General features: G+C 63.8%; 45 protein-coding genes and 1 pseudogene (2 of these 46 only partly in view). 29 read left to right on the top strand and 17 right to left on the bottom strand.

Annotation, left to right across the window (positions count from 1 at the left end):
- Nucleotides 1-155: the start of a zinc ribbon domain-containing protein gene (locus tag GXH28_RS01230; RefSeq protein WP_169237176.1), read on the bottom strand. Its footprint begins 550 nt before the window's first position; only the first 155 of its 705 coding nucleotides appear in the window; it begins with the start codon at nucleotides 153-155; the stop codon falls past the left edge of the window.
- A gap of 50 nt (nucleotides 156-205) precedes the next feature.
- Here GXH28_RS01230 and GXH28_RS01225 point away from each other — a divergent pair, with 50 nt between their 5' ends.
- The 3 genes from GXH28_RS01225 (at nucleotide 206) to hpf (ending at nucleotide 1750) form a co-directional block, all read left to right on the top strand.
- The gene (locus tag GXH28_RS01225; RefSeq protein WP_169237175.1) at nucleotides 206-352 is read left to right on the top strand and encodes a pilus assembly protein; all 147 of its coding nucleotides are present in this window, start codon (nucleotides 206-208) and stop codon (nucleotides 350-352) included.
- A 65-nt stretch (nucleotides 353-417) separates the two neighbouring features.
- On the top strand, nucleotides 418-1107 hold the full coding sequence (locus tag GXH28_RS01220; RefSeq protein ID WP_169237174.1) for a ComF family protein: 690 nt from the start codon (nucleotides 418-420) through the stop codon (nucleotides 1105-1107).
- Between the two features lie 67 nt (nucleotides 1108-1174).
- Nucleotides 1175-1750: a ribosome hibernation-promoting factor, HPF/YfiA family gene (hpf, locus tag GXH28_RS01215; protein WP_169237173.1), complete on the top strand. Its 576-nt coding sequence runs from the start codon at nucleotides 1175-1177 to the stop codon at nucleotides 1748-1750.
- Nucleotides 1751-1855: 105 nt separating this feature from the next.
- On the opposite strand, the gene GXH28_RS01210 is transcribed toward hpf, so the two are convergent.
- Nucleotides 1856-2371 carry a J domain-containing protein gene (locus GXH28_RS01210; RefSeq protein WP_206156668.1) on the bottom strand — a complete coding sequence of 172 codons (516 nt, stop codon included), beginning with the start codon at nucleotides 2369-2371 and terminating at the stop codon, nucleotides 1856-1858.
- A 114-nt stretch (nucleotides 2372-2485) separates the two neighbouring features.
- On the opposite strand from GXH28_RS01210, the gene GXH28_RS01205 reads away from it, so the two are divergent.
- Both GXH28_RS01205 and GXH28_RS01200 read left to right on the top strand, forming a co-directional pair.
- Nucleotides 2486-4573: a sodium-translocating pyrophosphatase gene (locus GXH28_RS01205; RefSeq protein ID WP_169237172.1), complete on the top strand. Its 2088-nt coding sequence runs from the start codon at nucleotides 2486-2488 to the stop codon at nucleotides 4571-4573.
- Between the two features lie 60 nt (nucleotides 4574-4633).
- Nucleotides 4634-5953 carry an SH3 domain-containing protein gene (locus GXH28_RS01200; protein ID WP_169237171.1) on the top strand — a complete coding sequence of 440 codons (1320 nt, stop codon included), beginning with the start codon at nucleotides 4634-4636 and terminating at the stop codon, nucleotides 5951-5953.
- Here the strand turns inward: GXH28_RS01200 and GXH28_RS01195 are convergent.
- Complete coding sequence (locus GXH28_RS01195) at nucleotides 5863-7551, bottom strand: glycosyltransferase family 39 protein (protein WP_169237170.1); 1689 nt, start codon at nucleotides 7549-7551, stop codon at nucleotides 5863-5865. The genes GXH28_RS01200 and GXH28_RS01195 overlap by 91 nt on opposite strands.
- A 70-nt stretch (nucleotides 7552-7621) precedes the next feature.
- On the opposite strand from GXH28_RS01195, the gene GXH28_RS01190 reads away from it, so the two are divergent.
- From GXH28_RS01190 to GXH28_RS01170, 5 genes are all read left to right on the top strand, one after another.
- Complete coding sequence (locus GXH28_RS01190) at nucleotides 7622-8512, top strand: nucleoside hydrolase (RefSeq protein WP_169237169.1); 891 nt, start codon at nucleotides 7622-7624, stop codon at nucleotides 8510-8512.
- Between the two features lie 27 nt (nucleotides 8513-8539).
- Nucleotides 8540-9763: a tyrosine--tRNA ligase gene (gene tyrS, locus GXH28_RS01185; RefSeq protein WP_169237168.1), complete on the top strand. Its 1224-nt coding sequence runs from the start codon at nucleotides 8540-8542 to the stop codon at nucleotides 9761-9763.
- Nucleotides 9760-11151, top strand: a complete 1392-nt coding sequence (locus GXH28_RS01180) for a hypothetical protein (protein WP_169237167.1) — start codon at nucleotides 9760-9762, stop codon at nucleotides 11149-11151. The genes tyrS and GXH28_RS01180 overlap by 4 nt, the downstream gene beginning before the upstream one ends.
- 90 nt (nucleotides 11152-11241) lie before the next feature.
- Nucleotides 11242-12012 (top strand): glycosyltransferase, encoded by a 771-nt coding sequence (locus GXH28_RS01175; protein ID WP_206156666.1) that lies wholly within the window; start codon nucleotides 11242-11244, stop codon nucleotides 12010-12012.
- Nucleotides 12009-12911, top strand: coding sequence for a PfkB family carbohydrate kinase (locus GXH28_RS01170; RefSeq protein WP_169237165.1), 903 nt, complete (start codon nucleotides 12009-12011; stop codon nucleotides 12909-12911). Before GXH28_RS01175 ends, GXH28_RS01170 begins: the two co-directional genes overlap by 4 nt.
- Nucleotides 12912-13145: 234 nt before the next feature.
- On the opposite strand, the gene GXH28_RS01165 is transcribed toward GXH28_RS01170, so the two are convergent.
- From GXH28_RS01165 to GXH28_RS01155, 3 genes are all read right to left on the bottom strand, one after another.
- Nucleotides 13146-14684 (bottom strand): O-antigen ligase family protein, encoded by a 1539-nt coding sequence (locus GXH28_RS01165; protein ID WP_169237164.1) that lies wholly within the window; start codon nucleotides 14682-14684, stop codon nucleotides 13146-13148.
- 30 nt (nucleotides 14685-14714) lie between these two features.
- Nucleotides 14715-16010: an ATP-dependent Clp protease ATP-binding subunit ClpX gene (gene clpX, locus GXH28_RS01160; protein ID WP_169237163.1), complete on the bottom strand. Its 1296-nt coding sequence runs from the start codon at nucleotides 16008-16010 to the stop codon at nucleotides 14715-14717.
- A gap of 228 nt (nucleotides 16011-16238) precedes the next feature.
- A complete protein-coding gene (locus GXH28_RS01155) occupies nucleotides 16239-17615 on the bottom strand; it encodes a sigma-70 family RNA polymerase sigma factor (protein ID WP_169237162.1) in 1377 nt (458 codons plus the stop codon).
- A 190-nt stretch (nucleotides 17616-17805) separates the two neighbouring features.
- Between GXH28_RS01155 and GXH28_RS01150 the strand changes: the two genes are divergently transcribed.
- The 7 genes from GXH28_RS01150 to GXH28_RS01120 all read left to right on the top strand — a co-directional run bounded on the left by GXH28_RS01150 (nucleotide 17806) and on the right by GXH28_RS01120 (nucleotide 29565).
- Nucleotides 17806-18168 (top strand): hypothetical protein, encoded by a 363-nt coding sequence (locus GXH28_RS01150; protein ID WP_169237161.1) that lies wholly within the window; start codon nucleotides 17806-17808, stop codon nucleotides 18166-18168.
- A 268-nt stretch (nucleotides 18169-18436) separates the two neighbouring features.
- On the top strand, nucleotides 18437-22189 hold the full coding sequence (locus GXH28_RS01145; RefSeq protein ID WP_169237160.1) for a choice-of-anchor Q domain-containing protein: 3753 nt from the start codon (nucleotides 18437-18439) through the stop codon (nucleotides 22187-22189).
- 200 nt (nucleotides 22190-22389) lie between these two features.
- On the top strand, nucleotides 22390-24465 hold the full coding sequence (locus GXH28_RS01140) for a choice-of-anchor Q domain-containing protein (protein ID WP_169237159.1): 2076 nt from the start codon (nucleotides 22390-22392) through the stop codon (nucleotides 24463-24465).
- A gap of 456 nt (nucleotides 24466-24921) precedes the next feature.
- Nucleotides 24922-25797 carry a nitrilase-related carbon-nitrogen hydrolase gene (locus tag GXH28_RS01135; RefSeq protein WP_169237158.1) on the top strand — a complete coding sequence of 292 codons (876 nt, stop codon included), beginning with the start codon at nucleotides 24922-24924 and terminating at the stop codon, nucleotides 25795-25797.
- A gap of 116 nt (nucleotides 25798-25913) precedes the next feature.
- On the top strand, nucleotides 25914-26972 hold the full coding sequence (locus tag GXH28_RS01130; RefSeq protein ID WP_169237157.1) for an MBL fold metallo-hydrolase: 1059 nt from the start codon (nucleotides 25914-25916) through the stop codon (nucleotides 26970-26972).
- Complete coding sequence (locus tag GXH28_RS01125) at nucleotides 26969-28600, top strand: PTS system mannose/fructose/sorbose family transporter subunit IID (protein WP_169237156.1); 1632 nt, start codon at nucleotides 26969-26971, stop codon at nucleotides 28598-28600. The genes GXH28_RS01130 and GXH28_RS01125 overlap by 4 nt, the downstream gene beginning before the upstream one ends.
- 191 nt (nucleotides 28601-28791) lie before the next feature.
- Nucleotides 28792-29565 (top strand): metallophosphoesterase family protein, encoded by a 774-nt coding sequence (locus GXH28_RS01120; protein ID WP_169237155.1) that lies wholly within the window; start codon nucleotides 28792-28794, stop codon nucleotides 29563-29565.
- A gap of 75 nt (nucleotides 29566-29640) precedes the next feature.
- On the opposite strand, the gene GXH28_RS01115 is transcribed toward GXH28_RS01120, so the two are convergent.
- Nucleotides 29641-33888, bottom strand: a complete 4248-nt coding sequence (locus tag GXH28_RS01115) for a flippase (RefSeq protein WP_169237154.1) — start codon at nucleotides 33886-33888, stop codon at nucleotides 29641-29643.
- Between the two features lie 627 nt (nucleotides 33889-34515).
- Here GXH28_RS01115 and GXH28_RS16915 point away from each other — a divergent pair.
- The 11 genes and pseudogenes from GXH28_RS16915 to GXH28_RS01065 form a co-directional block, all read left to right on the top strand.
- Nucleotides 34516-34671, top strand: a pseudogene (locus GXH28_RS16915) (ISAs1 family transposase); the annotation flags it as partial.
- A gap of 137 nt (nucleotides 34672-34808) precedes the next feature.
- Entirely contained in the window at nucleotides 34809-35858 is a 1050-nt protein-coding gene (gene hrcA / locus GXH28_RS01110; RefSeq protein WP_320447888.1) for a heat-inducible transcriptional repressor HrcA, read from the top strand.
- A 120-nt stretch (nucleotides 35859-35978) separates the two neighbouring features.
- On the top strand, nucleotides 35979-36557 hold the full coding sequence (locus tag GXH28_RS01105) for a nucleotide exchange factor GrpE (protein ID WP_169237152.1): 579 nt from the start codon (nucleotides 35979-35981) through the stop codon (nucleotides 36555-36557).
- A 101-nt stretch (nucleotides 36558-36658) separates the two neighbouring features.
- Nucleotides 36659-38572, top strand: a complete 1914-nt coding sequence (gene dnaK, locus GXH28_RS01100; protein ID WP_169237151.1) for a molecular chaperone DnaK — start codon at nucleotides 36659-36661, stop codon at nucleotides 38570-38572.
- A 97-nt stretch (nucleotides 38573-38669) separates the two neighbouring features.
- Complete coding sequence (gene dnaJ, locus GXH28_RS01095; RefSeq protein ID WP_169237150.1) at nucleotides 38670-39797, top strand: molecular chaperone DnaJ; 1128 nt, start codon at nucleotides 38670-38672, stop codon at nucleotides 39795-39797.
- Nucleotides 39781-41121 (top strand): putative glycoside hydrolase, encoded by a 1341-nt coding sequence (locus GXH28_RS01090; RefSeq protein ID WP_169237149.1) that lies wholly within the window; start codon nucleotides 39781-39783, stop codon nucleotides 41119-41121. Before dnaJ ends, GXH28_RS01090 begins: the two co-directional genes overlap by 17 nt.
- Nucleotides 41122-41140: 19 nt before the next feature.
- Nucleotides 41141-41668 carry a type 1 glutamine amidotransferase domain-containing protein gene (locus GXH28_RS01085; RefSeq protein WP_169237148.1) on the top strand — a complete coding sequence of 176 codons (528 nt, stop codon included), beginning with the start codon at nucleotides 41141-41143 and terminating at the stop codon, nucleotides 41666-41668.
- Nucleotides 41669-42023: 355 nt separating this feature from the next.
- Nucleotides 42024-43553, top strand: coding sequence for a hypothetical protein (locus GXH28_RS01080; RefSeq protein ID WP_169237147.1), 1530 nt, complete (start codon nucleotides 42024-42026; stop codon nucleotides 43551-43553).
- A 12-nt stretch (nucleotides 43554-43565) separates the two neighbouring features.
- Entirely contained in the window at nucleotides 43566-44933 is a 1368-nt protein-coding gene (gene hisS, locus GXH28_RS01075) for a histidine--tRNA ligase (RefSeq protein ID WP_169237146.1), read from the top strand.
- Complete coding sequence (locus GXH28_RS01070; RefSeq protein WP_169237145.1) at nucleotides 44930-45769, top strand: NAD(+)/NADH kinase; 840 nt, start codon at nucleotides 44930-44932, stop codon at nucleotides 45767-45769. Before hisS ends, GXH28_RS01070 begins: the two co-directional genes overlap by 4 nt.
- 136 nt (nucleotides 45770-45905) lie before the next feature.
- On the top strand, nucleotides 45906-47027 hold the full coding sequence (locus GXH28_RS01065; RefSeq protein WP_169237144.1) for a M20 family metallopeptidase: 1122 nt from the start codon (nucleotides 45906-45908) through the stop codon (nucleotides 47025-47027).
- Nucleotides 47028-47077: 50 nt separating this feature from the next.
- Here GXH28_RS01065 and GXH28_RS01060 read toward each other — a convergent pair whose 3' ends face one another.
- From GXH28_RS01060 to GXH28_RS01015, 10 genes are all read right to left on the bottom strand, one after another.
- Nucleotides 47078-48343: a S41 family peptidase gene (locus GXH28_RS01060; RefSeq protein WP_169237143.1), complete on the bottom strand. Its 1266-nt coding sequence runs from the start codon at nucleotides 48341-48343 to the stop codon at nucleotides 47078-47080.
- A 188-nt stretch (nucleotides 48344-48531) separates the two neighbouring features.
- Nucleotides 48532-49656, bottom strand: a complete 1125-nt coding sequence (locus GXH28_RS01055) for a site-2 protease family protein (RefSeq protein WP_169237142.1) — start codon at nucleotides 49654-49656, stop codon at nucleotides 48532-48534.
- Nucleotides 49657-49790: 134 nt separating this feature from the next.
- Complete coding sequence (locus GXH28_RS01050) at nucleotides 49791-50741, bottom strand: CobW family GTP-binding protein (RefSeq protein WP_169237141.1); 951 nt, start codon at nucleotides 50739-50741, stop codon at nucleotides 49791-49793.
- A gap of 3 nt (nucleotides 50742-50744) precedes the next feature.
- Nucleotides 50745-51848, bottom strand: a complete 1104-nt coding sequence (locus GXH28_RS01045) for a CobW family GTP-binding protein (RefSeq protein WP_169237140.1) — start codon at nucleotides 51846-51848, stop codon at nucleotides 50745-50747.
- Nucleotides 51841-52104 carry an FmdB family zinc ribbon protein gene (locus GXH28_RS01040; protein ID WP_169237139.1) on the bottom strand — a complete coding sequence of 88 codons (264 nt, stop codon included), beginning with the start codon at nucleotides 52102-52104 and terminating at the stop codon, nucleotides 51841-51843. The genes GXH28_RS01045 and GXH28_RS01040 overlap by 8 nt, the downstream gene beginning before the upstream one ends.
- A 234-nt stretch (nucleotides 52105-52338) precedes the next feature.
- Nucleotides 52339-53544, bottom strand: a complete 1206-nt coding sequence (gene zigA / locus GXH28_RS01035; protein WP_169237138.1) for a zinc metallochaperone GTPase ZigA — start codon at nucleotides 53542-53544, stop codon at nucleotides 52339-52341.
- A gap of 12 nt (nucleotides 53545-53556) precedes the next feature.
- Nucleotides 53557-54690 (bottom strand): permease, encoded by a 1134-nt coding sequence (locus GXH28_RS01030; protein ID WP_169237137.1) that lies wholly within the window; start codon nucleotides 54688-54690, stop codon nucleotides 53557-53559.
- A 44-nt stretch (nucleotides 54691-54734) separates the two neighbouring features.
- Nucleotides 54735-55586, bottom strand: a complete 852-nt coding sequence (locus GXH28_RS01025) for a metal ABC transporter permease (RefSeq protein WP_206156661.1) — start codon at nucleotides 55584-55586, stop codon at nucleotides 54735-54737.
- The gene (locus tag GXH28_RS01020) at nucleotides 55583-56365 is read right to left on the bottom strand and encodes a metal ABC transporter ATP-binding protein (RefSeq protein ID WP_169237136.1); all 783 of its coding nucleotides are present in this window, start codon (nucleotides 56363-56365) and stop codon (nucleotides 55583-55585) included. Before GXH28_RS01020 ends, GXH28_RS01025 begins: the two co-directional genes overlap by 4 nt.
- A gap of 12 nt (nucleotides 56366-56377) precedes the next feature.
- Entirely contained in the window at nucleotides 56378-57505 is a 1128-nt protein-coding gene (locus GXH28_RS01015) for a metal ABC transporter solute-binding protein, Zn/Mn family (RefSeq protein WP_169237135.1), read from the bottom strand.
- A gap of 102 nt (nucleotides 57506-57607) precedes the next feature.
- Between GXH28_RS01015 and GXH28_RS01010 the strand changes: the two genes are divergently transcribed.
- On the top strand, nucleotides 57608-57671 hold the 5' end (the start) of the coding sequence (locus GXH28_RS01010; protein WP_169237134.1) for a Fur family transcriptional regulator. 368 nt of this gene lie beyond the right edge of the window; 64 of the gene's 432 nt are visible here — the first part of the coding sequence; its start codon is at nucleotides 57608-57610; its stop codon lies off the right edge, out of view.

Here is a 57671-nt window from a genome sequence, read left to right as displayed (position 1 = left end):
CGCAGCGCCTTCTCGGCTCTGGCGCTCTCAGCGCGTGTATGTTCGAGCGCTGGGCTGCCGGCCAGCAACGTCTCGATTTCGTGCAGGCGCTTACGGGCACGGTCGAGTTCCAGGTCGAGCAATTGCAAACGATAGAGAGATTCCGCGCGCGACATGCGGTCAGTATAGGCGAGGCTTATAATCACGCCTGAGGCATGGAATTGTTATGAGACCCCCCAGCGGCGAGGGCGGGCGTGGCAGCCTGATAGACTTTGCCCTCATCCTGATCCTGTTCTCCATCGTGATCGTTGTGATCGTCGTGTTGCTCGGTCCGGCTATCACCGATTTCTTAAGCCGGCTCGTCGCCCGTTAGCCCATCGGCGCAGCCCCCGTGCTCTCCTATTTGATTCTTAGACAAATCATGTTTACTATCGTCGTATGTTGCGCATAAGCGCCATAGCTTCAGTAATAGGGCGCGGCCAGCGCACATTCGCGTTCTTGCTCGACCTGTTGTATCCGCCGCGCTGCGGGGGATGCGGTAAATATGGCGAGGGCTGGTGGTGCACTGCGTGCAACAACCGGACGCAGTGGCTGAACGCGCGCGACAGCCGAGTTTCGCTTGAACTGCCATCGGGCCAATCGCTGACGGTCATCTCGGCAGCAAATTTTGGCCCGCCGCTGCGCGAAGGCATCCACTGCTTCAAGTACGAGGGCCAGCCTCAACTCGCCGAAGCGTTCGCCGCCCACATGAGCGCCATCGCAAAAGCCAACGCCCTGTCCGCCGATGGGATCGTCCCTGTGCCGTTGCACGCGACTCGACTGAAGGAGCGCGGCTTTAATCAGAGTTTGCTGCTGGCGCGTCACATCAGCGCAGCGCTGGGAAGGCCGGTCGAGGCGCGCGCGCTGCAGCGCATCCGGCCAACTCAGCAACAGGCGCACCTGAGCGCAACAGCGCGCAAGGAGAACATGCGCGGCGCGTTCGCGGCTCTGCCCGAGCGGGTCCAAGGCAGGGCGCTCATGCTCGTAGATGACGTGCTCACCACCGGCGCCACCTTAGTGGAATGCGCGCACGTCTTGTATGAGGCCGGCGCACAACACGTCGTCGCGCTCACGCTGGCCCGCGCGTGAAGCTAAAGCTTGCGCAATACGAAATGTTCAACTCGACGAAGTGAATTACCCCATCGGAGGAAGCATCATGCAAGTCTCAGTTCAAGGTCACAACATGAACGTCAGCCAACGCCTCGATAAGTATGTCCGCAACAAGGCCGAGCGCCTACAACGATATCTGCCAGGCTTAGAGGACGTGCGCGTGGAGTTTACGAGGCAAAGCACAAAGAGGGATGTGCCGAAATCGGTCGAATTGACCGTGCGGCGACGCGGCACGCTACTCCGCGTCGAAGAAGAAGACGCTGACCCGTTCAAGGCATTTGACCTAGCGCTGGAGAAAATGTATCAGCGCATCGCGCGCTACAAGGGCCGCCGCATAGACCACAAGCGCAGCGGCGCAGCCGCGCTCGCGACCGAAGACGAAGAACTGCTCATGGCCGAGGCGTTGCCGATCGAAGAAGAAACCCCACCCGCAGCGCCGTCGCCTAAGCTGGTGCGCATCAAGACGTTCCAGATCGTGCCGATGAGTGTGGAAGAGGCAATTGAACAAATGGAATTGCTGGGTCACGATTTCTTCGTGTTTGTGCATGCCGACGACAGCCGGGTCAAGGTGGTCTATCGTCGCAAGGGCGGCGACTATGGCCTACTACAGCCGGAGAAGTAAAAATCCTGAAGGTGGGCGACTTCACATAAGCTCGCGGCATCTGGAGCGGTGCTCAGGCGCGCGGCGCTCCTACATACCACGTGCCGATGCGACACGCAAATGGCATCACAAGCCTTCCTGAATGCTGCGAATTTGCTCCGCCGTGCGCTGCTGAATCTCGCGGATTTGTTGCGCCGCCCTGTCCTGGACTTCTTTGACCTGTTGCGCTGCGCGTTCCTGAATGTCACGAATTTGCTGCGCCGAGCGCTCCTGAACGGTCTGAATCTGCTGGAGAGACTTCTCCTGCACTTCGCGGATGCGTTGAGCAATGCGCTCGAAGCGTTCCCGCAGGCGCGCGTCAGCGAGGGCAGTCTGCGCGGGCATCGCCGGCTGCGAAGCGTCATTGGCCTGGCCGTTGCGCCGAGGCAGCCGTTGCCGATCATAATCGGCGCGCTTATGTGGGTCCGACAACACCTCGTACGCTTCGTTCAAGGCTTGCATGCGGCGGGTGGCATCGGCAGAGGTATTGCGATCGGGGTGATATTTGGCCGCCAGCGCCTTGTAAGCGGCAGCGATGACGACGCTCTCCGCCATCTCGTCCACCTGCATGATCTGGTAGTAGTCCTTGTCGAACGCGCTCATAGTTCCACTCGCTTATGCACCGTGCGTTGTTATGAGAATTCTACGCAACAGGTAGAATCATACGCTCGCAACAGTCAACATCCAACCACTTAGGTGAAGGAGTCTTCTCACACGATGTCTCTATCTCCATCTCCGATTCCGATTGTGTTCGCGATCGTCGTCAGCTTAATAGGCTTGGCCTACGTCGCCGTCACTGCGCGGGCCATCCTGGGCAGCGATCCTGGCAACGAGACGATGCAACAGATCAGTCAGGCGATCCGTGAGGGCGCGCAGGCCTTTCTAGCGCAGCAGTATCGTGTGCTGGTGATCTTCGCGGCTGTGGTGGCCATCGCTATCGCCGTGTTCATCCGCTGGCAAACAGCGGTGTGCTTCGTCATCGGCGCGTTCACATCGGCGCTGACCGGCTTTATCGGCATGAGCATCGCCACGCGCGCGAACACGCGCACGACCGCTGCCGCCATGAAGTCGCTGGACGCCGGGCTGCGGGTCGCCTTCCGCAGCGGCAGCGTGATGGGTATGAGTGTAGTCAGCATCGGCCTGCTCGGGTTGTCGGCTCTGTTCTTCCTGTTCGGCATGAACCAACTGGCGATTGACGCGGTGACCGGCTTCTCGTTCGGCGCGTCGTCTATTGCGCTGTTCGCCCGCGTGGGTGGCGGCATCTACACCAAAGCAGCCGACGTTGGCGCCGACCTGGTCGGCAAGGTCGAGGCCGGCATCCCCGAAGACGACCCACGCAACCCGGCCGTGATCGCGGACAATGTTGGCGACAATGTGGGCGATGTAGCCGGCATGGGCGCAGACTTATACGAGTCCTACGTCGGTTCAATCGTGGCCGCTTCGGCCGTGGCCGTCGTAGGAGCTGCGCGCGGCGAACTCAGCCCCGGGGCGTTGCTGTTGCCGTTCGCCATCGCTGCAGTAGGCATCCTCGCGGCGCTGATCGGCTCGTTCATGGTGCGCACGCGCGAGAACGCCTCTCAGGGCGACCTGCTGCGCACGCTGCGCACGGCAGTCTGGACCGCATCGGGATTAGTGGTGCCTGGCATCGCCCTGCTGATCCTGCTGGACGGCACGATCGGCTGGCCGATCTTCTTCGCTATTCTACTTGGCTTAGCTGCTGGGCTGTTGATCGCTTACTTCACCGAATACTACACCAGCTATACCGAAAAGCCGACGCAGGGGATCGCGCAAGCCGCGCGCACCGGCGTCGCCACGCTTGTCATCGAGGGGTTGGCCGTTGGCATGCGCTCGACGCTGGCGCCGGTTGCCATCGTCATGGTCGCTGTGATCGGTGCATATGTGCTCGGCTTCAACAATGCCGTCGGCGGGCGAATCGGCGGCGCAGACGGTGGACTGTATGCCGTCTCGCTGGCTGCGGTCGGCATGCTCAGCACGCTAGGCATCACGCTAGCGACGGATGCCTATGGGCCGGTGGCCGACAACGCCGGCGGCATCGCCGAGATGGCGCACCTGCCCAAAGAAGTGCGCGCGCGCACCGATGCGCTGGACTCGCTGGGCAACACCACGGCTGCCACCGGCAAGGGCTTCGCCATCGGCTCGGCGGTGTTGACCGCGCTGGGCCTGATCGCCGCCTACGCCCAGACCAGCGGCCTGCAAAGTGCGCAACTGACCCTGCTCGACCCGAGGCTGTTGGGCGCCCTGCTGTTCGGCGCGATGTTGCCCTTCCTGTTCAGCGCGATCACCATGACGGCCGTAGGCCGCGCGGCGATGCAAATTGTCGAGGAGGTGCGTCGTCAGTTTAGGGAGATCGCCGGCCTGAAGGAGGGCGCGCCCGGCGCGCGCGCCGATTACGCCCGATGTGTGGCGATCAGCACGCGTTCGGCGCTGCGCGAGATGGTGCCGCCGGGCGTGCTGGCCGTCGCCACGCCGATCGCCATCGGCATTTTGCTCGGCCCGGCAGCGCTGGCTGGCTTGCTTGTCGGCGCAACGGCATCGGGCTTCGTCCTCGCTATTATGATGGCGAACGCCGGCGGCGCGTGGGACAATGCCAAGAAGTTCATCGAGACGGGTGAGTTGGGCGGCAAGGGCTCCGACAATCACAAAGCGGCGGTGGTGGGCGACACCGTCGGCGATCCCTTCAAAGACACCTCCGGCCCCTCGCTGAACATCCTGATCAAGCTGATGAGCGTGGTGTCGCTCGTCTTTGCGCCATTATTCGTACAGATCGGCGGGCTGATCCGGTGATCGTGCGGGGCGCGCAGTTAACGCTGCCGACTTCCGAACATTTCTCCTATAATCTCGCCGATGGTCGGCGCGAAGTTACTCCGATGGCCAGGCGGCGCGCGCGCAGTGCGCTATGCATTGCACGCTGTGCTGTGCGCCGCTGCACTCGTAGTCCCCGTCCCCGGCGCGGCGCATGCCCAAAGCGGCGGGCCGAACTTGCTGAAGAACCCCGGCTTCGACTGGCCGGCGCAAACCAACGGCGACGTATGCGCCCCCGGTTGGTCCAAAGACAACGCCATTACCCCGCATGAATGGACGGCGTTTTGGACGTGCAAGAGCGGCGAAGAGTTGAACCAGGACTTGGTCAACCGCGCGCCGGAGTTCCGGGTGATGACCGTGGACATCGCCGCCGACCGCGTGCGCAGCTATCCGACCAGCGCCAGCTTCTTCACCTACCGTTCGATCAACCGCTCGGCCGGCCTGTATCAAATCGTGCGCGGCCTCACACCGGGAACGCGACTGCGCTTCAGCGTGTGGGTCAACTTACTCACCACAAACTCCGACGTGTTGCCGCTGCATTCATCCCGCCAGCCGGGCGGCTTGCAGGCGCGCGCTTGCATCCACACCACCGGCTTCGTCGCACTCACCCCCAACCTGAACGACCCGGCGGTCGTCTGCAGCATCTGGATGCGGCCCTACGACACATGGGGGGAACTCGTCGTCGAGGCGACCGCTGCGTCCGACGCCGTCGCGGTCATCATTGACACCACGGCGGAGTACCCGGTGATTCACAACGACGTGCACGTAGATGACGCTTCGCTCGTCGTCATCGGCAATGCGCCGGCTCCACAACAACCCGCCGCGCCGGCCGGCGCGCAGCCGCCGGCCGGCTCAGGCGCTGCGGCGCCGGGCGTCGTTGTGAAAACGCCAACCGCCAACGTGCGCGCCGCACCCACCCTCAACAGCACGATCCTGGCTTCGGCCCCACAAGGGACGACGTTCACGGTGCGCGCCTACACCGCCGACCGCCAATGGTGGCAGATCGAATTTAGCCGCGCCCAAGATGGCCTGGCCTACATTCACCATTCGGTGGTCACGCCGAACGCTGCTGCACAAGCTGCGCTGGGCGGCCATGCCGCCGCTGCGTCGCAACCCACATCACCCGCGCAGGTCGTCGTCAACACCGGCGGCAGCCGATTAAACATACGGGCCACACCATCCTTAAAAGCACCCATCCTGGGCCGCGCACAGAACGGCGCCAGCCTAGAGGTCAAAGGGATATCGCCGGACAAGCAGTGGTGGCAGATCGCCTACGCCGGCGGGACGGACGGCACTGCATGGGTCATGGCGCAGTATGTCGTCCCTAACCCAGCGGCCAGACAGTTGGCCGGATTGCCGTGAGGCTCGACGGCTGCATCGGGACACACACCCTCGATCATCCTTCGGCTGAGCGGCGCGCCCCCCACCCGCCCGACGCCAGCCGCATACAACCCCACCTCTACGCCGCGGAAGGTCTGCCGGTCGAGCAACGGCAACGTCGCGTCGAACCACCGACGAACTAGGCCGCGCTGATCCCACATCGTTGCTTCGGACTCGAACAGCCACACGCGCGACGACGAGACAACCTGAGCGCGCATCACCTGCGCAACGTCGTCCGGCGACATCCCATGGTTGGTGAACGGCGCTTCGACCCATTGCAATTGCGCCAGCGAATAGCCCAACCGCTCGGCGTAGTAGGCGAAGCTATGCCTCATGTAGGGAATCTGAAAGACAATCTTGTCCCCGGGCTGGGCGCGGTGCAGCACATAGGCGACGGCACCTCGTAGGTCAGGGCGGATCGGGTAGATGATCTGCGCGGCGACGCCGGCCAGGCTGACCAGGCTAACAGTAGCAAGCGCCACCCGCGCGGCGATACGCCCGGCGCGCGCGCCGTCGAACAGCCGATCCAACCCGACGCCGGCCAGCAGGTAGAACGCCGGCGCCGACCAGAGCACATAGCGCGGCAAAAAGAGGGGCACGCGCAGCGAGATCAGGAACATCAACAGCGCCGGCAGCGTCATCCATCCCAGCGCCGCCAGTTGCATGCGCCAGGCTTTCACCTCACGCGCGTCGCGCAACGCACATCGTGCGGCGGTCAACAGGCCATACGCGATGAGCATCAAGCTGAGCAGCACCGCCACTCGGCGAACCAGCATCACAGACTCGCCGGGCATCGCCCACAACACGGGCGACCGCTCATCCAGGCCAAAAAGCCAGTGCGATGCTAATGCCCAAACGATTTGATCGAGGGGATAGAAGCGATGGCCGATGTCGCCCCCGCGCAACCAGGCCGGCGCCTGCCAGGCCAGCAGCGGCAGATACGGTAGGGTGAGCAGCGCAAGGGCCACCGCGCCGCCGGCGAGATGGCGGCGCGAGGCCGGCCATTGGGCCAGGAAGAAAAGCATCGCCACCGGCACGAACAACGGCGAAAGCACATGGACGTAGAAACTCAAGCTGGCTGCGACGACGAAGACCGTCCACCAGCGCAACGCTCGGCCATCGGCCGGGGAGTTGGTTGCGCGCAGGAGGGCGTAGAGCGCCAGGGCAAGCAACATGGGTTGTAGGGAGTACATCTTGCCCTCCCCCGCATACCAGACCAGAACTGGTGAGAGGGCCGCCAACCAGGCCGCTAGAACTCCCACGCGCGCGCCGAACATGCGCCGGCCTAGGACATAGACCAACGCCACGAGGGCGACGCCACAGATCACCGACAAGTAGCGCAGCGCAAAATCGCTCACGCCGGCCGACGACAGCCAGCCACGCACGATCAGGTGATAGAGCGGGCCGTTGAAGCCGTTCGCGGTGAATCGTGCAACAAGATCGCTCAGCGGCGCGAACGCAAACCGCACCGAGTCCACCTCGTCGCGCCAGAGGCTTTCGCCAGTCAGGTTGGCACTGCGCAGGATAAAAGCGACGAAGAGCAGGGCAGCAACCGCTGCGCGTGAATCGGAAAGTCTCAACTCGCCGGTCATTGTAGACCGGCCCCCCAATGGATAACGCGCCACCAGTAACCTACAATCCATCTTACCTATGCCCACTCGACTCTTACTCGATACCGACATCGGTTCGGATATTGACGATGCCATATGCCTAGCCTATCTGCTCGCCAAAGCCGATTGCGAGCTGCTCGGCATCACCACCGTCAGCGGCGAGCCAGAGCGCCGCGCAATGATGGCCAGCGCGCTGTGCAAACTGGCCGGCAAGCACATCCCGATCTACCCCGGCCTGGCCGATCCGCTGCTGGTCACGTCGCGCCAACCCCAAGCGCCCCAAGCCGATGCGCTGGCGCGCTGGCCACACGAAACCGACTTCCCACGCGGCGAGGCCATCGAGTTCCTACGCCGGACCATCCGCCGATACGCCGGCGAGGTCATCCTACTCACCATCGGCCCGCTCACCAACATCGCCGTGCTGTTTAAGACCGATCCGGAGATCCCATCGCTGCTCGGAGGACTGGTGAGCATGGGCGGGATGTTCGACCCGTCGCGCACGCGCTACTGGCGCGGGAGCAGATGGGAATGGAACATCTACTGCGACCCGCACGCTGCCGCCATCGTCTATCGCGCGCCGGTCGCCATACACCGCAGCATTGGCCTAGACGTGACCACACGCGTGACGATGAACGCCGCAGAAGTGCGCCAGCGCTTTCGAGCGCCGCTGCTGCAACCGGTGCTCGACTTCGCCGAGGTGTGGTTCCAGCACGCCGAGAAGATCACCTTTCACGACCCGCTGGCAGCGACCACCCTCTTCGACGCGCGCATTTGCGCGTTTGAACGCGGCGAGGTGCACGTTGAGCTGCACGACCCAGACGCCTTCGCGGTCACGCGCTGGTCGCCAGGCGTGAACGGTCGGCACGAGGTCGCTGTCGGCGTGGACGCCGAGCGATTCTTCGCCGAGTACTTCGGCGCGTTTGCGTCATAGACGCGCCCGCTTCGTATAATCGCCGCAATGACGATTGCACCGACATCGCTGTCGCTAGACGAACAGGTCGCCCTGCTGATGCAGGGCACCGATTATGGCGACGAGACGCTGGCGCGCCACATGGCCAACGAGCTGCGCGAGCGGCTGAAAGAAGGTCGGCCGCTGCGCGTGTACTGCGGCTTTGACCCGCGCACCAGCGACCTGCACCTCGGCCACACCATCCCCATGCGCAAGTTGCGGCAGTTCCAGGAGCTGGGGCACGAAGTCACTTTTCTCATCGGCAACTACACCAGCCTGCTGGGCGACCCGTCCGACAAAGACCGGCTTCGCCCGATGCTCACCGCCGAACAGGTGGAAGCCAACGCGCGCACCTACGCCGAGCAGGCGTTCAAGATCCTCGACCGCCAAAAGACCCGTGTGCGCTACAACGCCGAATGGCTGAGCCGGCTCTCCTTCTTGGAGCTGATCCAGATCGCCCAAAACTTCACCGTGCAACAGTTCATGGCGCGCGAGAACTTCGCGCTGCGATTGGATAAGGGCGAGCCGATCTACCTGCACGAGACGTTCTACGCCCTGATGCAGGCCTACGACGCTGTGGCGCTGGAAACCGACGTGCAGGTAGGCGGCAGCGATCAATTGTTCAACATCATCACCGCCGGCCGCAAGCTACAAGAGGCCATGGGCCAACGGCCGCAGATCGGCATCATCCTGGGCATCCTGCCCGGCACCGACGGGGTCGTGAAGATGTCCAAGTCGCTGGGCAACCATATCCCCATCTTGGCCCCGCCGGAGGACATGTACGGCAAAGTGATGTCCATCCCCGACAGCGCGCTCATCCCCTACTTCGAGCTGGCCACGCGCTACACGCCTGCCAGGGTCGAGGACGTGAGGCGACGCCTGGCCAGCGGCGTGAACCCGCGCGATGTGAAGATGGAACTGGCGCGCGAGATCGTCAGCATCTTCCACGATCCACAAGCCGCCGAGTGGGCCGAAGCGCACTTCGTATCCGTCTTTCAGAAGAAGGCGTTGCCCGACGAGATGCCGGAGTTTGCCGTGGGCCCCGGCATGAACATCGTGGATGTCATCGTCGCGCTCAAGTTCGCTGCATCCAAGGGCGAAGCCAGGCGATTGATCGCCGGCGGCGGCGTATATCTCGATGGGCGCACGGTTTCCGACGCAAGCGCGATCCCGGCCCCGCCCCAGATCCTGCAAGTCGGCAAGCGGCGATTCGCCCGGCTGATCCAGGCGTGAGCGCTTTGATCTATGCCCCCTCCGGCTTCGCCGGTCACATTGGCGTCGCCCGGCGCGATATTACGCCGCCCATCGGCATTTACAACCGCAACTGGGGCGCAGCGGCCGGCGAAGTGGCGACCGGCATCCACCGCCCGCTCACGCTGACGGCGCTGGCGCTCATGCGGGACGCCAGCGGCGCACAGCCGCTCGTCTTGCTTTCGCTCGACCTGGGCTGGTGGCGCACGCGCGAGGACGAATGGGAGGTGCGCAGCGCCATCTTGGATGCGCTCGGCGTGGCAGAGCGCCGGGTGTTGCTGCATCTCACTCACACGCATGCCGGCCCAAGCATTTGCCGCGCGGACGCCGACCGACCAGGTGGGCATCTCATCGGCCCCTATCTCGACCACGTCAGGGCGATGTGCGTCGAAGCAGCCCGCGAGGCAGTGCAGCGCGCTGCGCCGGCCGTGCTCGAGTGGGCCTATGGCACATGCGCGCTGGCTCGCAACCGCGACCTGCCGGATCCGGACGCGAATCGCATCGTCTGCGGCTTCAACCCCCATGCGCCCGCGGACGACACATTGCTCATCGGCCGCGTCGCCGGAGCCGGCGGGGAGATCAGGGCGACCCTGGTGAACTACGCCATGCATCCGGTTACGCTGGCGTGGCAAAACGCGCTGATCTCCCCCGATTTCGTCGGCGCGATGCGCGAAGTAGTTGAAGCACACACCGATAGCGCGCCATGCCTATTCCTACAAGGCGCCTCGGGCGAGCTGGCGCCGATGGAGGCATACACCGGCGATGCGGACATCGCCGACAAGAACGGACGCGGGCTGGGTTTCGCCGCGCTGTCGGTGTTAGCGGGCATGCTGCCGCCGGGGCAGCGATTGCGCTACACAGGCGTCGTCGAATCCGGTGCGCCACTGGCCGCCTGGACGCGCGAGCCCGCTGCGCTCTCAACCCACCTCAGCGCGCGCATGCTGGCGATCGAAATCCCACTAAAGCCGGACCTGCCTTCGACGGCGGAGATCGCAGCGCAGCTTGCGGCAGCGAATGAACCTTTCATGATCGAACGGCTACGCCGACAACACCGCTTACGACGGGCGATAGGCGCAGGCGATCACCCATCCTCCCCCTCCTCGATTTGGCTCTGGCGCGTGGGCGATGCATTGCTCATCGCCACCCCAAACGAAGCTTACTCGCATCTGCAAATCGAGCTGCGCCGTCGTTTCCCCGGCCGGGCGATCGCCGTGCTGAATATCACCAACGGCAGCTACGCCTATCTGCCGCCGCGCGAGATGTACGGCCGCGACCAATACCAGGTGTGGCAAACGCCTTATGCGGCCGGCTGCCTGGAGCGCGTCATCGCAACCTGCTCAAGCGCCATCGCCGAAATGCTGAGCGAGTAGATCCCCGCCCACTTCGGCCGAAGACAACTGCGCCCGATGGATTTGCGATAATCGAGCCATGCTGACTGCCATGCGCGAGTCGTGCATCCCATGAATCCTTATCTGTCTGTTGTGATCCCTGCTTACAACGAGGCTGCCAACATCCTATCTGGATCGCTGACCGCTGTGCACGACTACCTCTGTGTCCAATCCTATGCGTATGAAATTATCGTCGTTGACGACGGCAGCACCGACGAGACAGCAGCGCTAGCCGAGGATTTTGTGACCCAACACCGCAACACCCGCCTGATCCGCAATCCGCACCGCGGCAAAGCCTTCACCGTGACCACAGGCCTGCGCGCTGCAACCGGCCAGATCGTGCTGTTTACCGACATGGATCAGGCGACGCCGATACAAGAGACGGCCAAGCTGCTGCCGTGGTACGAGCGCGGCTACGACATCGTCATCGGTTCGCGCGGGACCTACCGGCGCAATGCGCCGCTGTGGCGCAAATTCATGTCGCGCAGCCAAATTCTGCTGCGCCAACTGATACTCGGCTTTAGGGACATTACCGACACCCAGTGCGGCTTCAAGTCCTTTCGCGGCAGCGCGATCGGCCCTATTCTGGATCATTTACACCTCTACAACTTCGCCCACCACGCCGAGGTGCATGGCGCAACCGTCACCGCCGGCTTCGACGTAGAGCTGCTCTTTGTGGCCCAGCGACTCGGCTATCGCGTTAAGGAAGTGCCGGTGGAATGGGACTATCGGCACTCGCGGCGCGTGAATCTGCTGCGGGACAGCTTGCGCGGCGTGCGCGAGTTGCTGGAGATTCGCGCAGCAGACCTACGCGGGGCGTATCGAGACCCACGACTCCCATGATGGACATCCTCGGCCTGGGCGCAACCGCGGTGGATCACTTGATCTACGTGCCCAGCTATCCCCCACCCAACGTCAAATCGCATGTTCAGCGCAGCGAGCGCCAGTGCGGCGGCCTGACGGCTACGGCGCTGGTGGCAGCGTCGCGGCTGGGGGCGCGCTGCGCCTACGCCGGCATGCTCGGTCGGGATGACGCCTCGCAGTTCGTTGCAGAGACGCTGCAGCGCGAGGGCATTGACTTATCGCACCTCATCGTGCGCGACGACGCCGGCCCGATCCGCTCGACTATCATCGTCGGGACCGACCGCGGCACGCGCAACGTCTTTCCCGAACATCCAGCGCAATGCGGCGCGCACCCCACCCTGCCCCCAGAACCGGTGATCCGCAACGCGCGCGTGCTATTCGTGGACCACGTCGGCATCGAAGGCATGATCCGCGCGGCGCGCGTCGCGCGCGCGGCCGGCATTCCCATCGTCTCCGACATAGAGCGCGACTTGCCGGGCTGCCGCGAGCTGCTCGAACTGGTGGATCACGTCGTGATGAGCTGGGATTTTGCACGGGCGCTCACCGGCGCTCATTCGCCGGAGGAAGGCATCTACCGACTATGGACGCCCAGGCGCGCGCTGGTGGCCGTGACTTGTGGAGAAGATGGCTGCTTCTTCAGCGATGACGGACAAGTCGTGAGCCATCAACCCGCTTTCCGCGTCCAAGTTGCAGACACGACGGGCTGTGGAGACGTGTTTCACGGCGCATACTGCGCAGCGCTGGCGAAGGGGATGCCGGCCGCGGAACGCATCCGCCTCGCTTCTGCTGCGGCAGCATTGAAAGCGACGCGCACCGGCGGACAAGCCGGCGCGCCTACCCTGGAGCAGACGCTTCGGTTTCTCGGCGCACAAAACTAATCGTGCGGCTCGTTTTGCCTGGGCTGTTGTGGGGGCTTGCGGCGGAGCGAAGGGGGGCGCTCCGCCCCGCCGCAAGCGACAGTAAGCACAATTAATTCGCGGGAGTGCGCAAGGCCGTTAAGTGCAATCACTTTTCGGCTTACGCGCAACATCCACGGATGCGCCGGGCAGAAGTGACGCAGGCCCGTGTCGTCGCACCACCCGGCGAGGACAAGCCCGAGACGACGCAATCCATCAGCGCCGCCAGCCGTGACGGTCCCCAATCTGCGCTGCACCCACATCCACGGCCGGCCCACTCGACCCTGACAGACGCCGGCTTGCTGGCTCGAGTGGATCAGAGCGCCCCGCCGCCGTCTCCCCTTGCTTCAAAAGCCGGCTGCTTACGGCCAAGGCAATCATCACCCAGAACAATGTGACCGAGTTGTGAAAGTCTATGTTGAAGAAGTAATGATCGAAAATGCCGCTGAACAGCGCGCCGACCACTGCGCCATGCGCGCCCAGAAACACTGCGGACGCGCGCGCATCGCGAGCCACCGCCGGCCAGGCGCGCGCGGCGCCGGAAAACAGGGCGACGATCACACTCGCAAACATCGCCACGCCGAGCAGCCCCATCTGCTGCGCAATCAGTAAATACATCGAGGACACGCCGATGTAGAGATCAACGTCCGGCGCGTCCACAAAGCCGACGCCAAGCGCCGGATAACGTTCGATCAACCGCAGGGCATCTTTGTACTCGCCGAACCGCATCTGGGTCGCCAGATCGCGTCCCTGGAATCCCTCCACAAAGTGCTGCACCAGCTCGCGCGTTTGTGGCAACACGAGCGCCAGCGTCAACACGATCGCCATCAAGATCAGCAATCGCCGGTAGCGCAGCACGCCCATTAGCCCGACGACCAGGGCAAAGCCAAGCATTGCGCCGCGCGACGCCGTGAGCACAAGCGCGCCGCCGATGAGCAGCAGACACAAACCGACCCATCCACGACGCATCACCGGCCTGGGCGAAAAGAGCTGCGGCAGGCCCAGAGCGCCTGCGACCAACAGGTAGCCGCCGAAGGCATTCGGATCAATCCAAAGCCCGGTCGCGCGTTGCATCAAGGCCGGATCGTCGCGGATGAAACGCAGCACGCCGGGGCCGGTGGGGTAACCGAATGGCCGCAGCGCCGACAACGCCTGGATGGCCAGGTCATCCGGGATCACATACAGCACAATGCCGATCGCCGCCGATAGCGCGCCGATCCACAGCATCCAGCGAACGAGTTGTTCCTGAGCCGAGAGACCGCGCAATACGGCGATGATGAGCAGCGACATGAGCAGGCTGAGCACCAACTCGGCGAAACGCCGCAGCACAAGCGGTGTCAGCGCGCCGTTCGGCAGGCCGATGATGAAGGCGGCCAACGCGACGAGCGTCAGCAAAAGCACAGGCAGGCTGATCGGCGTCCGGCGCAGCGGCATGTCGCGCCGCGCGCCGAGCTGGTGAATCGCCCACGCGATGACCAACCCCACCAGCGACAGGTCGAGAAAAGTTGGCGTAAAGCCCAGCCGCGCCGGCAGCGCGAAGCGAGGCAACAGCCCAATCACCACCACCAGCGCGAATAAAGCACGCGGGACGCTGCTAATCAGCCAGAGACCTAACGGCGCTGTGACCGCTAGGCCAATGAGCACAAGGGGGTTGATCAGGGCCGCCAACGCGCCGACGGTCAAACCTACCAACGCGCAAAACGCAATGAGCAGCAGACGATGCGCGGGCGAGCCGAGCAATGAGGTGGAAGCCATGGCGGGGATTCGGGTGCGCCGTTCGCGCGGCTAGGCGGCTTTGTCCAGCTCGCCGCCGATCAGGCGCCCATTTTGGTCGTAGAGTTTGGGCGCGGACTGGCCGCGAACCGCCGTGACATCAACCACGACGCGCCGCACGTCCCGGCGCGACGGGATCTCGTACATCACGTCGAGCAAGACACGCTCAATGATCGCGCGCAAAGCGCGCGCGCCGCTGCCGCTCTGGATCGCCTCATCCGCCACAGCGTTCAACGCCTCGCTCGTGAAGGTGAGCTCCACGCCATCCAGGCTGAGCAGCCGCTGATACTGCTTGATGATCGAGTTGCGCGGGCGAGTCAGTACCTCAATCAATCCTTCACGGTCGAGCGCGTCGAGCGTGATCAGCACCGGTAAGCGTCCGACGAGTTCGGGGATGAACCCGTATCGCATGAGGTCTTCTTGGTTTACATAGCGCAAAAGCTCTTCGTCACGGCGGACCTTAGGCGCGCCGGACGTGTAGGCGGGCAATCCCATGCGTCGCCTTGCGCCGATGCGTTCGCCGATCACCTGCGACAAGCCTTCAAATGCGCCGCCGCAAATGAACAGGATGTCGCTCGTGTCTATCTGCAGCATCTCAGCCTGGGGATGCTTGCGACCGCCGTCCGGCGGCACATAGACGATGCTGCCTTCGATGATCTTGAGGAGGGCTTGTTGCACGCCTTCGCCGGACACGTCGCGGGTGATGCTGGGGTTGTCGGCAGACTTGCGGGCGATCTTATCCAGTTCGTCAATATAGACGATGCCGCGTTGGGCGCGGCGCACGTCGCCGTCGGCGGCCTGGATCAGGCGGACTAAGATGGTCTCCACATCTTCGCCCACATAGCCGGCTTCGGTGAGCGCCGTCGCGTCGGCAATGCAAAACGGCACATCCAGCAGCTTGGCCAGCGTTTGGGCCAGATAGGTCTTGCCGCTGCCAGTGGGTCCGACGAGCAGCACGTTGCTCTTGCCGATCTCGACATCAGCGAAACGCGCCTTGTTCTCGATGCGCTTGTAGTGGTTATAGACCGCAACGGCAAGCGCGCGTTTGGCCCTCTCTTGACCGACTACATACTCATCGAGATGTTTGCAGATCACACGCGGCGCCAGCGAAGCCAGGGGCGCGCCGCCCGCCGGCGCAGCTCGGTTTTCGCGCGCCGCCCGCCGCTCGCCGTCCAGGATGTCCTGGCACATCTGCACGCACTCATCGCAAATGAACACGTTGCGCGGACCGGCGATCAGCCGGTTGACGTGCAGTTCGCTCTTGCCGCAGAACGAGCAATGATTGACAGGCGAACCAGGCTTGGGCATCGCTTCGCAAGTATAAACGCTTCCGGCGCCTGAGCGATTCGGATGCCGATCAACTCCGCTTGCACACGATATGGCGCAGCAGCAGCAATCGCGATGCGTTTGCGCGCAATCGGTTAGGCCAGCCCATACAGCCCACCGCGCCAAGCCGCATGGCCTACGCATGTGGACGGTAGTGGGATGCGGGACAAAAGAAAGCCCGATCCCAAGGGATCGGGCGGTAGTGAGCGGCTATTCTTTCAGGAAGTCGCGCAGCTTGCGGGCATGCGCGGGCAGGCGCAATCGGCTGAGGGCCTGGGCTTCGATTTGCCGGACGCGCTCACGCGTCACACCGAGCTTGCGGCCCACTTCTTCGAGCGTGTATGTCTCGCCGTCGAGCAGGCCGTAGCGCAATTGCAGGATGCGCACTTCGCGCGGCGGCAGCGTGTCGAGGATATCGGCCAGTTGCTCGCGCAGCATCTGATTCGTCACCATCTCAACCGGCGCCGGGCTGTCCTCATCCGGGATGAAGTCGCCGAGCACGCTCTCTTCCTCGTCATCGGTCGGCGTCTCCAGGCTGATCGGTCGGCGAGCAACTTGGATCATCTGCTCAGCTTTGCGCACGGTCACGTTCAATGCCTCGGCCAATTCGGCCACCGTGGGGTCACGGCCAAGCTCCTGTGTCAACTGGTGACTGGCGCGCAGCAGGCGGTTGATCTGGTCACCCATGTGCACCGGCACGCGAATGGTGCGGCCTTGATCGGCAATCGCGCGCGTGACGGCCTGGCGAATCCACCAGGTAGCATACGTGCTGAACTTATGACCGCGACGCCAATCAAATTTCTTGGCCGCTCGGATCAGGCCGATGTTGCCCTCCTGGATCAAATCCAGGAACGGCACGCCGCGGCCGATGTATTTCTTCGCCACGCTGATGACCAGCCGAGAGTTCGCGTTGATGAGATGCTCACGCGCTGCCATGCCGTCTTCGACCAACATCTCCAGACGTTCGCGCTCTTCCGGCGTCAGGTTCGGGTCAGACTGGAGTCGCTCGCGGGCTTCGCGGCCGCGCTCCATGCGCTGGGCGAGGTCCACTTCCTGCGGCGCCGTGAGCAACGGCACGCGACCGATCTCTTTCAGATACAGGCCCACCGTGTCATCGGCTTCGATCGCCTCGAGCAGGTTTTCGTTGGTCCGGTCGTTGAACTCGTCCTCTTCGTCGTCCTCGTCATCCACGATCTGGTCAGCAGCCTCATCCTCGCTGGCGACCACGTTAATGCCGGCATCAGACAGCGCAGCGAGCAGGTCTTCGAGTTGATCAAAGTTCTTCTCAGCATCGGGGAAGAGGTTGAGGATATCCTCGTATGTCACATACCCCTTCTCCCGGCCGAGGTTGATCAACTGCTCTTCGCCGCTCAGTTCTTCTACGGTGCTCTCCTCAATAGCAGCAGCCGCGGGAGAGGCTATGCCGGCCGGAGCTGCCGGAACAGGCGCAGCAGACGCTTCAATAACTGCGTTCGGTACAGCGCTCACCGACGCGCGAGCAACCTGCGCCGCTCGCTTGGACTGACGCTTGGCCGGCCTGGTCGCCGGCTTGCGGACAGTCTTGGGAGCCTTCGCGGATTTCTTCATAACCATTGACTTAGTGTTATACACACCCCTATGAGACGCGCGTTAAAACCCGCGCAAATTAGCCGGTGAAGAGCCGCCGATCGCTTAGATATTAGTGACTCCACACTATATTGTCAAGCCTGATTGTCAAGCGGGGGTGTAGCGCAGAAATGTGGGCGACTTTTTCTGCAGCGGGAGCAACATAGGGGACATGAGACCATCAACCGTATCCAGCCACGCGCAGCGGCGCGAACAGTTCCTGGCCCTGGCCGCCCAGGCCTATGAAGCATTCAAGACATGGTATGACCAGCATCCGGACGCCACGTTCGCTGAGATCGAAGCCATGCGACAAGCGCTGATGGGCCGTGGATTGGAGATTCTGATCAATCAACGCCTGCACCGCGCAGACATCACCCAGCCGCGCGGAGCGGATGCGTTATGCAGAGTTCCGTGCGCAAGGGCTGCCGATTGGCAGCGGCGTAGTAGAGAGCGGCTGCAAGACGGTGATACAGCGACGTTTGTGTCGGGGCTGGGAACGGCGGCATGCTGCGGCCATGCTCGCCGCCTTGTGTGAACTGCACAGCAATCGGCTAGATGCCGCAATCCGTCAGTGCCGCCGGCCGTGACTGTCACAAATCTGCGCTACACCCTCAGCACAGCAATAGCGATTGGTGTGCACAACGAGTTGTTTGTAGAGCGTGGGGAAAGCGTAGGGGAAGCGTCAAGCGGGATGCGTCGTGTACTGATACTTGCAATGCACACATGCTCGGCACGGTTGAACGCGCAGAATCAAGGCCGCCGATGCTGGGTCTTGTCCTTCTCCAATCTCAGGAGGTTGCAAAATGATGATCAAAACTCTTGCTAGATATTGTCCCGCTTTTGTCAAGCTGTGCGCCGGCCTGCTCATGGCAGCCGGCGCGTTGGCGCTCTCGGCCGGTGTGGCCGGCGCCGCCACGATCACCGTCACCATCGGCGCGGACGATTTCGGCTCAAACCTAGCAGACTGCTCGCTGCGCGAAGCCATCGAGTCCGCCAACACTGACAACAACTTTGGCGGCTGCACAGGGACCGGTGCGTACGGCAATGACACGATCGTGTTCGCCCCCGGCGTGTCAGTCATCAACCTGTCTATCACCACCACGGGCGCAAATAACGACGACAACTCGTTCCTCGATCTTGATATTCGCGACAGCATCCCCCCGAACAACCTGATAATCGATGGCAGTCCTAACGGCGTCGTTGTCCAACCCGGCGTGCCAATCTGGGGCGACCGTATCTTCGATATCCCATCAATCGCCATGGGACAACCCGGCGCCGTCGTGCTGCGCAACCTCACCATCCAGGGCGGCAACCCACCCACCAGCGAGACCGGCGGCGGCCAACCGTGTTTCAACAGCGGCGGCGGCGTGCGCAACCGGTCAAACGGGCCGCTGACGCTGGAGAACGTGACCGTCCAGAACAACGCGATGCCGATGCACGGCGGCGGGGTGTGCCAGCAGGGCAGCACGCTGACGGTGCTGACCAGCACGGTGAGCAACAACACGGCGAATATGATGGGGGGCGGCATCTACGCCGTCAGTGGCCTCAACCTGACCGTGGTGGATAGCACGATTCGCGACAACACCGCAGGACGGGCCGGCGGCGGCATTTTCGAGCAAAGCAACGCCTTCACCCTTCAAAACAGCCAGGTGCTGAGCAACACCGTCACCGGCACCGGCGGCATCGGCGGCGGCGTCGCCACAAATGGCGGCACGACTCTCAAGTTTATCGTCACCAGCACGGTGGCCTACAACCGCGCCGACGGCGACGGCGGTGGCATCTACAATCAGACCGCGCGCGGCTTGCAGGTGGACGCCAGCACGGTGCTCAGCAACACGGCCGGCGCATTCCTGAACAATCCCGGCAACGGCGGCGGCATTCGGAGCATCACTTCACTATTCCTGAACAACACCGCTGTCTTGAGCAACGCGGCGCTCATCAGCGGCACGGCTATGTCTGTTGTGCCGGGGGGTGGCGGCGGCATTTACCATCAGAACGCACCGATGAACATCTTCGGCGGGCAGGTGAGCAACAACCTGGCGCGCCGGTTTGTTGCGGGGGACATCGCCGGCGGCGGCATCTGGAACAGCGGCACTGCTTTTCTGGATGGCGTGGAGGTGCGTGACAACATCGCCGATGGCGCAGTCAGCGGCGTCATGGCCTACGGCGGTGGCCTCTTCAACGTCGCCCGGCTCACCCTGTGGAACAATAGCCGTGTGGACTACAACCGCGCCGAGGGGGTTCGCGCGAGCGGCGGCGGCATCTACAACAGCGACGTGGTCAATTTCACCGGCGCCCAGCTCACCCTGCAAAGCAGCAGCGTGTCCACCAACACGGCGCAGGGCAACCCGGTCTTTGGCGGCGGCGAGGGCGGCGGCATCTTCAACGGCAGTTTCTCAGGCGACACAGCCGACATCGTGTTTGGCCAGATCCGCAACAACCGCGCCGACGGCGGCCAGGGAGCGCAGGGCGGCGGCGTACGCAGCGGCGCCGTGCTGACGCTGACCAGCTCGCTGGTGGTCAGCAACACGGCCACCGGCGCCAATGCGCTCGGCTCCGGCGGCGGCGTGCACAGCTCAGGTCAATCGGCCTCGATCACCGATACCCAGATTCTGACCAATGTCGCGCAGCAGGGCGGCGGATGGTTCAACTTCAATACTTTGCAGGCCGAGATATTCAACAGCCAAGTGCGCTTCAACCGCGCGGTTACCAGCCCGGTGGCCGGCAGTGGCAACGGCGGCGGCATTTACCACAGCCTGAGTGGTCTGCAGATATGGGACAGCATGGTGTGTCAGAATCAGGCCGATCAAGACGGCGGCGGGGTTTACAACAGCGGCAGCAGCTTTATGATGCTGATGGCCTCGACCGCCTGCGCCAACGCGGCCGGCGCATGCGGCGCCGGCAACGGGGGCGGCATGTACAACCTGGGCAGTGTCAACATCATGAATTCACAGGTGTTGACCAACACTGCGCCCAACGACGGCGGCGGCGTTTTCAACGCCGGCTTTGTGGGCATCGGCCAGAGCACCTTCAGCGCCAACAGCGCGACCAATGGCAACGGCGGCGGCGTTTATAACACTGGCTCCATGAGCATCGGCCAGAGCGCCTTCAGCGCCAACAGTGCGACCAACGGCAACGGCGGCGGCGTTTTCAACGACGCCACAGCAGCCGGCTTCTTCATCAGCAACAGCACCTTCCAAAGCAACAGCGCGATCGACGGCGGCGGCCTCTACAACGCCGGCCCGGCCAACGTGTCCTACAGCGCACTGATCGCCAATACCGCGAGCGGCAACGGCGGCGGGTCTTACAACAGCGGTACGTTGGAGAGTCTGAACAATACGTTCAGCGGCAACAGCGCGTCGGTCGGCGGCGGACTGTACGCCGCTGTGGGAGGCACGGCCTACCTCACCCACACCACCGTCGCCAGCAATACGGGTGGCGCCGGCATCGCCGTCAGCGGCACGGTCGAGGTGCTGGCGACGCTGCTGGCCTACAACGCCGGCGGCAACTGCACGGCTGCGTTGACTGAGAACGGCGCGTCCATGTCGAGTGATGGCACATGCGCTGTGACGACCCTGAACACCGACCCACTCCTGCAGCCGCTGGCGCTGAACGGCGGGCAGACGCTCAACCATGCCCTGTCGCCGGGTAGCCCGGCTCTCGACGCCGCCGGTGGATGCAACGGCTATAACGTATTTATCGACCAGCGCTTTGTCCCGCGCCCGCAAGGTGTCGCCTGCGACGTGGGCGCGTTCGAGCTGGAGGAGGCGGACCTGGAAGTCAGCAAGTCGGCCGATCCCTCGCCGGTGATTGCCGGCCAGACCATCACCTACACGGTGATCGTCACTAACACCAGCTTCGCCGGCGCGGCCAACAACGTGGTGCTCACCGATACGCTGAGCGGCGGCGCAACCTTCGGCGGCGTGGTCAGCAGCGGCGGTTTTGCACTGCAAAGCAGCACTTCCTCGCAGGCCATCTTCACGCTCAACAGCCTGACGGCCGGCAGCTCGGTCACCCTGGTGTTCACCGCCACCGTCCCGGCCGGCGGGCCGATCACCAACACCGCCGTAGTAGCCTCCAGCAACCCCGACCCGGTCCCGAGCAACAACACGGCCAGCGTGACGACGCCGGTCACACCGGCGGCGACCCTGCAAATCGGCAAGGCGCAGAGCGTCGTCACGCCGATCACCGGCACCGTGCGGCCCGGCGGGACGATCACCTACACCCTGCTGGTGACCAACGCCGGCCCGAGCAGCGCGACCAGCGTGACGGTGACCGATAACCTGCCGGCCGGCCTGACCTACGTCAGCGCGAGTGGCTCCGGCTGGTCGTGCAGCTTCAGCGCGCCGACGGTGACCTGCACCATGCCCACACTGAACGTCGGCGCGGCGCCGGCCATCCAAATTGTGGCCACCGCGCCGATCACGCCGGGGCTGGTGCTGACCAACACCGCGACGGTGAACGCAGCCACCTACCCCAACACGCCGGCGACCTCGAGCAGCGTGGTGGTGAAGGTACAATACCGAATCTTTGCGCCGATCGTGCGTAAGCCGTAACCGAACTCTTCAGGGCTTTAAGCGCAACCATCGTAGAGACGCTGCCCCGGAAGCGTCTCTACGATGTTGTTTTTAAGGCCCATGCGCGCGCAGATCCGGCCCGCCCGCTCAAACAGGCGTCCAGACATAGCGCGTTTGCAAACGACCGAAAGACAACAGACTTGAAAAGTGAAGGAGCGTGTGACATGAAGCATGGAACGATGGTACGCCTTGGATGGGTGATCGCGGGATTGGTGTTGGGCGGCGCATTGGCCGGCGGCGCCAGGCCGGCGCAGGCCGCGACGATTACCGTCACTACCCAAAACGACTATTTCGTCAGCGGGCCAATCGGCTGTTCGCTGCGCCGGGCGATCAACGCCGCCAACAACAACAGCGACTACAACGGCTGCACGGGCGTCGGGCCGTATGGCGACGATGTGATCGTGTTCGACCCCAGCATCGCCGTGATCACACTCACGCTGAACAGCGGCGGCGGCGACAATGACAGCAACGCCTACCGCGACCTGGACATCGGCGGGCCGAGCAGCGGTGCGCTGACGATCAGCGGGCCGGCCAACGGCGTCACGATCACCATCGGGGCCAACGTCGGCGACCGCGTGATGGATGTGCTGCCCACCAGCAGCGCAAACGTCACGCTCACCCGGCTCACGCTCATGGGCGGGGTGATGCCCGCGACGACCTACGAGACGGGCAGCTCGGGCGATGTGTGCTACCAGTCCGGCGGCGGGGTGCGACATCGTGGCACGGGCCGGCTGACGCTGGACACCGTGACAATCCGGGACAATCGCGCGCGGGCCGGTGGCGGGGTGTGTCATCAGGGCAGTGCGCTGCACGTGATCGCCAGCATCGTGACCGGCAACACCACCCAGGGCGGCGACGGCGGCGGCATCTTGAGCGCTGGGCCGACTGTTGTCAGCCAGACACGGGTGCTGTACAACACCGCTGTGATCAGCGAAGCAAACGCGCGCGGCAGCGGGGGCATCTATCATGGCCCCTCGACCGGCGCCGGCTCGCTCGACGTGTTTGGCGGCTCGGTGAGCTTCAACATCGCGCGGCGTATCACCACGACGGCCGAGGCGCATGGCGGCGGCATTGCCACGCGGGCAGCAACCACCTTGACCCAGGTGAGCATTATCGGCAATGGGCTGGAATCGCTCTCGCCGATCGCGCTGGGCGGCGGTGTGTACAGCAGTCAGATGGTGTGGGTCAATCAATCGAGCATCGTCGGCAATGTGATAACCGCCAACCTCGGTCTGGGTGGCGGGTTACATACCAGCAACCTGCTGGGCGAGATCAACGGCGGCGTGATCCTGAGCAACACAGCACGGCTAGGTGGCGGCTGGTATAACACGGCTGCCAACGCGCTGCTGATCGGCAGCGAGGTGAGATTCAACCGGGCGCTGGAAATCGGTGGGGGAATCTTGAACACTGCGAGCGCGGGAAGCATGGGAATCGTCAATGCCATCGTGTGCGACAACCGCGCCGAAGGGATGTCGCCGGCGGTGGGTGGCGGTTTGGCAAACGTAGCCAATAGCTATGTGCAAGACTCGATCGTGTGCAACAATCGCGCCAGCTCGGGCGGCGGGGCAATCAATAGTGGAAACGGGATGCTGATGGTGCAAGGCTCACACGTCTACGGCAACGCAGCCGTGGCGGGTAACGGGGGCGGGGTCGCACAAAACGGCACCGGCGGGTTGCGGCTGGAGAGCAGCGCGCTCACCACAAACACGGCCAGCGCGTCGGGCGGGGCGCTTAGCGTCGTCAACGCAGGCTTCAGCGCCCTTAACGTCACCTTCAGCGGCAACCAGGGTACAAACGGGACGATACACGTGCAGAATGGCCCCGGCTACCTGACCTATACCACGATCGTCAGCAACAGCGGCGCGGGGCTATGGCTGGCATCGGGCAGCACGGTAACCGCACGCGCCACCCTGCTGGCCGGCAACACCGCCGCGAACTGCTCTATCAGCGGCGGCACGCTGGTTAGCGCCAACGACAACCTGAGCAGCGATGCGAGCTGCGCGGCGCTCAGCGCGCCCAACGACCTGACCAACACCAACCCGCTGCTGCACCCGCTGGGGTTCGCCTCGCCGTTCGACTTCACGCCGACGCATCAGCCCATGCCGCACAGCCCCGCGCTCAACCGCATTCCGCCGGCGCGCTGCATCCCAACCGATCAGCGCAACACGCTGCGCCCGCAGAACAGCGCATGCGATGTGGGCGCGGTGGAGATGGCCGTGTGGCGCAGCTATGCGCCGCTGGTGCGCAGGCCATAAGCCGGGGGGTTCACAAAGCGGCGCATCTGCGCCTGCAAACGCATTTCGTGGCCGGGCGGCAGCCGCACTGCAATGCGGTTGCCGCTTAGCGCCACCGTTGTCTGGCATCAAACTGCCGGTGCGTTGCGCGCCTCGCGCTGTCCTCTCCCTTGGCATGCAGTCCGCGCCCGACCTGGGCCGCATTTCACGCCAGCGGCCCGGCTCACTTGCTAACGGTGCATCACGTGTGCGATGACCAGGGCGGGTGCGTCGGCTGCTATGTCCAGCCACTGCTGCCAACGCCTGAGCCGGCAGTCAAACTGGAACTGACTCATCCCCTGCACACCTTCTTCACCGCCACAACGCGCAACACACTGAAGAGGACCCTGCGGGTTGCAGATGCAGCGCCCTCACCCGCCCGCGCCTTTGTCTTCGGTTGTCGCTCGGCATCTCGCAATCGCGTATAGAATTTCTTACATGCCCGATCGCGACACTCAACAGACCGGTGCGCCCACGATTCGCATCGGTCTGATACAACAGCGATGGCACGCCGATCCGCTGCGGCACGCGCAGGCGCTGCGCCGCGGCGTGCTGGCGGCTGCCGCCCGTGGCGCGCAGTTGATCGGCTTGCAAGAGTTGACGCTACACCGTTACTTCGCCGACGCAAAAGACCCTGCGCGCTTCGCCCTGGCCGAGCCGCTCGGCGACGGGCCGACCAGCGTGCTGTGCAGCCGGCTGGCGAGCGAGTCCGGCGCGTTCGTGGTGGGCTCGCTGTTCGAGCGCGCGGATGGGCGCTACTTCAACACCGCCGTCATCTTCGACCCACGCGGCAACCTGTTCGGCTTCACCCGCAAACAACACATCCCTCGCGGCAGCGGCTACCACGAGGATTACTACTTCGCGCCCGGCGACTCCGATTATCCGGTGCACGACCTGGGCTTCATCAAGATCGCCGTGCCGACTTGCTACGACCAGTGGTTCCCGGAGACGGCGCGCATCTGCGCATTGAAAGGCGCGGAACTGATCCTCTACCCCACCGCCATCGGCTCCGAGCCGGACTTCCCGGGCTTCGATACGCAACCGCAATGGCAAACGGTGATGATCGCTCACGCCATTGCCAACGGCATCTTCGTGGCGGCGGTCAACCGCACCGGCGATGAGGGCCTCGTCCGATTCTACGGCTCGTCATTCGTGTGCGACCCGACCGGTTGCGTCATCGCCCGCGCGCCGCGCAGCCGGCCGGCCGTGCTGGTCGCCGATCTGGACTTCGGCGTCATGGCCTTTTGGCGCAATCTCTTCCCCTTGCTCGAGCAGCGCCAGCCGCAGACTTACCGAGCGCTGATTAGCGCTTAGCAGGCTCAGCTCGGCCACACGCCGAGGTGGTTGTCAATTAAATTGATGTCCTATCCGAGGCTAATTTTTATGTATAAAAATTTGCATTACGTCAAAAGCTCAGGTATCCTCAAGCTATGCATTGTGAACGGGCTTCGGAGGACATCTACATCTTCACCAGCGACCGTTATGCACAGGTGACTGCGAGCCTGATCGTCTCCGGCAACAGGGGCATTCTGATTGACACACTTCCTTTCCCCAGCGAAACGGCTCAGATCGCTTTGTTCGTTCGCAAGCGCTGTCCGGACGGCGTGCGCTTCGTGATTTACACCGGTCATGAGGCCGATCACGTCTACGGCGCCTTTCTCTTCCCCAAAGCCGAGGTCATCGCGCACGAGATGGCGCGCGAAATCCTGATCGAGCGCGGCTTCACCGCCCTGCAACGCGCCAAGGAGCAATCGCCGGAACTCGCGCCCGTCCAACTGCGCCTGCCGACGTTCACCTTCACGACGAACAGCGTCACGTTGCGCATGCCGGGCAAGACGCTGGAGATCATCCACACGCCGGGCCATACGGCGGATTGCGTCTCCGTGCTGCTGCACGAGGAACGCATCTTGTTCGCCGGCGACACGGTCATGGCCCTGCCGACCATCACCCACGGCGATCCCGATCAGCTCAAGAAGTCGCTCGAGACCATCGGCGCAATGCCACTGGAGAACATCGTGCAGGGTCACGGGGAAATCATCCTGCGCGGCGAGATCCGCGACACGCTGCGCCGGCAGGCCAACTACCTGGACAACCTGCGCAGCAAGGTGCAAAAGCTGATTGACGCCGGCGGCAGCCGCGATGACGCCAAAGCCATCACGATCGAGCAATGCGGCATGCCGCGCGTGCTGCTGGGCGGCGCCGTGGTGCAGCTCCACCTGGCCAATGTGCTGGCGACGTACGATCGGCTGATGGCCGAGCAGGCGGCCCAAACATCGCGCGCGGCGTCCGCCGCGAAGGCGAAGGCCACCCAGAAGCCGGCTGCGGCAAAGCAAGCGAAGGCCGCGCGCGCCAAGAAATCCGACGACAAGCCATCGGCGAAGAAGGGCACGTCGAAGTCGAAGGCGGCGACCCAGAAGGCCGGCAAGCCCGCCAAGCGCAAAACAAAAGCCGACGCGCCTAAGCGGGGCAAAGGACGGGGAGCCGGATGAGCGTCCTGCAAGCCGCGCTCATCGCCCTGTTCTACGCGTTCGCCCGTTCGGCTTTCAACGCCGGCTTGGGCGGCTCTGTGCTGGCCCAGCCGCTCGTCGCCGGCACGATAGCCGGCGCGCTGCTCGGCGACCCGATCCGCGGCGCGCAAATCGGCGGCGCGCTTAACTTGGGCACGCTCGCCCTCAGCCAGCTTCGCGTGCAAGTTGGCCCGGATGTCGCGCTCATCGGCTATGTCGGCGTATCACTCATGCTGCTGAGCGGCCTGCGCCCCGACGCTCCGGAAACGGCAGCGCTGTTCGGCGCGCTGGTCGTGTTCGGGATCGTGCTGAACTTCGCCCGCGGCCTGTTCAACACGGTGGTCGCACACTGGGCCGATTACTTCGCCGACCAAGGCAACATCAGCGCCGTCGCACTGCTCAACGTCGTCCCCACGCAGCTCTGGGTCGTGCTCACCTCTTTTCTGCCGGCGCTGTTCATCCTGCTGTTCGATGCGCCGACCATCGCCGGCATCGCCGCATCCATTCCCGCCTGGGTGCAATTGGCGATGGACTGGAGCCGGCACTTGTTGGCGGCGCTGGGCATCGCCATGAGCCTGCGATGGGTCATGCAAGGCAGCAGCATCGCCTACTTCCTGCTAGGCTGGCTGAGCGCGCCGCCCTTGGGCTTGACGCAGGCGACGCTCCTCGGCGGCAGCATCGCCATCATTCACGCCTTCCTGGCCCGCCGACGCGCCGACGTCAACACCGAGATGCTCGTCGCCGACGTGCTGCCCTCCGATCAAGCCGAGGGCGACCTGGCCGGGCCGCGATTGTCGCCGGTGGAGCTGCAATCTTCATTCGTGCTGTGGATGTTCTTCCACAACGCCGGGGTGAACTTCGAGCGCTTTCAGAACATGGGGTTCGCTGCAGCGCTCGCGCCGGCTGCCAAGCAGCTCTGCGAGACGGCCAGCGAGCGCGTTACGCTGTTGCGCCGCAGCTTGACGCTGTTCAACAGCGAGTGGTCCTTCGGCGCGTCGCTGGTCGGCGCGATCATCGCGTTGGAGGAGCGCCGCGCCAACGGCGAAGTGATCAACGATGCCGAGCTGGTCGGCGCCAAGACAAGCCTCATGGCCAGCCTAGACACCATCGGCAATACAGTCATGCTGAGCGCGGTCGGCTCGCTGCTCATCGCTGCCGGCGCAGCGTGGGCAGATCGCGGCAGCTTGTTCGGGCCGTTCATGTTCGCAGTCGTCCAATCGGCGCTGGTGCTGGCGGTTGGATTCATCAGCTTTCAGCTTGGCTATGCGCAAACGCGCCGCTTCGGCGACTGGGCGCGCGCCAACAATTGGCTGCGCCCGGCCCTATTCGGCGCGATGCGCCTGGGCGCTTTCGCGCTGGGCGCGCTGGTGGTTGCGCTCGCGCCGATCACCTTGCCGGGCGACGGCTTGATCCAAATCGGCGCGGCGCAACTGCCTTTGCAGACGCGCGTGCTGGATGCGATTTTGCCGGGCGGATTGCCCCTGTTCGCCACACTGACGATGTGGGGGCTGCTGCGCTCCCATCGGGCCAGCCCGGTCGGTCTGATGGGCGGATGCCTGATCGTCGCCACCGCCGGCGCAATCATCGCGCGCGCGCTCGGCTGGGTGTGAGGCCATCGTGCTATTCGCTGCGCGATGCTCGCCTTGCCGAAGAGCCGCCGCCCGTGATGCGCTCACCTCCCCCAACGACGATTGGTATGCCGATGCCGGCGTGGCCGCTCCACACGCCGGCGACGCCGGGTTGTTCACCGTCCTCGGCCTGTTGCGCATGAAGCCTTGAGGCCGCCTTACAATTGGCCGTCATGCGAGTTGCGATCTTCTCCGACATCCACGGCAACGCGGTGGCGCTGGATGCCGTGCTAAGCGACATCACATCCCTCGGCGCCGACGAGCACTGGATTCTGGGGGACTTGGCCGCGCTAGGCCCCTCGCCCACGCCGGTGCTGGAGCGGCTGAACGATCTACCCAAAGCGCGCTTTGTGCGCGGCAACACCGACCGCTACGTGTGCAATCTGCTCGACCCGCGCGAAGCAGCGGCGGAGATCGCGCAGAATCCTCAATCGGCACTGGCCGTGGCGACGCGGCTGGCCATGCTGTGCTGGACGCAGGGCGCGCTGGCCGCATCGGGTTGGCTGAGTTGGATGGCGACGCTGCCGCTGGAGCAGCGGCTGGTGTTGCCCAACGGCGCACGCGTGCTGCTGGTGCATGCCGCGCCGGGAACCGACGACGGCCCCGGCATCCGGCCCACGATGAGCGATGACCAGATCGCCGCCGTCGTCGAGGGATGCGAGGCCGACCTGATCTTCACCGGCCATACCCATTGGCAGCTCGATTGCACGGTCGGCGGCGTCCGCGTCGTCAACCTGGGCAGCGTGAGCAACCCGTGGGCGCCTGATCTGCGCGCCAGCTACTACCTGCTGGAAGCGGACGAAAAGGGCTACCGCCTGGAGCATCGGCGGGTGGACTACGACCGTGAAGCCGTGATCGCGCAGTTAGCGCGGATGAACCATCCCGGCATCCAGGTGTTGAGCGCGCACTTTCGCGGCGAACGGCAACCGCCCTGGATCACCGGCTAGGCGAAGGCCATGCCTTCCGCCTCCCCGGGCCGCGCCCCCGCCCACTTGGGCAGCGCATTCGCCCGCGCCGGGCATTCACGCGCCGCGCCTCACCAGCGGGCGCAAAATCTCGCGCTCCTGGGGGGCCAACGCATGGGTCAGCCACAGCATCGCGAGATAGGCTGCCAGGCCAAGCGCCAGCCCGATCAGCACTGCGCCGCCGGCGGCCAATGCGGCTGTCACCGCAGCCATGACCCCTGCTGCGAGGAACGGCTTGGCCAGCGCCTCGGCCCAATTCACGGGCGCGATGTATTGGCGGACGAAGACGTAGAACGCGGCGCCCTCGACGATCTCGCTGAAGATAGTCGTCACCGCCGCCGCCACGAACGAGAACTGCGGGATGAAGATGGCGTTAGCGACGACGTTGAACGTCAGCCCAATGATGAAGGCGCGGGTGAGCGCGCGCTGCTGACCGGCGGCTATCAGCGCGTAGTTCGTCACGCTGTTGATCCAACCGATCGGCATGCTCCAGGCCGTGATGGCGAGCGCGATAGCGCCGTTCGGCAGGAACTCGCGCCCGCCCAGCACAGCGATCATCGGCTCGGCCAAGAAGGCCACGGCGACCGCCAGCGGCAGCGCCGTCATCACCAGCAGCTTGAGCGCCAGCGTGTACGAGCGCGCCAGCGAGTCATCGCGCTGCTGCGCCATGCGCGACATGGCCGGGAACAGCGACTGCGTAAAGAAGGCCGGGATGATGTTAAAAGCGTCAATGAACTTATAGGCCGCGCTATACCAGCCTACCGCCATCGGCCCTTTCAACGCCTGCAGCATCGGCACATCCACCTTGAAGAACAGCGTGGCCAGCAGATGGTTCAGCATCAGCGGGAAGGATTCGCGCAGGATGGCCGATGATTGCTGCGCAGCGGCCGGCCATGCCGGCGCAGCGGCCGGCCACAACCGCAAACGCAACATCCGCCCGGCCAGGAAGAGCAGGAGCGCCAGCGTGATGACGTTCACGATGATGGAGGTGATCCCCAACCCCACCACGCCCCAGCCGAGCAACAACAACGTTGCGCCGATCACGGCCTTCAGCAGCGCACTGACGATGGTAAGCGCGGCAGGCGTCTCGGCCTTCTCGTAGGCGAAGAACACGGCACTCAGGCCGGTGGATAGGCTGCCGGGAAACTGGCTCAGCGCGAGCAGGAGGATGGCGATCTCAGCCTCCAGGGCGAGGTTGAACGCCGCCCGCCAGATCAGCACGAGCAGCAGGACTATCGGCGCAATCCCCAGCGCCAGCATCATGCGCAGCCGGCTGGTTTGCAACAGATAGGCCTGCGCGTGAGCGGGATCGCGCGCGACTTCGCGGGTGAGGAAAGTGTTCAGGCCGAAGTTCATCACGATCTCGAACCAGCCCACGATCACCACGGCGAAGTAGAAATTGCCGGCGCCCTCCGGCCCGAGCACGCGCAGCATCAGCAGCGCAAAGGCGAAGTCAATCAGCCGCGCAGCGATGTTGAGGCCGGTCAGGATCAGGCTGTTGCGCGCGATCAGGCGCACGCCGGACTGCGCGCGCGCCTCGCGCACCGCGTTGCGCCAGACATACACGCCGCCCAGGAACAGCATCGCCGCCAGCGCGATGAACGTGGCGAACGCGCCGATGCGGAACGAGTCGGGCGAATAGCGGAAGCGCACGGTGACGGCGTGTGGAGCATCGGGACTCGGACGCGCGCTGCTGTCTACGCCCGGCCCCGCGATCCCCAGCAACACGCCGCGGAAGTTGCCGTTGACCTTGAACACGGGGACTTCGCGCTCGGCGCTATCCGGCGCGCCCAGTGGCCGGACGAAGGCGCGCCAGCCGGGGAAGTAGCTGTCGGCCAGGATCAACCAGCTCGGCCCGGCGACCTGCGCATCCACCCAAACCTCGTTGCGGCGATACACCGTGACGCTGGCCGGGGAAGAGTGCGCCGGCAAGACGTTCGCGGGGTTCGTCAGCGCATCGGCCGACGCGGTTGACCGCACCGCGCGGAGCGCGTCTGGTTCCACCAAGACGAACGTGCGCGGGTCGTAGCGCCGGATTGCCTGGGCGAAGTCGTCGGCAGCAACGGTGGCGCTGACCGGCAGGGTGAACGCGCGCGGCATCGCCCGGCTGTTCTGGTAGATGCGCGTTGTGCCGTCGTCGTAGAAGCGCGAGAAGCCAGGCGCCGTGATCTCCTCTTCCGTCACCACATACTTCACGCCGAGCAGGTCAAGCAGCGGCGACGCCAGGCTCTGCGCGTTCTTGATCGGCGCGATGCGATTGTAGAGCAGCTCGCCCTGCGGCTCGATGGCCTGCATGAAGTCGGTGTACTGTTTGGGGATGATCGAGTCGTAGCCGCGGATGTCCTGAAAGTCGAACAGCCAGGCCGAATTCGCGTTCAGCGGTTTGCCGGCGCGTGGCTCGTAGGCCGTCAGCCGCCAGAGCGATGTGTCGGCCTGAAGCGCCTGCATGGCCGGCGGCGTAAATCGCAACAGTTTGGGGTCCACCGCCGGGTTGAAGCCGGCCCAGGCCCAGTTCAAGTCGGCCGCCAGCAACGCGATGGCGAGTGCCGGCGCCGCGCGCGCCAGCTTCGCCCCCACACCAGCGCCCTCGGCCGGCTGCGCGTGATGCCTGAGCAACAACCACCACACCGCGCCGGCCGCGATGAGCAACAGCCCCAGGCGAACGACGTTGAATGCTTGGTAGCTAAAGAACATCTCGGCGCTGGTAAACCCCTGCCGCGCGGCCGAATTTTGCACGATGTCCTCGAAGAACGGCTGGAAGACCGGCCAGGCCAGCCGCACGACCCCCACCGACGCGATCGCCAGCGCGCCCAGCGCGGCTGCGACCCCGCTCGCGATCCAATGCGCCCGCGCGATCGGGTGATGCCTGGCCGGTGTGAGCTTAGGCCGATACCCGCCGATGGCCGGTGGGCCTTTTGGCTCTGTCGCCAATGAGTCAAGGCCGGCGCCGGCCAACGCGGCCAGCGACAGGGTGAGCGGGAAGATCCAACGGAAGGGCGAGTGCAACTGATTGAAGCCCGGCACGCCGAAGAACAGGATGGCGTAGGCCGGCGTGCCGAAGATGAACAACAGCGAGAGCGCGCCGAGCGCGACGAAGAACCAGGTCGGGAACTTTGATTGTCGGCCCGCAGTCGCACGACGGCCCGATGAGGCGCGGATGCGGCCGGCGACGGCCACGCCGGCGAGGATGAGCGTAATTAAGCCCACGTAGGCCGCACCTTCAACATAATTCTTGACGCCCCACGCCGTGTGGCCGCTGGGCGTATTCACCGCCTGCCGGCTGAACGTGAACAGGTCGTAGTAGGTGTGGTGCGCCGGATTGCCGAAAAAGTCCGGTCCTAACCACTGCACGACATACCGCCACGGGAAGGCGTAGCTCATCACCTCCTGCAGCGAGGCGCTGCCCTGGCGGAAGTTGCGCGTCACCAACTCCAGCAACGGGATCAACTGCACCGCGCCGATGAGGAGGCCGGCGACGCCCATTGCGACCAGCCAGGCCAGCCGGCCGGCCAGATATGGCCCGTCCACACGCAGGTTGCCGAAGCCGATTACCGTGCTCACGCGCCATAGACAGAACAGCGCCGTCACAATGAGCGTGTAGGCCAGGATTTCGACGTGGCCGGCCAGGACGACCATGGCCAAGGCCAGCGCGCCGATCACCACCCAGGGCATGGACGACGGCCGATTGCCCAGCCCAGGCGACTGCCGGATCACGCGCTCGCACATGGCCAAAATCAGCGGCAACCACGCTGCGCCGGCGATGATCATCTGGAAGACCACCGAGACCACGAAGAAGCCGCTCAACTGGTAGGCCACGCCCGCCAAGAGCGCGCCGTAGGGCCGGACGCCAAACGTTTGCATGAAGATAAAGGCGAATACGCCGGCCAGCCCAAGTTGCAGCACGGTGAACCAACCATAGGCCTTCTCCAGCGGCAGCACGTAGTACAGCAGGCTGAGCGGATACATCGCCGAGTGCTGGCCCGCCGCCAAGAACGGCACGCCGGCGAAGAGGTAGGGGTTCCACAGCGGCAGTTCACCTTCGGCGAGCGACTTGATGATGAAGCGCTTCCAGGGATAGTTTTCCAGGATCAAATCGGAGAGCAGTTCATTCTGGGGGATGCCGACGCCGAGCGACGCCGCCGCGGATTTGAACGGTTGCCAGGCAAACAGATTGTCGGCAGGGAGCAAGGTATAGCCGCCGACGGTCACCGGGAAGAACAGCGCCATCGGCAGCAGCATGAGCAGGGCAATGCACAGCACCGTGGCGGCCTGCGGCCGCTTCAGCCATGACAGCAACGATTGCATAGCCCGAAATGTTACTCTAAAGAGCGACCTCGCCCCATTGTGCAGTGCGCCGGGTCAAAGCTCTGTAGTGCGAGGGCGAGTCCGGCGAACCTCAGCGCATCGGCCGAAGTCCGAAAATACACCCGCCCGCCGTAGCACAAGAAATTCGCGTCGGTCAGGAACGGGATGGGGAAAGCGGCAATCGCTGCCGTGCTGTAGCACCCGCCGCCGAGCCGGAATATGCCGAAGCGATTCTCCCTTGCTTGTCCGTCTTAAATCTCTCCGGGTTGAACTCGACCGTTATAGATGGTGGCGGTCCGACCACCGGCGTAGAAATACGGCGGGCAATCTTGGCTCGTCTGTTCGGGCGGCGTGCGAGGGTCACGGGTTTGCGCGTGCGCCGGCCAGGAAAATGGGAAGGCTAAAGAAGCGTGGTTTCGCACGTTTCTGGAGTTGCCGAACGGTATCCCCTCGCACGGCACGTTCGGCGCACGCCGTCGCTGCTCGATCCGGCGCAGTTCCAGGCCTGCTTCTTGAACCGGGTGCGCGATGTGGCTCGGCTCAAGCCGGGCGAGGGGATCGCCGGCGACGCTAAAAAACTCAACGGCTTCCAGATGGCGGGTCGGGCAAGGCAGCCCAGATCATCAGCATGGGCGTCTGGACATTGCCTTCCGCGAGGATCGGCCGCGTGTGCGTCTGCGCCACGCGGCTGAAAACTTAGCCGTTCTGCGTCACATCGCCCTCAACCTGCTCAAGTCCGACAAAACCGGGAAACTGGGCATCAAGTCCAGGCGTCTGCCGGCCGGGACGAGCGCGACCTCGTGCGCCGGATCGCAGATAGCCTTAAAATTTAGATGCGTTTGCCCGGAGGCATTCTGTCCAAGTTGCTTGACGTTAAGTTTCAAAACGTGGTATCATCTTCACTGTTACGTTAGCACTCTATGTCTATGACTGCTAATCCAAACACCATAACCACGCAAGAGCTGACCCCGAGACAGCAGAAGATACTAGGGCTAGTGGTGAGGACCTACATCAACACGGTGACGCCGGTCAGCTCCAAAGCAGTCTTTGAGGCAAGCGACCTGGGCGTGTCCAGCGCGACCATCCGCAACGAGATGGCCGTGTTGGAGGAGTTGGGCTATCTGACCCATCCACACACTTCGGCCGGTCGCGTGCCCACTGACAAGGGCTACCGCTACTTCGTCGAGCGACTGATCGGCGACGTGGAACTGCCCCAAGCCGAGCAAAACATGATTCGCCACCAATTCCACCAGGCCAAGCTAGAGATGAGCCAGTGGATGCAGTTGGCCGCGGCAATCTTAGCCCGCTCGGCGCGCAGCGCCGCGCTCGTGACGGCGCCCAGGATTGAGCAGCCGCGCCTGCGACACCTCGAGTTAATCTCGACGCAATCACAGCTCGTCCTTCTTATAGTGGTGTTTCAGGGCGGCACCGTGCGCCAGCGCTATCTCACGCTAAAGGAGCCCATGGACCAAGCATCCCTCAGCCAGGTGGCGGCGAAGTTCAACGCGCTTGGGCATGAGCTGGATATGGCTTCGTTGCGCGCGACGATCACCGATCCGACCGACTTTGAAGCAGCCGTGCTCGACCTGCTGACGGAGTTGACCGCCGGCGGCGAAGTGGCGATGAACGAGGTGTATCGCGACGGTTTGACCGAGGTGCTGCAAGAGCCAGAGTTCAACAAGCGCGGCGACGCCAATGCGCTGGTCAATGCCTTCGAGCAACCCACCTTCCTGAACGAAGTCAGCACCTCGCCGGTCGGCACGGTGCAGGTGGTCATCGGCGGGGAGGGTCGTTGGCGTGAACTCAGTGCATGTAGCATGGTGATCGCGCGCTATGGCGTGGAAGGGTTTGCCACGGGCGCGCTCGGCGTGCTCGGCCCCACCCGCATGCCGTATGGGCGCGCCATCGGCACAGTGCGCTACGTCGCCGACTTGATGAGCGACTTGGTGAGCGACCTGTACGCAGACTGAAAACGCGACACGCGACGCACAACTGGTGATCCGCGCACCGCTGTATCAGCTTGCATTAAGCGTGCACGGCTATTCTTGGTCGGGCGCCACTGCCCGGCCGTTCACTATGGAGTGGTGGAAATGATGACGGAGACAACTGCGCAAGATCAGACCACGACGACGGATGCACCCACAAACACCACGGAAGGGATTACCGCAGCGGAAGCAACAACGCCCGGTGCCGAGGCCGACCCGATCGCGGCGTTGCACAAGGCCCTGAAAGAGGCGCAGGCAAAGGCCGACGAATATCTTGACGGCTGGCAACGCGCCCGCGCCGAGTTCGCCAACTACAAGAAGCGCCAAGAGCAGCAAAACGCCGATCTACGCGCCTTCGCCACGTTAGACCTGATTCGCAAGTTGCTGCCCATCCAGGATGACTTCGAACGCGCCGCCAAGACGCTCCCCGAAGGCATCGCACACATGACGTGGATCGAGGGCGTGATGCTCATCCAGCGTAAACTCAAGTTGATCCTGGAGAGTGAGGGCGTCAAGGAGATCGAAGTGCGCAAGAACGACCCGTTCGATCCCACGTTGCACGAGGCCATTAGTCACGACGAAGCCGAAGGCGTGGAGAGCGGGCACATCATCGAGGAGTTGCAAAAAGGCTACAAGATCGGCGACCGCGTGATCCGGCCGACCCTGGTCAGAGTGGCGAAGTAGACTTGCATCTAACATCTCCCGGCTTTTCGTCTTCCATGCAGGAACGCGCAGGCGCCCCCGAACGAAAGACGAAAGCAGGCGATGAAAATGAGGAAGCAGACATGGGAAAGATAATAGGCATTGACTTGGGGACGACGAACAGCGTGGTCGCGGTGATGGAAGGCGGCGAGCCAACGGTGATCCCCAGCGCAGAAGGTTCACGGCTGATTCCATCGGTCGTGGCCGTGAACCCGAAGAACAACGAACGGCTGGTGGGTCAAGTGGCCAAGCGGCAAGCCGTGACCAACCCCGAGAACACGATCTTCTCCATCAAGCGCTTCATGGGGCGCAAGTATAACGACCCGGAAGTGCAACGCGCGATCAAAGTGGTGCCGTACAAAGTGGTGCCGGCGCCCAACGGCGACTGCCGCGTGATCATGGGTGGCAAGGAATACTCGCCGCAGGAGATCAGCGCGATGATCCTACAGAAGATCAAGACCGACGCCGAGGCCTATCTGGGCGAGCCGGTCACCCAGGCTGTGATTACCGTGCCGGCCTACTTCAACGATGCCCAGCGCCAAGCCACCAAAGACGCCGGCAAGATCGCCGGCCTCGACGTGCTCCGGATCATCAACGAGCCGACGGCGTCCTCGCTCGCCTACGGCCTAGACAAGAAGAAGGACGAGACGATCGTCGTCTATGACATGGGCGGCGGCACGTTCGACGTGAGCGTGCTCGAAGTCGGCGATGGCGTGTTCGAAGTGAAAGCCACCAACGGTGACACCTTCCTCGGCGGCGACGACTTCGACAACCGCATCATGGAGTACTTGATAGACCTGTTCAAGAAAGAGAACGGCATAGACATTCGCAACGATCGCCAGGCGCTACAGCGCCTGAAGGAGGCGGCGGAGAAGGCGAAGATCGAGCTGTCGTCGGTGATGGAGACGGAGATCAACCTGCCCTACCTCACCGCCGACGCGACCGGGCCCAAACACCTGGTCACGCGGCTGACGCGCTCGCGCTTGGAGCAACTGACGGAAGACCTGATTGCGCGCAGCCTGGGACCGTGTGAGCTGGCACTAAAGGACGCCGGCATTGACAAGAGCAAGATTGACGAAGTCGTGCTGGTGGGCGGCATGACCCGCATGCCGGCCGTTCAAGAGGCTGTCCGGCGCGCGTTCGGCAAAGAACCCAACCGCAGCGTCAACCCGGACGAGGTCGTGGCGATCGGCGCTGCGGTGCAGGCCGGCGTGCTGGGCGGCGAAGTGCGCGATGTGCTCCTGCTCGATGTCACACCGCTCACCCTGAGCATCGAGACGCTGGGCGGCGTCGCCACGCCGCTGATCGAACGCAACACGACCATTCCCACCAAGAAGAGCCAAATCTTCAGCACGGCCAGCGACAACCAGACCAGCGTTGAGATCCACATCGTGCAGGGCGAACGCCCGATGGCCGCCGACAACAAATCGCTCGGCAAGTTCATCCTGGACGGCATCCCACCTGCGCCGCGCGGCGTCCCGCAGATCGAAGTGTCGTTCGACATTGACGCCAACGGCATCCTCAACGTCACCGCCGCCGACAAGGCCACCGGCAAGACGGCGCACATCACCATCCAACCCTCATCCGGCCTGGCCAAGGAGGAGATCGAGCGCATGGTGCGCGAGGCGCAGGCGCACGCTGCTGAAGACAAGGCGCGCCGCGAGAAGGTCGAGGCGCACAACGAAGGCGATAACGCCGCCTACCAGGCCGAAAAGTTCATCCGCGAAAATGGCGAAAAGATTCCCGCCGACCAGAAAGCGGAACTCGAAGCCAAGATCACGGCCGTGCGTCAGGCCATCATGGGCGACGACCTCGCCGCCATGCGTCAGGCTACGCAGGATCTCAAGAACACCTTTAGCCAGATCGGCGCCGCGATGTATCAGAAAGCCGGCACGACCGCCGACAGCGCAACCAACGCCGCCTCGGCCGATGCGGGCGGCGATCAGAAGCCGCCCGACGGCGACGTCGTCGAGGGCGAATTCAGAGAGACGAAATGAGCGTCCGGGGTCTCACCGCGCGCATCCCGAGTCTTGCGCGACGCGCGCAGGCGTGAGGCGCAGGCGGTGAGACGCGCCACGCGCGCAACACATGCCCATGGCAACGACCAAACGCGATTACTACGAAGTGCTCGGCGTGCCGCGCAACGCCAGCAGCGACGAAATCAAAAAAGCGTTTCGCCGGCTTGCGCGCGAGTATCACCCCGACGTCAACAAGTCGCCGGACGCTGAAAATAAGTTTAAGGAGATCAACGAAGCCTACGAGGTGCTGAGCAACGACCAGAAGCGCGCCGCATACGACCGCTACGGTCACGCCGGCGCGCAAGGCGGCTTCGGCGCCGAAGGGTTCGGGGGCTTCAGCGACATCAATGACATCTTCAACGAGTTCTTCGGCGGCTTCGCCCGAGCCGGCGCCCAGGCGCGCCGTGGGCCGCGACGCGGCGCAGACTTGCGCTACGATCTGAAGATAGACTTCCTCGAGGCGATCTTCGGCGCAGAGAAGGAAATCGAAGTCGTCCGCAACGACGTTTGTCCGCGCTGCGACGGCTCCGGCTCGGAGCCGGGCACCAGCCCTACACGTTGTCGCACGTGCAATGGCACCGGGGAAGTGCGCCGGGTGCAACAGAGCATCCTCGGCTCGTTCGTCAACGTCGCCACCTGCCCTACATGCAACGGCACGGGGGAGGTGATCACCACCCCCTGCCGGCAATGCGGCGGCCGCAAGCAGGTGCGCGTCACACGCACGCTCGTAGTCAATATTCCACCCGGCGTGGATACCGGAACGCAGATCCGCCTCAACGGGGAGGGAGAACCCGGCGTCAATGGGGGGCCGCCGGGCAACCTCTATGTCGTCATCCATGTAGCCCCGCATCCCTTCTTCCGCCGCAAGGATGAGGACATCATCGTTGAAGTCTCGATTAATGTCGCGCAAGCCGCGCTGGGCGATGAGATCGAAGTGCCCACCGTGGACGGCAAGGAGAAGCTGGTGATCCCAGCCGGCACACAAAGCGGCAGCGTGTTCCGCATCAAAGGCAAAGGGGTGCCGCACCTGCGTCGCAACACGCGCGGCGACCAAATCGTGTTGGTCACCGTACAAGTCCCACAATCGCTCACCGCCGAGCAGAAACGCTTGTTCATAGAGCTATCCAAGACATTAGGCCGGGAAGTCGTCCCGCAACAGGAGAAGGGCTTCTTCGATAAGCTGAAAGATGCGTTCGGCGTCTAGAGCATCGAGCAAGGAGCACGAAGCACTGCGAAGGGCGCGCCGTCCCGGGCTCCTCTTCTTTCTCGATTTTGTATTCTCGATTGTGCTGGCAGCATGCGCCAGCCTGCCCGGCCCGCGCGAGGTGAACGTATTTCCGTCGCCGGTTGCCTATGTGACTGCTGCGCCGCTGCCGGAGCCCACGCCCACGCCGACGGCGCCGCCGCTCCCGACGCCTACCTCACCGCCGCCGACAGCCGTCCCCAAGCGATTCCCGCAAGAGAGCACAGCGACGATCGGCCTGTGGAGTGACACCATTGCGTCGGCGCCGTCATTCCCTGGCTTTCTCGACATCGCTGCCGGCAACGCCGCGCGCGATTATCAGCGCGAGCGCAACCCATTGCTGGTCCCGCTCACCAAGAAAAGCGTCAGCGTAGCCAACGGCGACCAACTCGCCGATCTTCAAGCCAACAAGCCCGATTGGCTGCTCTACGATCGTAACAAGCGCGTCGCGTTCAGTTCAGCCGACAAGAACGCGCCGCTGCTCGACATCCGCAACGAGGCCGTAAAGGACCAACTCGCCGAAGACATCGCCCGGGCAATCAACGACGGGGGATTTGAAGGCGTGCTGATTGATGATGTGGGCATAGACCTGATCCGCCCCACCGCCGCGCCGGTCTATACCGGCACGCAGGCGTTCACCGAGCAGCAGCGCCGTAGCGCCGTGGAGGGCTTACTGCGCACCCTCCGTGCGCGCATCCCCAGCAAGCTCATCATCATCGGCGGTTACGCCTGGAAAGACGGCTTGGCGTTCGCCGCGCGCAGCGATGAGGCCCAGACGCTCGCCACGCTGGCCGATGGCATTCACATCGCAGAGTTCCTGCGCGCCCCGATCAGCAAAACGACCGAGTTCAAATCCGAAGCGAACTGGAAGCGCGATGTGGACTACCTCAGCGTCGCCTCGCAGGACAACAAAGTCGTGCTGCTTACCACGCGGCTGATCGGCGCACCAGAAGAACTTACTCGCCAGTGGTTGAGCTACGCGACTACCTCGTACCTGCTGGGCAAAAACGGCGCCTACACCTATTTTCAGTTCGACGCCGGCGACCCAGCCTATTCCAACGACCCCGTCCTGAACGCGCCGATCGGCGCGCCGGTCGAGGCCTACACCAAGCTCAGCAGCGGCATCTACCAGCGCAAATTCAGCAGAGGGCTGGTGCTGGTCAACCCCACCAACGAACAGAAGAAGACCTCACTGGATGGCGCCTATAAGTCGCTGCAGGGCAACCCGGTGGACGCCAGCATCACCATGGGGCCGCGAACGGGTATCATCCTGCTCAAACCGTAGGGCGTGACGAGGACGACACATGAGATTAAAGGACAAACGCATCGCTTTTTGCGTCGAAGAGGGCTTTGAGGACTTAGAGTTCTGGGCTGTTTATATGCGCCTGCGCGAAGAAGGCGCGCGTGTCACGGTTGTCGCGCCAAAGGCCGGCGTCACCTTCCACAGCAAGAGTGGCGGCTTAACCGCGACGAGCGAGGCCGCGGCGGACGCCATCGCCGCACGCGACATGGATGCCGTCATCGTGCCCGGCGGATGGGCGCCCGACAAGCTGCGCCGATACGAGAGCGTGAAGCATCTGGTGCGCGACGCATACGCGCAGGGCAAGATCATCGGCATGATCTGCCACGCCGGCTGGGTCGGTATCAGCGCCGGCATCGTCAAAGGCCACCGCGCAACCGGCAGCATCGCCATCAAAGACGACTTGGAAAACGCGGGAGCAACCTGGTGCGATGCGCCCGCCTTGCGCGATGGCAACTTGGTGTGGGGGCGCGTCGTCGCCGACATCCCCGATTTCAACCGCGAGCTGGTTCGCGCCATTGCCGAGACCTAACTGCGCCTTGAACGGCCACCGCACCCCATGCTTTCATCCGATCGCTACTTCGCCCACGATGAGACGCCCATGACGGAGTGGGTAGATATGGCGTGGTCACGCCCCTCCAGGCGCACGTGCGCCGCCGGCTTCTGGAACAGTTCGCCGCTCACGCCGAAATGAACGGCTCTGGGGGTTAGTGGTGCCTGCACCGTTCACCATCCGCATGCCGGAGGAGATGCGACGCGGGAGAGAACCAGATCTGTTGTTACGCTTTCATCGAAGCCATGCAAGCACGCAGGAACGCTACGTGGATGGTCACGGCGGCGACTTGGAAGGATTTATCCTGGCAGCACTTTGGCATTCAGCTTCTGCGATGATGTCCTTACGTTGGATGCGCGCGCTCGACTGGGGAATTATCGGGGCACTGTTCGCCTCACAGCTCTGGCTCTTCCAGCACTTTTCGGTGGACGATGCCTTTATCACCTTCCGCTACGTCCGTCAACTGGTCGCCGGAAACGGCCTGGTTTACAACATCGGCGAGCGCGTCGAAGGCTATTCCAACTTTCTGTGGGTGATGCTTCTCGCCCCCGCACATGCATTGGGCATGGAGTTGCTCACCGCTGCCCGCCTCATCGCCATCATCCTGAGCGCAGGCACACTCCTGATCACCTACCGCCTTGCCGCAGATAGCCCCTTACCCATCCTTGCCCCCGTGCTGCTCGCCGCCTGTGCGCCTTTCACCGCCTGGACCATGGGCGGTCTGGAGACGGCATTGTTCGCTTTCCTGCTCACTGCCGCCGCATACACATTCATCCGCGAGGAAGCGTCGGGCAGCGGCAGCGCTTCCGGTCTGATCTTCGGGCTGCTCGCTCTGTCCCGCCCGGAGGGCGTGTTGTTCTTCGGCCTGGCATTAGCCTACCGCTTGTGGCATCGAGTCACTTCTGGCAACGCCACGACCGTCAGCCATTGGAGCCATCGGCTATTGCACATCCTACGCCGCGAATGGCGCTGGCTGGCCGGCTTTGCCATCGTGTTCGCGCCCCACTTTCTCTGGCGACTGAGCTACTATGGTTGGCCCCTGCCCAACACGGTATACGCCAAATCCATGGGGCTGCATCCGCGCGCTTTCGTTGAGGGAGCCTATTACCTATTCGAGGGCATGACCGCCCTTGGCGGACCAGGATTTGTGCTCTTACCGGCAGCGCTTGTCGCGCTGAAAGCACACACGCCGCGTCATGCTTTCCTGCTCACCAGTTGCGCTGCTTACGCCCTCTTCGTGATCATCGGTGGCGGCGACTGGATGCCGCTGCACCGATTCTGGGCGCACATCCTGCCGCTGTTGATCGTCCTCGCCCATCGCGGGATGATGACCTTGGCCGGATTCATGGCAACAAGCCGTAGTGCGCTGATCGGCATCGGCCTAACGCTGGTGCAGCTTGCGGTTCTCCTCTTTAACGCGCTGGATGCGCGTTTAGTGCGGGGCATCGGTCAGCCGATCGCGCCCCAAGGCCAGACCATGAGCGACTACCTGCGCGCCCATTGGCAACCGGGCGACGTGCTCGCCGTCACCGACGCCGGATGGCTGGCCTATATCCTGCCGCTCGAGGCGCGGGTGGTGGACATGTTCGGGCTGACCGACGCGCACATCGCGCATCTCACACCGCAATTTCCCGGCGGTCTGCTCGGGCGCGGCGATGGGTTCGGGAAATGGGATGTAGACTATGTGCTCGCGCAAAATCCGCGCTTCATCCAGGCGCATGTGATCGCGAAAGCGCCCGACGGAACTTTCATCGCGGACAACACCTCGAACCGCCTGCTGGTGAACGACCCGCGCTTCAAAGCGCGCTACCGGCAAGTCGCCGACACACCCGAGCTGCGCGGGTTGTTCGAGAGCGTTCGCTAAAGCAACATCGCTATGCCTATCGTCACCCCCAAACCGATGAGCGGATTCCCCGAACTGCTGCCGGAGCAGCAGCTCGTGTTCAACCGCTGTCTGGACATCGTCCGTCGCACCTTCGAGCGCTACGGCTTTGCGCCGATCGAGACGCCGGCCGTGGAACGCAAGGACGTGCTCACGTCCAAGGGCGGCAACGAGAAGGAGATCTACGCGCTCTCGCGCTTGTCTGCCGGGCCGGGCGAAAGCGCCGAGACGGAGTTCGCCCTGCACTTCGACCTGACCGTTCCGCTGGCGCGTTACGTGGCCCAGCACAAAGACAAGCTGACCTTCCCCTTCCGACGCTATCAGATTCAAAAAGTCTGGCGGGGCGAGCGCCCCCAATCCGGCCGCTACCGCGAGCTGTATCAGTGCGACATTGACGTGATCGGCCGCGGCTCGGTCAGCCTTATGACCGACGCCGAGATCCCCAGCGTGATCTACCACGTCTTCCGCGAGATGGGCATCGGCCGGTTCGTCGTGCGCATCAACAATCGCCGGCTGCTGCAGGGATTCTTCGACGCCGTCGGCGCGCCGGCAGAAAGCAAGATTGAGGTGTTGCGTGCGGTGGACGCCCTGGAGAAGATCGGGCGCGACGCCGTGGCGCACGCGTTGGTCAACAAGGTTGGTCTGAGCGAGGCAACGACCGGTCGCATCCTCGACTTCCTCGACAGCAGCCAAGGCCGGCCAGCCGATGACGTGCTGCGCACCCTGCAGTCGCACATCGAAAGCGGGCAAGTCAACAACGAGGACTTCTCGCGCGGCGTGCATGAGCTGAAAACCGTGGTCGAGGGCATGCGCAGCCTCGGCGTGCCGAACGACTGCTTCGAAGTGGACCTGAGCATTGCGCGCGGGCTGGACTATTACACCGGCACGGTCTACGAGACGCGCCTGGTCGCGCACCCCGACCTGGGCAGCATCTGTTCGGGCGGGCGCTACGACGACCTGGCCAGTTACTTCACCCACGAGAAGCTCCCCGGCGTCGGCATCTCGATCGGCCTAAGCCGGCTGGTGCTGCGCTTGTTGGACGCCGGCGTGCTCAAGCCCGGCCCCGCGACGCCGGCGCTGGTGCTGGTCACGACGATGGACCCGGCGCACATGCAGGACTACCTGCGGATCGGCGCCGAGCTGCGCGCGCACGGCATCGCCACCGAAGTGTATCTGGAGAAGGCCCGGCTGGGCGACCAGTTGAAGTACGCCAGTCGCAAGGGATTCCGTTTCGCGGTGATCGCAGGCGAAACAGAGTTCACCGCCGGTCAGGTGAAGGTCAAGAACCTAGCCACGGCCAGGGAGCAGGCGCTGCCCCGCGATGAAGTTGCAGCAGCGCTGGCCGAGATGGTGCAGACATGATCCAGGCGGTGGGCGTCCTCGATCATCCCAAGCTGCCGGCGACTGCCGAGGTAGCCGACGAAATCGGCGCGGCGCTGCGCGAATGGGGTGTGCTGTCCTATCGCGCCAAGACGTGGGACACGGCAGCGCTGGAAGCGATCATCCCCAAGGTGGATTTGATCGTGGTGCTGGGCGGCGACGGCAGCACGCTGCGCGCCGCTCGCGTAGCTGCACCGCACGACGTGCCGGTCGCCTCGGTCAACATGGGCCGGCTGGGCTTCTTGTCCGAGATGACGCCGGCCAACTGGCGGGAGACGCTACAGCGCATGATCGCGGGCGATTACTGGCGCGAAGAACGCATCATGATCCACGCCGAGGCATACCGCGCGGAGACGATGCTGAGCGCGCACGAAGCGCTGAATGATGTGGTGGTGAGTCGCGGCACGCTCGCGCGCATCGTGCGCCCGGAAGTACACGTGGACGGCAGCCGTTTGACGACCTTCGCCTGCGACGGCCTGATCGTGGCCACGCCGACCGGCAGCACCGCATACGCGCTGGCCGCCGGTGGGCCGATCCTGCCCCCCACCCTACAGAATTTCGTGCTCGTCCCAATCGCGCCACACCTCAGCCTGGACAAGCCGGTCGTGCTATCACAAGGTTCCACGGTCGAGATCGTCATCCACACCGACCACCAAGCTATCCTGACCGCCGACGGCCAGCACGAGACCACGCTCAAGGACGGCGACCGCGTGCGGGTGCGCGCCAGCGAGCATGTGGCTGTGTTTGCGCGCGTGCAACCGCCTTCGTATTTCTACCGCACCTTGATGGCGCGCCTGAAAGGTGAGGGATGTGATTGAGAGTCCAGAGTCCAGAGTCCAGAGTCCAGAGTCCAGAGCCTGGGAGTCGGAAGTGGGGAGTGGGAAGCGAGAAGTCGAAACTCGAAACTCTAATCTCCAAATCTCCGCTCTCACTTCTGACCCCTGACCCCCGACCATGCACCCACTCATCACCTACCTGAACGCGCAGCTTCCGGCGATGACCGAGCTGCTGACGCGGATTGTGAGCCTCGAATCGTTCAGCGCCGACAAAGCCGGCGTGGACGACGTCGCCCGGCTGATCGCCCAAGAGCTGCGATCGCTCAATGCCGAAGTGACCATCTTCCCACAGACGACGACCGGCGATCACGTACTGGGCGTCTTCAACCGCGGCGCAGGATCACCGATCCTGATGCTCTTGCACATGGACACCGTGCATCCGCGCGGCTCGTTCGCAGCGCGCTACAAGATCGCAGATGGCAAGATGTACGGCCCCGGCGTGTTTGACATGAAGGCCAGCCACGTCATCGCGCTCTACGCCGTGCAGGCGTTGCAGGCGCTGGGCCAAATGCCCCGGCGCGAGATCCGCACGCTGTTCACCAGCGACGAAGAGATCGGCAGCTTCACATCCGAAGCGCTCATCATAGAGCAGGCGCGCGGCGCACAACTGGTGATGGTCATGGAGCCGGCGCTGGCCGACGGACGGCTGAAGTCGTCGCGGCGCGGCGTGGGCAATTTCACCGTCGTCGCGCGCGGGCGCGCTTCGCACGCCGGCGGCGGCCACGAGCGCGGCATCAACGCCATCCAGGAGATGGCCCATCACATCCTAGCTATTCACGCGCTGACCGACTACCAGCGCGGCATCGCGACCACGGTAAGCGAGATCCAGGGCGGCATCGCCCACAACGTAGTGCCCGATCGCTGTGAAATCCACGTGGACGCCCGCGCCAACACGCAGGCCGACGCCGACTGGCTCACCCGACAGATTTACAGCTTGCGGCCGGTGTTGCCCGGCGCGCAACTGGAAGTGAGCGGCAAGTTCGAGCGCCCGCCGATGGAATGCAACGCCGAGCGCTTGGCCATCTTCGAGCGCATGAAGCAAATCGTCGCGCCGATCCTCACGCTGGAACACGGCCCGAGCGGCGCCGGCAGCGACGCAGCCTTCACCGCCCCGATCGCGCCGACGATGGACGGCCTAGGCGCGGTAGGCGATGGCCTACATGCCGCCGATGAGCATATCCTCCTCTCATCCCTCGTTGAGCGCGCAGCCATGAATGCGCTGATTTTGCAGGCGTGGTAGAGCGCCATCGGCGCAAGCCCAGGGGGCAATCGGACAGCCAAAGTCAGCTGTTATCGGCCCAGGGCTATCAGCCCAATCGCAGCCTTCACCTGCGGATCGTCCTGCAACGCATAGCGCCACCATTCAACATCCACCAGCCGGTCGGGCTGCACCCCCCGCCCTTCTAGAAAACGGCCTTTTGGATCACGATAATGCTTGACCGCAGCCCACAGCACCGAGCCATCCGGCAGGCGCAGCGCCTGCAACATCTCGACATTGCCGGGCGTGGGCATACCCACCACGCGCGCCCGTCCACTCGCCTGCATGACCGCGACGAAGATATCGCCGGAGCTGTTCGTCCCCGGACCGGCTAGCACGACTACCGGCACATCGTCCAGCGCGCGAATCGTCCTGCCGCGCGGAATGGTGTAAGCGTCCACCTCGCCAGATCGGCTGACGTAGCTGCCGGCCGAGCCGCCGTCAATGAGCAAGGCGAGCACATCCACCATTTGCCCGATCATGCCGCCGTCATTTGCGCGCATATCCACGATCAAGCCGTTCAGCCGACCGTCGCGCAGTAACCGCAACAGCGCCTCTCTCGCGCGCATGCCAGTGGTAAACGAGAGGAAGTCATAGATCGCCAGATAGCCAATGTCATCGGGCAGGCGGTGGGCAACCACAGGCGGCGGGATGAGCGCGGTCGAATAAGTCTCGCGTTCAATGGACGCCTCGTGCGGCGCGCCGTTGGGCGGCTGCACCGTGACGCGCACAAGGCCCGCACGGCCATAGAGCAGATGCGCGCGGTCCTCGCGATCTAGGCGGGCGCCCTCAATCGCCACGATGCGATCACCTGGCTTGAGCGCGGCTTCGGCCTTCGAGTTGGGAATGACCTGCAACACCAGCAAGCTGTGGTCTGGCATCCTGCGCAAGCTGGCCGCCAGGCCGGTGACCGAGGCCGTGCCGCTGCCCAAGCGATAGCTTTGCAACGCGCCGGCCTGTTGCGGCGGCAGAAAGGTCGAGTGCCCGTCGTTCAGCCTGCTGACCATCTCCGCCATCAGGCGATAGAACTCCGGCAGGGTCTGCGCCGCGCGCACCTTCGGCTCATACTCCGCGCGGATAGACTGCCAGTCCAGGCCGTTGAAATCGGGATACACATAGTGATCGTGGATGAACTGCCACGTGCGCATAAACACCTGCCGGGCGCGGTCGAGCTTAAACGGCTGCAGCGGGGCAGCAAAGGGCGATGACGACTGCGCCAAGGCAACGTCGGTGGACGTGATCCAGCCGGTGAGCACAAGGATGAGGGAGAGGAAGACTCTGATACAGGCGTAGGTCATGGTTGTTCCGAGTTGTGGTTTAGTGATTTGTACATAAAGCGCCAACCGGGACAGGCGCTGACCAAGGCCGTATGTTAACGGATGATCCGAAATACGGGATCTCGGCGCGCGCCGTTACCTGGTCGCGGCGACGGAGTCCCCCGAGGTGCGGGCGGGCGTTTCGCTGCCAATCACGATGCGCCTGGCCATCAAAATGGCCGGAGCGTGAAGATGGAGAGGAACAGGACGAATGCGCCAATGAAGGCGGCGTTGCGCCGCAGGTCAAGCGGCGTGATGTCGTTCAGCGGCTGAGCGTGATTGAGACCGCTGAACACAGCGAAGGCCATCCAGATCAACCACGTCGGCGATACGGTTAGGCCGAGCACGGCCATGATCGCGACCGTTACCAGGCCAACGCGACGCGCCCACTGGCGGCCCAGGGCGGCATAGGCGATGTGTCCGCCGTCGAGCTGACCGACCGGCAACAGGTTCAGCGCAGTGATCACCAGGCCGAAGCGCGCCGCCAGCAGCACCGGATTCATGATGATGCCGTAGTCCAGTGCCTCTGGCCGGAACAGCACGATCAACAGGGTAATCAGATAGGAGCGCGTCGGCGGCGGGGGATCTTGGCTCAGCGTTGCCAAAGCCAGGCCCACCACGAACAGGGGCACGGCGACCAGCAAGCCGGCAATTGGCCCACCCATGCCGACATCGAACAGCGCGCGCCGGTTCTCCACTGCGCCGCGCATCTGGATGAATGCCCCGAACGTGCCCAGCGTGCCAGGCAGCGGCACCGGGATGAAATAGGGCAGCGTGACCGGCACGCCATGGCGCCGGGCCTGCACATAGTGCCCGAGTTCATGCACAGCCAAGATGGCCAGCAAGGTGAGCGAGAACGGAACGCCGCTCTCCAGAATCGAGGGCAACGACAGATCACCGCCCGGCGTGAGCGCCGCCGCGAACATGCCGCCGAAGAGTGTGGTGGTGAACACTGTCGCCAGGAACAGCAGCAAATTCACCCACGGTCGCTGGGTCAGCAACGTTTGCAGGCTCCCTTTAAGCGCCATGACCTCTTGACGCTCGCCCGAGTCGCTTTCGCGCAGCAGCGGCACGTAGCCCAGGTCGGTGAAGCGCGCCTTGAGCCGCTCGAACGCTTCCTGCGCGCCGATCCGCAGCCGGCCCTTGAAGGCGACGGCCTGGCCGGCGGCCAGCTCTTGCGTCTCCTCGATGATCATCACCTCGGCCACACGCGCGCGCAGCAACATCAGCGTCTCGTTGCCGTGGGGCAGCCGATCTGAGGCTGCGTCGGCAACATAGATTTTGAGCTCATCCATTTATGGGCAACTTTAGCCCAGGGAGATGAGAAAGGAGTAAGCACGCCAAGCGACACGCGCGGCCTCATCGAGGCCAGGGTAAAAACGTTGCCGGTCCGGACAGGCAAGGCATGGCCGGCGCTACCCTGCGCACTTTACGCTGCACATGCGGCCAAGCCGGCGCGCAATACAGCCTCGTGCTGCTTCAGGTTGCGCCCGATGAACTGGATGAAGCGTTGACCGCCGGCGGCTTCGGCAGGCAACCGCTCAAGCCCAAACCGGCGCGGCACGAAGTTGAACAGCGATACGCCGTCATCGCCGGCCATCCGCACGAAGCCTTTGGCGCGATACACATCGCGCACCGCCTCGCTGCGCAGGAATTCCGCCAGCTTGTCCTCGTCAAGCCTCTCCGGGGCTGGCAGCGTCACACTTTCAATTTCATCATGGCGCAGGTGGTCATGTTCGTGCGCGTGGTCATCGGTCCGCACTGCAAGGTCGTGCGCGGCATGTGCCGCATGCGCGCCAAACAGCACGTGCGGCGGCGCATCAGCGTAGCGAGTGGGGATGATGGCGCATTTGCGATTGAAGCGACGCACCTGCGCCCCGACCCGCGCCAGTTGCTCAGGCGTTACCAGCTCGCGCTTGTTCAGCAACACGAAGTCGGCCATGTACACCTGCGTCTCCACCGCCGCCGAATAGCGCATGTATTCGAGGAAACGCTCGGCGTCTATCACGGTGATGACCGAATCCAGCCGTAGGCGCGGATGATGGAGGCCTTGTAGCACAGCCCGTGGGTGAGTTACCCCGCTGCTCTCGACCACGACCATATCGGGCTGATGCCCCTCAACAATTTGGCGCAGGGTCGCCTCGAATTCGTCGCGGATGGTGCAACAGATGCAGCCGGACGAGAGGCGCGCCACGATGCCAGCTTCGCCCACTTCTTGCGCAAGCAGTTGGCCGTCCACGTCCACGTCGGCCAGGTCGTTGACGATGAAGGCGATGCGCCGGCCGGCGGCGAAGTCGCTGCGGATGAGATTTCTCAGCAGCGTGGTTTTGCCCGCGCCGAGGAAGCCGGTCACCACCCCATAGGCAATGCGATGCGCCATTCCTCATCCGCCCGAAAACGACTTCGGCCAGTTGCGGCGCACCCATTCGAGCGCGCGTTGCAGCTTGTCATCGCCGGCCGCCTCGACGGCGCTGACGCGACAGGCGTCGAACAGCTTGCGCAGGGCCTCGCCGTCCACGCCGCCATAGCTGCCGATCACCACGATCTGCGTGCGCGGCTTTTGCGTCTGCCAAGGCTCGCCGATGGTCAAGGTGGCGCGCCGGCCAACGACGTGCATCAGCGCTTTGCGATCGGGGGCTTCCTTCAAATACACGATGCCCTTGGCGCGGTAGATCGTCGTCGGCAACGCATCTACCGCGTCGCACAGCGCCTCGTACATCAGCGGCTCGTCGGTCTTGTAGTGCCAAGTGTTGAACACCAGCGTGTGATCGTGATGATGGTCATCGTCGCGACCGTGTTCATCCTCGGCGTGCAACGTGTTCACTTCATGCGTATGCACGTCGCGCTGCTCGCGCCGAACCAGTTTCTCAATCGCGAACTCGCCCACGCCGAGCAGCAATTCCAGCGGCACCTGGCCGTAGGTCGTCTCCAAGATGCGCGCGCGCGGCGTCACTTCGTAAATCCAGTCTTTCACCTGCTGCAATTGATCCGGCGTCACCAGGTCCACTTTGTTCAACACGACGATATCGGCGGCGCTCACCTGATCCACCGCCAGCATAGCGTGATCATCGCGGAGGTCACGAATCTGCTCGGCATCTACCACCGTGATGATGCTGTCCACCCGCACGTAGGGACGCAGGGCGGGCAGGAAGAACGATTGCGCTACGGCATACGGGTCGGAGACGCCGCTGGTTTCGATGAGGATGTATTCCGGCGTCGGCTCGCGTTCGAGCAGGTTGAGAACGGCGCGCACTAAATCATCGCGGATGGTGCAGCAGATGCAGCCGTTGGCCAGGCTGACCATGTCCTCGCCTTCCACCCCGACGATGAGTTCGGCATCTATGTTGACCGCCCCGAAGTCGTTGACCAACACGGCCACGCGTAGGCCGTGGTCGCCTTTCAAGATACGGTTGAGCAGCGTCGTCTTGCCGGCGCCGAGGAAGCCTGTCAGGATCGTAATTGGGATGGGTTTGAGCTTCTTACTCATGTAAATTCTTTGTCTGCTCCTTCGTCGCAGACTTGGGGCGACGGGGAGCACAGCACGGGCAACCCGGCGGGTGCGCCGGTTTGCGCACGGTCGGATCTTTCTCCTTCCGCCCTAGGCTGACGAAGAAGCTGGTTACGCCACGTCTACACAGGCCACCGCACACCGGACAGCGCACCGGGTCGTCGGCTCTGCTGGCCGGGCGCAGTTCTTCGACCTCCAGCCCACAATTGGGGCAAGCATAGACGTAGATCGGCATGTCGCTATGATAGCAACAGCGGCTAACGCATCATCCTCATGAGTTAATTAACATGCGCGCATCGCGCCGCAACATGAAAGACCGTCAAGGAACATATCCACTCAGCCGAAGCTGTTGCTGTTGAACGAGGGCGTGTCGCAAAGACATAGGCTACGCTCATCGTGTGTTGCTCCTCTAGAGACATACTTCGAGGGCGCGCCGTCGCTCACGCACCATGCAACACGGCGCGGCTCATCACCAGCCTGGGAATGGGTCGGGGAAGCGCCGCCAAGCTTGCGGGCCGCGGGCCATCTCTTCATCGGTGAGCAGGCAGGAATCCATCACCGCCTGCACCAGATCGCGCTTGAGATCGGCGCCGATGAAGACGATCTCTTGGCGACGGTCGCCGAAGGGTTCTTGCCAGTGAGCTTCGACCTCGGCGCGCGCGTAGTCCGGCCACTGCTCGCGCGGCGTCCCCGCGTACCACCGGCCGGCATACGCGATGCGCAGCAGCGCGCCGGCCTGTGACCACAAGCCGGCCTCATCCATGCGCGAGGCCAACCAGAAGAAGCCCTTCGAGCGGAGCACGTTCGCGCTGCTCCAGTCGGCGTTCACCGCTTCCCACAGTCGCTGCGGGTGGAAGGGCCGCCGCGCGCGATAGACCAAGCTGCTCACGCCGTACGCTTCCGTCTCGGGCACATGTTCGCCGCGCAGCTCCTTCAGCCAACCCGGCGCCTGGGCGGCCTTCTCCAGGCTGAACAGGCCGGTGTTCAGCACGGCGTCCAGCGGCACGCGGCCATGCGATGCGCGCACAATGCGCGCGTCGGGATTCAGCCGGCGCAGGATGCCCTCCAACCGGATCAGCTCCGACTCGTTGACGAGGTCTGTTTTGTTGATGACGATGACGTTAGCGAACTCGACCTGTTCCACCAACAAATCGGTGATGGTGCGTTCATCTTCCTCACCGGCGGCCAAGCCCCGCGCGCGCAGGTCCTCCGCCTCGTTGAAGTCGCGCAGGAAGTTATACGCATCCACCACCGTCACCATCGTGTCCAGCCGGGCCACGTCGGAGAGCGAAAAGCTGCGCCCCTGGTCATCCGCCAGCTCAAAGGTGAACGTTTCGGCGACCGGCAGCGGCTCAGAGATGCCGGTGGACTCAATCAGCAGATAGTCAAAGCGGCCCTCGCGCGCCAGCCGCGCCACCTCCACCAGCAAGTCCTCGCGCAGGGTGCAGCAGATGCAGCCGTTGGTCATCTCCACCAGCTTCTCTTCCACCCGGCTGAGCTGTGCGCCGTCACGCACAAGCTGGGCGTCAATGTTGACCTCGCTCATGTCGTTGACGATGACGGCAACGCGCCGCCCCTCGCGGTTGTTCAGCACGTGATTCAGCAGCGTGGTTTTGCCCGCGCCCAGGAAGCCGGAGAGCACCGTCACCGGCAAAGGTGATTGAGCCGTTGACATCGCCCCCCCTCATCACACACCAGCAAAGAGCGTATTGATCAACAGGCCGATAGCCATCGTGTAGGCCGCATACCAGGCCACTACCTTCAGCGCACTTCGCCGCGAGAGCAACCGGCTAAGCATCGTCACTTCGGGGATGGAAGAGACTGTGGTGGCCATCATGGCGCTCACCAGCGTGCCTAGCGGCACAAAATTGCGCACAGCCGCCAGGATCGGCGCCGTCGCCGCTGCATTGACATCGAGCGGCAGGCCGGCCAGCGTGGCGACGATCGGCCCCCACCACTGAAACTGCGCCCGTTGCAACACTTGGACGACCGTGAGGTTAAAGTTCACCAGCAAGCCGGCCAACGCGCCGCTGATCAACACCGGCACAAACAGGCGCTTGAACAGGACCGACGCCTCTTCAAAGGCGCGCTCAATGATGCTGTTGGTGAATGCGGCTTGATGCGAGCAGGCATTCTGCTTGCTCGCGATGAAATGTTGAGGGTTCAACCCCAACAGCGGCGAGAGGTAAGCCGTAGCGATTGAGGCCAGCACGCCAGCAACCACGTACACCACCCCACCCCAAAGCCCGCCGAAGATGAACATGAAGATGATGGCAAATTCGTTGAGCGCCGGGCTTGCAAACAAGAAGGCAGCGGACGCTCGCCGACTGGCGCCGCCGGCGACCAAACCCGCATACAGGTTGGTGACCGTGCAAGAACACACCGGCGTGAACATGCCGAGCGCAGTGCCACCCAACACGCCGAACAAGTCATCGCGCCCCAGCGTCTTCTCGATGCGCCGGACTCCCGCCTTCAGCCGCAGCAACGTCATCCCAAACGTCGTCAAGAAGAGCAGGATGGGCAGCTTGACCCACTCGTAAACCGTGTAGGCAGCGGTGTATCGCACGGCGAGCGGCCCAAGTGGGGTTGGCAGTGACACATCCGGCACCCAACCGGTCAACGCGGTGCCAACCAACTTGCCGAGATCGGCGACCGGCTTCTCAATGACCGGCAAAGCTTGGTTCCACGGCTTACCGCTGAGCAGCGCTTCGGCAAGTTGGCCTACGGCATGCGCTAGCATGAAAACGACCATGGCGAGGGCGGCGTAAGCCAGATAGCGACGCCGCGCAGCAGAGTCGGACAGAGTAGTCCTGTTGACCATAGTTAGTAGGTTGTCCTCCGTTTCAGCCTGAATCAGCCTTGTGGTTAGGCGCGGGAGGCGCGCCGGGTGCGGCTCAATTGCTCGCGCAGCGTCCGCAGCCCCCAAGCTGCCAAGAAGCAAACGATGCACGTCAGCACGATCGTTGCGCCGGAAGAGACATCCAAGTGATAAGAGGCCAGCAAGCCTACCAGCGTGGCCAGTACGGCAATGACGGAGGCGAACACCATCATCGGCGCCAAGCGACGCGTCAACATCGCCGCGGCTGCCGCCGGCACGATCAGCAGCGCGCTGGTCAGCACCACGCCGACGGCTTGGATCGCGCCGACCACCGCCAACGCCATCAGCACTAGCAGCACGTCGCGCAGGCGATCAGGTCGTAAGCCGATCACCTCGGCATGCGTCGGATCAAACGAGGTCAGCTCTAGCTCTTTGTGCAACAGCATGAGCACAACAAGGACGACCAGCGCGATGAGCGCAAACAGGCGCAACTGCGCATCGGTCACCCCGACGATGTAGCCGAAGAGCATGTGGGTAAAGTCGCGGAAGCTGCGCACGCTGCTCATCAGCAAGATGCCCAACGCGAACATGCCGGTGAACAAGATGCCGATGGCCGTGTCCTCGCGCACCTCGCGGCGGCGGGAGAGCCAGCCAATGCCGAGCGCCGTGGCGATGCCGGCCAGCACCGCGCCGATGGTCATATTCCAGCGGTTCAAGTAAGCGATCACCAGGCCCGGCAAGACGGTGTGTGCCAGCGCATCGCCGATGAACGCCATGCGCCGCAGCACCACATAGGCGCCGAGCGAGGCGCACGTCAGGCTGACCAAAACGCCGGCCAGGGCTGCCGTGCGCATGAAGTTGTATTGAAAAGGCGCAAGAAACCAATCGAGGATGTTCATACCGCAACTGCTGCGCGATGGTTGTCAAGCCACGCTCGATGGACGCGCTCGCCAACGGCGCCGACGCCGCGCGCCACCACTTGGCCATCCATGAGGAACAGCGCATCGTCAAAGTCGGCCTGCAGACGGTCCAGATCGTGCGTGGCGACGATCACCGTCTTGCCCTGGCGCTGCAGGTCGCGCAGCACAGCCGACACCACCTCGCGCGTCGCGGCGTCCACGGCGTTGAGCGGCTCATCGAGCAACAGCAAGTCCGCCTCCTGCGCCAGCGCGCGCGCCAACAGCGCGCGTTGTTGTTGGCCGCCGGACAGCTCGCCGATTTGGCGTTCAGCCAAGTCGAGCAGGTGCAACCGCGCCAGCGCCTCATCAGCCAGCCGCCAATCTGCGCGCGTCGGCCAGCGCAACCAGCCAAGATGAGGGTAGCGGCCGGTCAACACCAACCGACGCACGCTGATCGGGAAGTTCCAATCCAACTCGCCGCGCTGGGCCAGGTAAGCCACGCGATGACGGAAAGCGCCGACCGGCGCGCCAAAAACACGCAGGCTGCCTGCGGCAATCGGCAGCAGGCCGGCAATGGCTTTCAACAAGGTGGACTTGCCGGCGCCGTTCGGGCCGACCAGCGCCACGCGCGCGCCGGGAGGCACCACCCAGTCTAGGCCGTCCAGGGCTGCCCGCGCCCCCCCCGGATAGCGCACCACCACGCCCTGCGCGGCCAAGGCCGGCGCAGCGGTTGGCGGCTGCTCACGGCAACGTCCGCTGTAGGGCAAGCAAAAGCGCATCGTTCGCTTCGGTCACTGTGTCAATGCGTCGCGGAGGGCGCGCGCGTTGTAACGCATCATGTCAATGTAGGTTGCGCCCGGCTCGCCCGGCGCGCTCAGCGCATCGGTGAAGAGCGAAGGCCCCACTCGGATGCCGGCTTCGCGGGCCAAGCGCTCCACTGCCTGGGGATTGGTGACGTTCTCCAAGAAGATCACATCCACGCCCTCGGCTTTGACGGCCTCGGCCAGATTGGCGAAGTCTTGCGCGGAAGGCTCACTCGCCATCGCCGACATGGTGCCTAACACTGCGCCGATCATCTCAAACCCGTAACGGTCGGCGAAGTAGCCCAGCGCCTCATGCGAGGTCACCAACTTGCGCCGCGCTTCGGGGATCTGCTCGATCAGGCCGACGATCTCTTCATCCAGCGCTTCAAGCTGAGCGATGTAGGCTTCGGCATTGGCGTCGTAGAAGTCGGCATTCGCAGGGTCAACCTCGCTGAGGGCCTGGACGATGTTGCGCACCATCTGGATGGCGTTGCGCACATCCTGCCACACGTGCGGGTCGAATTCGCCGTGCGCGTGGGCATGATCGCCGGCCTTTTCCTCATCGTGGCTATGACCCTCTTCCTTGCGGCCTTCTTTGCCATCTGCATCGTGCGTATGGCCGTGCTCAGCCTCACCGTGCGCCTCCGCGAACACGCGCGGGTCTATGCCCTCGCTCAACACCACGCGCCTGGCGCGCGAGCCGGCGGCCTCGTAGAGGCGATCCAGCCAGGATTCGAACCCCAGGCCGTTCTCAAAAATCAGTTGGACATCGGCGACCTTGGCGACATCGGACGGCGTCGGCTCATAGTCGTGGGAGTCGGTGCCGGGGCCGACCAGGGTGAACAATTCCACTTTGTCGCCGGCCACGTTCTGCACCAAGTCGGCGATGATGCTAAAAGTCGCTAGCACCTTCAGCTTGGGCGCCGCAGCGATATCGCCGGGCGTCGGCGTCGCAGCAGGCGCCTCGGACGTCGGCGATTGCGCCGGCGTCGGTGTCGCAACAGGCGGGGCAGGAGTTGGCCGGGCTTGCGGCGCAGCCGGCGCAGCGCATCCCGCCATCATGAGCGCGGCTGCTGCGAGCAGCGAGCTTGCCTTCAACACAGCGTCGTTCTTCATCTCCGCGTGACCTCCTTTCCGTCAACAGCTTTCTTCTTATTGAGAACGATTCTCATCAAGGACGTGAAGTATACCAGGTGCAGTTCGGTTAAAATCGTGGACATGCGCAAGCGCACACGCGACATCCAGAAAGCTCTCAGTCAATCGGGCTATCGCATCACACAGC

This window comes from Candidatus Roseilinea sp. NK_OTU-006, assembly GCF_012931985.1.
In the GTDB taxonomy this organism is placed as follows: domain Bacteria; phylum Chloroflexota; class Anaerolineae; order J036; family Brachytrichaceae; genus JAAFGM01.
The sequence above is the reverse complement of the archived record's forward strand: the minus strand, read 5'-3'. Positions and strand labels throughout refer to the sequence as shown.

Coding starts and splice junctions, on each gene's coding strand:
- GXH28_RS01065 (WP_169237144.1), top strand. CDS start 45,906: ATGCACCCACTCATCACCTACCTGAACGCGCAGCTTCCGGCGATGACC.
- GXH28_RS01130 (WP_169237157.1), top strand. CDS start 25,914: ATGCATTGTGAACGGGCTTCGGAGGACATCTACATCTTCACCAGCGAC.
- GXH28_RS01060 (WP_169237143.1), bottom strand. CDS start 48,343: ATGACCTACGCCTGTATCAGAGTCTTCCTCTCCCTCATCCTTGTGCTC.
- zigA (WP_169237138.1), bottom strand. CDS start 53,544: ATGTCAACGGCTCAATCACCTTTGCCGGTGACGGTGCTCTCCGGCTTC.
- GXH28_RS01115 (WP_169237154.1), bottom strand. CDS start 33,888: ATGCAATCGTTGCTGTCATGGCTGAAGCGGCCGCAGGCCGCCACGGTG.
- GXH28_RS01015 (WP_169237135.1), bottom strand. CDS start 57,505: ATGAAGAACGACGCTGTGTTGAAGGCAAGCTCGCTGCTCGCAGCAGCC.
- hisS (WP_169237146.1), top strand. CDS start 43,566: ATGCCTATCGTCACCCCCAAACCGATGAGCGGATTCCCCGAACTGCTG.
- GXH28_RS01200 (WP_169237171.1), top strand. CDS start 4,634: ATGGTCGGCGCGAAGTTACTCCGATGGCCAGGCGGCGCGCGCGCAGTG.
- GXH28_RS01150 (WP_169237161.1), top strand. CDS start 17,806: ATGAGACCATCAACCGTATCCAGCCACGCGCAGCGGCGCGAACAGTTC.
- GXH28_RS01205 (WP_169237172.1), top strand. CDS start 2,486: ATGTCTCTATCTCCATCTCCGATTCCGATTGTGTTCGCGATCGTCGTC.
- GXH28_RS01020 (WP_169237136.1), bottom strand. CDS start 56,365: ATGCGCTTTTGCTTGCCCTACAGCGGACGTTGCCGTGAGCAGCCGCCA.
- GXH28_RS01085 (WP_169237148.1), top strand. CDS start 41,141: ATGAGATTAAAGGACAAACGCATCGCTTTTTGCGTCGAAGAGGGCTTT.
- GXH28_RS01055 (WP_169237142.1), bottom strand. CDS start 49,656: ATGGATGAGCTCAAAATCTATGTTGCCGACGCAGCCTCAGATCGGCTG.
- GXH28_RS01125 (WP_169237156.1), top strand. CDS start 26,969: ATGAGCGTCCTGCAAGCCGCGCTCATCGCCCTGTTCTACGCGTTCGCC.
- GXH28_RS01135 (WP_169237158.1), top strand. CDS start 24,922: ATGCCCGATCGCGACACTCAACAGACCGGTGCGCCCACGATTCGCATC.
- GXH28_RS01040 (WP_169237139.1), bottom strand. CDS start 52,104: ATGCCGATCTACGTCTATGCTTGCCCCAATTGTGGGCTGGAGGTCGAA.
- GXH28_RS01210 (WP_206156668.1), bottom strand. CDS start 2,371: ATGAGCGCGTTCGACAAGGACTACTACCAGATCATGCAGGTGGACGAG.
- GXH28_RS01090 (WP_169237149.1), top strand. CDS start 39,781: ATGCGTTCGGCGTCTAGAGCATCGAGCAAGGAGCACGAAGCACTGCGA.
- dnaK (WP_169237151.1), top strand. CDS start 36,659: ATGGGAAAGATAATAGGCATTGACTTGGGGACGACGAACAGCGTGGTC.
- GXH28_RS01170 (WP_169237165.1), top strand. CDS start 12,009: ATGATGGACATCCTCGGCCTGGGCGCAACCGCGGTGGATCACTTGATC.
- GXH28_RS01105 (WP_169237152.1), top strand. CDS start 35,979: ATGATGACGGAGACAACTGCGCAAGATCAGACCACGACGACGGATGCA.
- hpf (WP_169237173.1), top strand. CDS start 1,175: ATGCAAGTCTCAGTTCAAGGTCACAACATGAACGTCAGCCAACGCCTC.
- GXH28_RS01155 (WP_169237162.1), bottom strand. CDS start 17,615: ATGAAGAAATCCGCGAAGGCTCCCAAGACTGTCCGCAAGCCGGCGACC.
- GXH28_RS01145 (WP_169237160.1), top strand. CDS start 18,437: ATGATGATCAAAACTCTTGCTAGATATTGTCCCGCTTTTGTCAAGCTG.
- GXH28_RS01140 (WP_169237159.1), top strand. CDS start 22,390: ATGGTACGCCTTGGATGGGTGATCGCGGGATTGGTGTTGGGCGGCGCA.
- GXH28_RS01050 (WP_169237141.1), bottom strand. CDS start 50,741: ATGGCGCATCGCATTGCCTATGGGGTGGTGACCGGCTTCCTCGGCGCG.
- GXH28_RS01025 (WP_206156661.1), bottom strand. CDS start 55,586: ATGAACATCCTCGATTGGTTTCTTGCGCCTTTTCAATACAACTTCATG.
- GXH28_RS01220 (WP_169237174.1), top strand. CDS start 418: ATGTTGCGCATAAGCGCCATAGCTTCAGTAATAGGGCGCGGCCAGCGC.
- GXH28_RS01175 (WP_206156666.1), top strand. CDS start 11,242: ATGAATCCTTATCTGTCTGTTGTGATCCCTGCTTACAACGAGGCTGCC.
- GXH28_RS01070 (WP_169237145.1), top strand. CDS start 44,930: ATGATCCAGGCGGTGGGCGTCCTCGATCATCCCAAGCTGCCGGCGACT.
- GXH28_RS01120 (WP_169237155.1), top strand. CDS start 28,792: ATGCGAGTTGCGATCTTCTCCGACATCCACGGCAACGCGGTGGCGCTG.
- GXH28_RS01030 (WP_169237137.1), bottom strand. CDS start 54,690: ATGGTCAACAGGACTACTCTGTCCGACTCTGCTGCGCGGCGTCGCTAT.
- GXH28_RS01080 (WP_169237147.1), top strand. CDS start 42,024: ATGATGTCCTTACGTTGGATGCGCGCGCTCGACTGGGGAATTATCGGG.
- hrcA (WP_320447888.1), top strand. CDS start 34,809: ATGTCTATGACTGCTAATCCAAACACCATAACCACGCAAGAGCTGACC.
- GXH28_RS01225 (WP_169237175.1), top strand. CDS start 206: ATGAGACCCCCCAGCGGCGAGGGCGGGCGTGGCAGCCTGATAGACTTT.
- dnaJ (WP_169237150.1), top strand. CDS start 38,670: ATGGCAACGACCAAACGCGATTACTACGAAGTGCTCGGCGTGCCGCGC.
- GXH28_RS01045 (WP_169237140.1), bottom strand. CDS start 51,848: ATGAGTAAGAAGCTCAAACCCATCCCAATTACGATCCTGACAGGCTTC.
- GXH28_RS01190 (WP_169237169.1), top strand. CDS start 7,622: ATGCCCACTCGACTCTTACTCGATACCGACATCGGTTCGGATATTGAC.
- tyrS (WP_169237168.1), top strand. CDS start 8,540: ATGACGATTGCACCGACATCGCTGTCGCTAGACGAACAGGTCGCCCTG.
- clpX (WP_169237163.1), bottom strand. CDS start 16,010: ATGCCCAAGCCTGGTTCGCCTGTCAATCATTGCTCGTTCTGCGGCAAG.
- GXH28_RS01165 (WP_169237164.1), bottom strand. CDS start 14,684: ATGGCTTCCACCTCATTGCTCGGCTCGCCCGCGCATCGTCTGCTGCTC.